At 50.6% G+C, this 57671-nt stretch carries 53 protein-coding genes and 1 riboswitch (2 of these 54 cut by a window edge); of the genes, 32 read left to right on the top strand and 21 right to left on the bottom strand.

What is annotated here, in order from left to right; translation table 11 throughout:
• The 6 genes from KXJ70_RS14955 to KXJ70_RS14930 form a co-directional block, all read right to left on the bottom strand.
• Positions 1-868 carry the 5' portion of an AAA family ATPase gene (locus KXJ70_RS14955; protein ID WP_219044335.1) on the bottom strand. The gene continues 89 nt to the left of window position 1, outside the view, so 868 of the gene's 957 nt are visible here — the first part of the coding sequence; the start codon lies at positions 866-868; the stop codon falls past the left edge of the window.
• 131 nt (positions 869-999) lie between these two features.
• Positions 1000-2445, bottom strand: a complete 1446-nt coding sequence (locus KXJ70_RS14950; protein WP_219044334.1) for a wax ester/triacylglycerol synthase family O-acyltransferase — start codon at positions 2443-2445, stop codon at positions 1000-1002.
• Between the two features lie 497 nt (positions 2446-2942).
• A complete protein-coding gene (locus KXJ70_RS14945) occupies positions 2943-5159 on the bottom strand; it encodes a TonB-dependent receptor (RefSeq protein WP_219044333.1) in 2217 nt (738 codons plus the stop codon).
• Positions 5160-5367: 208 nt separating this feature from the next.
• Positions 5368-6123: an SDR family NAD(P)-dependent oxidoreductase gene (locus tag KXJ70_RS14940; RefSeq protein WP_219044332.1), complete on the bottom strand. Its 756-nt coding sequence runs from the start codon at positions 6121-6123 to the stop codon at positions 5368-5370.
• A 45-nt stretch (positions 6124-6168) separates the two neighbouring features.
• Positions 6169-7638: a flavin-containing monooxygenase gene (locus tag KXJ70_RS14935; RefSeq protein ID WP_219044331.1), complete on the bottom strand. Its 1470-nt coding sequence runs from the start codon at positions 7636-7638 to the stop codon at positions 6169-6171.
• Positions 7639-7745: 107 nt separating this feature from the next.
• Entirely contained in the window at positions 7746-8906 is a 1161-nt protein-coding gene (locus KXJ70_RS14930; RefSeq protein WP_219044330.1) for a helix-turn-helix transcriptional regulator, read from the bottom strand.
• Between the two features lie 205 nt (positions 8907-9111).
• On the opposite strand from KXJ70_RS14930, the gene KXJ70_RS14925 reads away from it, so the two are divergent.
• Together KXJ70_RS14925 and KXJ70_RS14920 are read left to right on the top strand one after the other, a co-directional pair.
• A complete protein-coding gene (locus tag KXJ70_RS14925) occupies positions 9112-9939 on the top strand; it encodes an SDR family NAD(P)-dependent oxidoreductase (RefSeq protein WP_219044329.1) in 828 nt (275 codons plus the stop codon).
• Between the two features lie 52 nt (positions 9940-9991).
• Entirely contained in the window at positions 9992-10924 is a 933-nt protein-coding gene (locus KXJ70_RS14920) for an alpha/beta hydrolase (protein WP_219044328.1), read from the top strand.
• 5 nt (positions 10925-10929) lie between these two features.
• Here the strand turns inward: KXJ70_RS14920 and KXJ70_RS14915 are convergent, their stop codons facing one another.
• The 10 genes from KXJ70_RS14915 to KXJ70_RS14870 form a co-directional block, all read right to left on the bottom strand.
• The gene (locus KXJ70_RS14915) at positions 10930-11265 is read right to left on the bottom strand and encodes a type II toxin-antitoxin system HicB family antitoxin (RefSeq protein ID WP_219044327.1); all 336 of its coding nucleotides are present in this window, start codon (positions 11263-11265) and stop codon (positions 10930-10932) included.
• On the bottom strand, positions 11262-11516 hold the full coding sequence (locus KXJ70_RS19600) for a type II toxin-antitoxin system HicA family toxin (protein ID WP_219044326.1): 255 nt from the start codon (positions 11514-11516) through the stop codon (positions 11262-11264). The genes KXJ70_RS14915 and KXJ70_RS19600 overlap by 4 nt, the downstream gene beginning before the upstream one ends.
• A 123-nt stretch (positions 11517-11639) precedes the next feature.
• On the bottom strand, positions 11640-13079 hold the full coding sequence (locus tag KXJ70_RS14905; protein WP_219044325.1) for a cobyric acid synthase: 1440 nt from the start codon (positions 13077-13079) through the stop codon (positions 11640-11642).
• A 286-nt stretch (positions 13080-13365) separates the two neighbouring features.
• The gene (gene bluB / locus KXJ70_RS14900; protein ID WP_369409798.1) at positions 13366-14022 is read right to left on the bottom strand and encodes a 5,6-dimethylbenzimidazole synthase; all 657 of its coding nucleotides are present in this window, start codon (positions 14020-14022) and stop codon (positions 13366-13368) included.
• A 4-nt stretch (positions 14023-14026) separates the two neighbouring features.
• Positions 14027-14797, bottom strand: coding sequence for an ABC transporter ATP-binding protein (locus KXJ70_RS14895; protein WP_219044324.1), 771 nt, complete (start codon positions 14795-14797; stop codon positions 14027-14029).
• 2 nt (positions 14798-14799) lie between these two features.
• A complete protein-coding gene (locus tag KXJ70_RS14890; RefSeq protein WP_219044323.1) occupies positions 14800-15804 on the bottom strand; it encodes a FecCD family ABC transporter permease in 1005 nt (334 codons plus the stop codon).
• Entirely contained in the window at positions 15791-16681 is an 891-nt protein-coding gene (locus KXJ70_RS14885) for a cobalamin-binding protein (protein ID WP_219044322.1), read from the bottom strand. Before KXJ70_RS14885 ends, KXJ70_RS14890 begins: the two co-directional genes overlap by 14 nt.
• Positions 16681-17286: a cob(I)yrinic acid a,c-diamide adenosyltransferase gene (gene cobO / locus KXJ70_RS14880; RefSeq protein ID WP_219044321.1), complete on the bottom strand. Its 606-nt coding sequence runs from the start codon at positions 17284-17286 to the stop codon at positions 16681-16683. The genes KXJ70_RS14885 and cobO overlap by 1 nt, the downstream gene beginning before the upstream one ends.
• 72 nt (positions 17287-17358) lie before the next feature.
• On the bottom strand, positions 17359-19230 hold the full coding sequence (locus KXJ70_RS14875) for a TonB-dependent receptor domain-containing protein (protein ID WP_219044320.1): 1872 nt from the start codon (positions 19228-19230) through the stop codon (positions 17359-17361).
• A gap of 91 nt (positions 19231-19321) precedes the next feature.
• Positions 19322-19499, bottom strand: a riboswitch (cobalamin riboswitch).
• Between the two features lie 44 nt (positions 19500-19543).
• Positions 19544-20500 carry a ketopantoate reductase family protein gene (locus KXJ70_RS14870; protein ID WP_219044319.1) on the bottom strand — a complete coding sequence of 319 codons (957 nt, stop codon included), beginning with the start codon at positions 20498-20500 and terminating at the stop codon, positions 19544-19546.
• Between the two features lie 89 nt (positions 20501-20589).
• Here KXJ70_RS14870 and KXJ70_RS14865 point away from each other — a divergent pair, with 89 nt between their 5' ends.
• From KXJ70_RS14865 to rrtA, 3 genes are all read left to right on the top strand, one after another.
• The gene (locus KXJ70_RS14865; protein ID WP_219044318.1) at positions 20590-21072 is read left to right on the top strand and encodes a YajQ family cyclic di-GMP-binding protein; all 483 of its coding nucleotides are present in this window, start codon (positions 20590-20592) and stop codon (positions 21070-21072) included.
• Between the two features lie 60 nt (positions 21073-21132).
• Positions 21133-22641: an AmpG family muropeptide MFS transporter gene (locus KXJ70_RS14860; RefSeq protein ID WP_219044317.1), complete on the top strand. Its 1509-nt coding sequence runs from the start codon at positions 21133-21135 to the stop codon at positions 22639-22641.
• A gap of 115 nt (positions 22642-22756) precedes the next feature.
• On the top strand, positions 22757-23377 hold the full coding sequence (gene rrtA / locus KXJ70_RS14855) for a rhombosortase (RefSeq protein ID WP_219044316.1): 621 nt from the start codon (positions 22757-22759) through the stop codon (positions 23375-23377).
• Here rrtA and KXJ70_RS14850 read toward each other — a convergent pair.
• The 3 genes from KXJ70_RS14850 to KXJ70_RS14840 are packed head-to-tail and all read right to left on the bottom strand — an operon-like array spanning position 23345 to position 25385.
• Entirely contained in the window at positions 23345-23653 is a 309-nt protein-coding gene (locus KXJ70_RS14850; RefSeq protein ID WP_219044315.1) for an MGMT family protein, read from the bottom strand. The two genes, rrtA and KXJ70_RS14850, sit on opposite strands and share 33 nt — an antisense overlap.
• A gap of 33 nt (positions 23654-23686) precedes the next feature.
• Positions 23687-24337: a carbonic anhydrase gene (locus KXJ70_RS14845; RefSeq protein ID WP_219044314.1), complete on the bottom strand. Its 651-nt coding sequence runs from the start codon at positions 24335-24337 to the stop codon at positions 23687-23689.
• 28 nt (positions 24338-24365) lie between these two features.
• Positions 24366-25385, bottom strand: a complete 1020-nt coding sequence (locus KXJ70_RS14840) for a phospholipase A (RefSeq protein WP_219044313.1) — start codon at positions 25383-25385, stop codon at positions 24366-24368.
• A 179-nt stretch (positions 25386-25564) separates the two neighbouring features.
• Here KXJ70_RS14840 and KXJ70_RS14835 point away from each other — a divergent pair, with 179 nt between their 5' ends.
• The 9 genes from KXJ70_RS14835 to KXJ70_RS14795 all read left to right on the top strand — a co-directional run bounded on the left by KXJ70_RS14835 (position 25565) and on the right by KXJ70_RS14795 (position 35012).
• Positions 25565-26074: an FxsA family protein gene (locus KXJ70_RS14835; RefSeq protein ID WP_219044312.1), complete on the top strand. Its 510-nt coding sequence runs from the start codon at positions 25565-25567 to the stop codon at positions 26072-26074.
• Positions 26075-26306: 232 nt separating this feature from the next.
• Positions 26307-26597, top strand: a complete 291-nt coding sequence (locus tag KXJ70_RS14830; RefSeq protein ID WP_219044311.1) for a co-chaperone GroES — start codon at positions 26307-26309, stop codon at positions 26595-26597.
• A gap of 58 nt (positions 26598-26655) precedes the next feature.
• Complete coding sequence (gene groL, locus KXJ70_RS14825) at positions 26656-28314, top strand: chaperonin GroEL (protein ID WP_219044310.1); 1659 nt, start codon at positions 26656-26658, stop codon at positions 28312-28314.
• Positions 28315-28551: 237 nt separating this feature from the next.
• A complete protein-coding gene (locus tag KXJ70_RS14820; protein WP_255558500.1) occupies positions 28552-31332 on the top strand; it encodes a thrombospondin type 3 repeat-containing protein in 2781 nt (926 codons plus the stop codon).
• A gap of 250 nt (positions 31333-31582) precedes the next feature.
• Entirely contained in the window at positions 31583-32212 is a 630-nt protein-coding gene (locus tag KXJ70_RS14815; RefSeq protein ID WP_219044308.1) for a class I SAM-dependent methyltransferase, read from the top strand.
• Positions 32213-32251: 39 nt separating this feature from the next.
• Positions 32252-33187 (top strand): D-hexose-6-phosphate mutarotase, encoded by a 936-nt coding sequence (locus tag KXJ70_RS14810; protein WP_219044307.1) that lies wholly within the window; start codon positions 32252-32254, stop codon positions 33185-33187.
• A 289-nt stretch (positions 33188-33476) separates the two neighbouring features.
• Positions 33477-33893 carry a potassium channel family protein gene (locus KXJ70_RS14805; protein WP_219044306.1) on the top strand — a complete coding sequence of 139 codons (417 nt, stop codon included), beginning with the start codon at positions 33477-33479 and terminating at the stop codon, positions 33891-33893.
• A 143-nt stretch (positions 33894-34036) separates the two neighbouring features.
• Entirely contained in the window at positions 34037-34582 is a 546-nt protein-coding gene (locus tag KXJ70_RS14800; protein ID WP_219044305.1) for a CC0125/CC1285 family lipoprotein, read from the top strand.
• Between the two features lie 64 nt (positions 34583-34646).
• Positions 34647-35012: a CoA-binding protein gene (locus KXJ70_RS14795; RefSeq protein ID WP_219044304.1), complete on the top strand. Its 366-nt coding sequence runs from the start codon at positions 34647-34649 to the stop codon at positions 35010-35012.
• Between the two features lie 59 nt (positions 35013-35071).
• Here KXJ70_RS14795 and KXJ70_RS14790 read toward each other — a convergent pair whose 3' ends face one another.
• Positions 35072-35725, bottom strand: a complete 654-nt coding sequence (locus tag KXJ70_RS14790) for a urate hydroxylase PuuD (protein ID WP_219044303.1) — start codon at positions 35723-35725, stop codon at positions 35072-35074.
• A 240-nt stretch (positions 35726-35965) separates the two neighbouring features.
• On the opposite strand from KXJ70_RS14790, the gene KXJ70_RS14785 reads away from it, so the two are divergent.
• The 13 genes from KXJ70_RS14785 to ispH all read left to right on the top strand — a co-directional run bounded on the left by KXJ70_RS14785 (position 35966) and on the right by ispH (position 51312).
• Complete coding sequence (locus tag KXJ70_RS14785) at positions 35966-36757, top strand: hypothetical protein (RefSeq protein ID WP_219044302.1); 792 nt, start codon at positions 35966-35968, stop codon at positions 36755-36757.
• Between the two features lie 114 nt (positions 36758-36871).
• Positions 36872-38389, top strand: coding sequence for a fumarate hydratase (locus KXJ70_RS14780; RefSeq protein WP_219044301.1), 1518 nt, complete (start codon positions 36872-36874; stop codon positions 38387-38389).
• Positions 38390-38497: 108 nt separating this feature from the next.
• The gene (gene sbcB, locus KXJ70_RS14775) at positions 38498-39937 is read left to right on the top strand and encodes an exodeoxyribonuclease I (protein ID WP_219044300.1); all 1440 of its coding nucleotides are present in this window, start codon (positions 38498-38500) and stop codon (positions 39935-39937) included.
• Positions 39934-40197: a GIY-YIG nuclease family protein gene (locus tag KXJ70_RS14770; protein ID WP_295876380.1), complete on the top strand. Its 264-nt coding sequence runs from the start codon at positions 39934-39936 to the stop codon at positions 40195-40197. Before sbcB ends, KXJ70_RS14770 begins: the two co-directional genes overlap by 4 nt.
• An 85-nt stretch (positions 40198-40282) precedes the next feature.
• On the top strand, positions 40283-42088 hold the full coding sequence (locus KXJ70_RS14765; protein WP_219044299.1) for an ABC transporter transmembrane domain-containing protein: 1806 nt from the start codon (positions 40283-40285) through the stop codon (positions 42086-42088).
• A gap of 18 nt (positions 42089-42106) precedes the next feature.
• Positions 42107-43123 carry an aspartate carbamoyltransferase gene (locus tag KXJ70_RS14760; RefSeq protein WP_219044298.1) on the top strand — a complete coding sequence of 339 codons (1017 nt, stop codon included), beginning with the start codon at positions 42107-42109 and terminating at the stop codon, positions 43121-43123.
• Positions 43124-43159: 36 nt separating this feature from the next.
• The gene (locus KXJ70_RS14755; RefSeq protein ID WP_219044297.1) at positions 43160-43771 is read left to right on the top strand and encodes an NUDIX domain-containing protein; all 612 of its coding nucleotides are present in this window, start codon (positions 43160-43162) and stop codon (positions 43769-43771) included.
• Positions 43768-45360, top strand: a complete 1593-nt coding sequence (murJ, locus tag KXJ70_RS14750; RefSeq protein ID WP_219044296.1) for a murein biosynthesis integral membrane protein MurJ — start codon at positions 43768-43770, stop codon at positions 45358-45360. The genes KXJ70_RS14755 and murJ overlap by 4 nt, the downstream gene beginning before the upstream one ends.
• A 136-nt stretch (positions 45361-45496) precedes the next feature.
• Positions 45497-46426: a bifunctional riboflavin kinase/FAD synthetase gene (gene ribF / locus KXJ70_RS14745; protein WP_219044295.1), complete on the top strand. Its 930-nt coding sequence runs from the start codon at positions 45497-45499 to the stop codon at positions 46424-46426.
• A gap of 62 nt (positions 46427-46488) precedes the next feature.
• Complete coding sequence (ileS, locus tag KXJ70_RS14740) at positions 46489-49311, top strand: isoleucine--tRNA ligase (RefSeq protein ID WP_219044294.1); 2823 nt, start codon at positions 46489-46491, stop codon at positions 49309-49311.
• Positions 49304-49825, top strand: a complete 522-nt coding sequence (gene lspA, locus KXJ70_RS14735; RefSeq protein ID WP_219044293.1) for a signal peptidase II — start codon at positions 49304-49306, stop codon at positions 49823-49825. Before ileS ends, lspA begins: the two co-directional genes overlap by 8 nt.
• Positions 49826-49849: 24 nt before the next feature.
• Positions 49850-50302: an FKBP-type peptidyl-prolyl cis-trans isomerase gene (gene fkpB, locus KXJ70_RS14730; protein WP_219044292.1), complete on the top strand. Its 453-nt coding sequence runs from the start codon at positions 49850-49852 to the stop codon at positions 50300-50302.
• 62 nt (positions 50303-50364) lie between these two features.
• Positions 50365-51312, top strand: a complete 948-nt coding sequence (gene ispH / locus KXJ70_RS14725; RefSeq protein ID WP_219044522.1) for a 4-hydroxy-3-methylbut-2-enyl diphosphate reductase — start codon at positions 50365-50367, stop codon at positions 51310-51312.
• A gap of 5 nt (positions 51313-51317) precedes the next feature.
• Here ispH and KXJ70_RS14720 read toward each other — a convergent pair whose 3' ends face one another.
• Positions 51318-51821 (bottom strand): GspH/FimT family pseudopilin, encoded by a 504-nt coding sequence (locus KXJ70_RS14720; protein ID WP_219044291.1) that lies wholly within the window; start codon positions 51819-51821, stop codon positions 51318-51320.
• A gap of 150 nt (positions 51822-51971) precedes the next feature.
• Here KXJ70_RS14720 and KXJ70_RS14715 point away from each other — a divergent pair, with 150 nt between their 5' ends.
• The 5 genes in view from KXJ70_RS14715 to KXJ70_RS14695 are tightly spaced (at most 28 nt apart) and all read left to right on the top strand, a layout consistent with a single transcriptional unit that may run on beyond the window.
• Complete coding sequence (locus tag KXJ70_RS14715; RefSeq protein WP_219044521.1) at positions 51972-52481, top strand: GspH/FimT family pseudopilin; 510 nt, start codon at positions 51972-51974, stop codon at positions 52479-52481.
• The gene (pilV, locus tag KXJ70_RS14710; protein WP_219044290.1) at positions 52481-52918 is read left to right on the top strand and encodes a type IV pilus modification protein PilV; all 438 of its coding nucleotides are present in this window, start codon (positions 52481-52483) and stop codon (positions 52916-52918) included. Before KXJ70_RS14715 ends, pilV begins: the two co-directional genes overlap by 1 nt.
• Before the next feature lie 10 nt (positions 52919-52928).
• Positions 52929-53972 carry a PilW family protein gene (locus KXJ70_RS14705; RefSeq protein WP_219044520.1) on the top strand — a complete coding sequence of 348 codons (1044 nt, stop codon included), beginning with the start codon at positions 52929-52931 and terminating at the stop codon, positions 53970-53972.
• Positions 53969-54511, top strand: coding sequence for a pilus assembly PilX family protein (locus KXJ70_RS14700; protein WP_219044289.1), 543 nt, complete (start codon positions 53969-53971; stop codon positions 54509-54511). Before KXJ70_RS14705 ends, KXJ70_RS14700 begins: the two co-directional genes overlap by 4 nt.
• A gap of 28 nt (positions 54512-54539) precedes the next feature.
• Positions 54540-57671: the 5' portion of a pilus assembly protein gene (locus tag KXJ70_RS14695; RefSeq protein WP_219044288.1), read on the top strand. It continues 681 nt past the right edge of the window; only the first 3132 of its 3813 coding nucleotides appear in the window; the start codon lies at positions 54540-54542; its stop codon lies beyond the right edge, outside the window.

Below are 57671 nucleotides of genomic sequence, written 5' to 3'. Positions count from 1 at the left end.
GGTGACGGAGCACATCGTGTGCGATCGCTTGGACATCGTCAGGGCTGACGTAGTCGCGACCATTTAGCCAAGCATGGGCGCGGGAGCAGCGATCCAATGCAATCGTCGCGCGAGGGCTGGCGCCAACTTCTATCCAGTTACCGAGGTCGGCGTCTAGGGTTTTCGCGTCTCGGCTGGCTACTACCAGCTGAACCATATACTCCTCGACGGCGTCTGCCATATGCAGATCTAGGACCTGCTTGCGGGCAGCGAGCAGGGTTTCTTGGCTGAGCGGGTTGGGAGTGTCAATTTCGCCCTTGGCTTCTGCGCGCACCCTGCGGAGAATTTCCAATTCCGCTGCAGCATTGGGGTAGGCCACATTCACGTGCATTAAAAAGCGGTCAAGCTGGGCTTCCGGGAGTGGGTAAGTGCCCTCTTGCTCAAGGGGGTTTTGGGTGGCCATTACCAGGAATAGTGCCGGTAGGGGCAAGGTCTTACTGCCAACACTGACCTGTCGTTCGGCCATTGCTTCTAATAAAGCTGACTGCACCTTGGCGGGAGCTCTGTTGATTTCGTCGGCCAGCACCAAATTGTGAAAAATTGGCCCCGGTTGAAATTCAAATACACCGGTTTCGGGGCGGTATATATCACTACCGGTCACGTCGCCAGGCAGCAGGTCAGGGGTAAACTGAATGCGTTGGAAGCTTGCATCAATCCCGTCCGACAAGGTTTTAATCGCCTTGGTTTTTGCTAAGCCGGGCGCACCTTCAACCAGTAGATGGCCGTCTGCCAGCAGGGCAATTAGCAGGCGGTCGACCAGGCTTTGTTGGCCAATAATCTGAGAAGTCAGCCAGTTGCGTAATTGGCCGATGGATTGTTTTTCCGTCATTGGGGGTTTCCCTTGCCGAGCGAGTGTCATTATCTTTTCTTGTGACATTAAAAATGGGGTTTTGCTCGCGCATTTCAAGGGAAAATTTAGTTTTGCTTTAATTTAATGCCCAATCCCTTAAATTTGCTGGTTTAAGCCCGCTTAGCTAGCGGGCTGTGGCTGCTACTTGCCGCTCGACTAACCGCTTCATCTAGAGCTTCATAAGATTCCTGTAGGCAGCGCCGATATATCTCGGGCTCGGTCAATGAACTGGGGCTGCTCAGCACCGACAGGGTCATTACCCCGTTGTAGCTGGTGGCCACATGAAACAGGCCCAAGTGGTCGATAATGAGCCCCAGGCACATCATATCTACCATTTTGGCATCGTTAAAATACAGCGGAACGGGAGGCCCAGGCACGTTGCTGACAATCGTGCAGGCGGGTGCGGCAATGCCGCCGGGCCAGTAGGCGAGAGAAGACAGCGTGCGCAGTGTTGCGGCGCCGAGGCTATTGGGCATTTCCCGCACCAGCGACGTAATGGCTGTGCGGCCAATGGATTTAGAAAAATCTTTGGCGTTGTTGGCCGCGTCTCGAACCGCTTGCAGGCGTTGCAGCGGACATTCGATGTCGGTGCGTAAATTGGCGAGCAACATACTGATTGCATTGCCGGCGACATTGCTGTCGCGATTGCGCACATTTACTGGGACCATCGATGCCAACGGGTTTTCCGGCAGACTATTCAGCGCAATCAGATAGCGCCGCAAGGCGCCGCCAACAATGCTGAGCATGACGTGATTAACCGTGGTGTGGGGATAGTGACGCCGAATTTGGCGCAGCCGACAGAAATCAAAACGCAGCAGCAAGATATTTCGCTCTGCATCGATACGGGTATTGAAAGGCGATTTTTGCCAGCTTACCTTGGGCGTGTGATCGCTAATTTTGAGGCTGGCGGCCTTTTTAAACGAGGGAATCAGCGTGCGTGCCTGCCGTGTCAGATTGATAGGTTTGCGAAGATTATTGATACAGGCTTGGCGGCCTAGCGCCCACTGGCTTGGCATCGTATCAGGCTGCCAGTCATCCGTTTGCTCGCTCGGCGAAAAAGGCTGGGGGGCTAAATTGTGTAGGCCCGCTAAAATTTCCGTACCGGAAACCCCGTCCATTGCCGCGTGATGTACTTTTAAGTATAAGCCGAAGGTACCTTTGTCATAGCCTTTTAAGGTGCCGAGACCATGTATGACGTGTACCTCCCAAAGTGGCCGAGTCATGTTCATGGCTTGGGCGTGTAGGTTCGCTAACAGGGATTCCAAGTCGCCGTCGTGGTCTTTAATCGAATGGCTGAATATATGGTGCTTGAGGTCAAAATTCTGATCTTCAATCCAGTAGGGGTGATCCATACCATACGATACGTTAAACAAGCGGCGTCTAAAAATCGGGGAAGTCGATAGTCGCTCTTGGAAACTCTGGTGTATTTCCTGCTGTAAAAAGTTTTTATGTTTGGTTGTGCTGGGTTTATAAACTGAAAAAGCAGCAATATGCATGGGCGCGTGTTGACGTTCGTTCAAGGCAAAAAAGGCATCTAGGCCGTCTAATTGTTGCATAGTGCTGTGCTTCCTTATTCTGATTTAGCTACCGAAACTAGAGTAAGAACATTTTATGGCGGCGATGTGTCAGTCAGTGACTGATTTAAAATAGGTGTGAATTCGCTATCTGATTGTGACTAGTCATCGCGATAAAAATTCAGCAATAACTGCGCCATATTTGTGAAGGGTTTGAATGCAGAGCAAATTTAATGTCTTCGTAGAGTTTGAGGGGGCTCGTTACCGTCGCAAGGTGATTTCCGAGGAGGCCGATATTAATACGCGATGAGTTTCATCTGCGTCATTTAATAGCTTGGGGTTTTGCGTTGGTCGGGGGGAGGGTGGTAGAGCGGATATTTATAAAGTGAGATGTCGTCCGGTAAAGCGTCGATGTGGCTAAGGCCACGTTCATGAGGTTTAGGGGCTGTTCACACTGCCAATTGAGTGTGAGCAGACCCTAGTAGTCCTTCAATATCACGTTGAAGGACTACTAGAGTGCTTAAAGTAATAAGCGATACTTAGAATGACAAGGTGACATCTACCCCGTAGCTGCGTGGCTCACCAAATATGGTGGTCACAAAGCCACTCTCCGCCCAGTCGATTTCGTGCGCGGCGTAGGTTTTGTTTTCCAAGTTTCTTCCCCAAAGTTGCACGCTAAGTTCGCTGTCGCCGATCGCGATATTACTCACGCCGAGGGTGGCGCTTAACAGGCCAACGTCGTCTTTGCGGGCAATGCCTTGGGTGCTGAAATAGTACTCGTCTTCCCAGCTGTAATTGACCGTGGCGCTGAGCTCGCCAATGGACACTGGGCGGGTGTAGTCAAGGCTCACGTTGTAGCTGTGTTGTGGCGCTGAGGGGACGTTCTTAGATTGAGATACTTCCTGTCCGTACTGAATGAAGGACTGATAGCTGGCGTCGAGATAACCGTAACTCACATTTAGTTGCAGGTCCCGGGTTAGCACGGCAGTTAAGTCCATTTCTGCACCGGACATTTCCGCTTCACCGGCGTTAAATGTGTCGGTCGCAATAATGTTGACTGGATCGCTTTGGTCTACCTGCAGATCGGTGTATTCATACCAGAATGCGGCAAGGTTGAGACGGATACGGCGATTGAGCAGCTCCGCCTTGCTGCCAATTTCGTAGGCCAATAGTTCTTCTGGCTCGAAACCGCCGGCAAAACGTGCCTCTGTGCCGCGAGTATTAAAACCGCCAGCGCGATAGGCCGTGGCGATTTTGGCGTAGGCATTGATGTCATCGCTAATATCGTAGGCTGCGGTGAAGCTGGGGGTAAATTTACTGGAGGTCTGGTCACCGCCCACAGTGGCGCCGTTTTGGTTGTTGTATAAATTGTCGTACTTGGTCGCTTCGCGTTTGTCACTGGTATAGCGCAAACCAAGGGTGAGATGCAGGCGTTGCTCTAGGATGTCAGGGGTGTATTCAAGTTGAGAAAACGCCGCGAGAGATTCTGCGCTGGCATCAATTTCGTAATACTCTTCGGCAATTTGCGGAAAGCCGCCCAGTGCGAGGAGGTTGAGGGAGGCCAGTTGGTCTTCGCTACCCTCTTCTTTGAAGTAATAGAGTCCGCCAACGTAGTCAATTTTTCCGTCGGCCATCGTGCCAAGGAATTGAATCTCTTGCGAGATCTGGTCTTGCACTTTGTCAGTGCGGGTATCGAGAATTTCTGCGCCGCTCGCAACCAGCGATGGGAACATGCCACCACTGAAGTGGTGCGCGCTGGCTGAATAATCTTGATAGGCAAACTCATCGAGATCTCGGTAGGCGGTAATTGATTTTACGGTGAGGTCGTCATTCACAAACCAGGTGGTCACTAAGCTGTGGCCGCTGACGTCATCTGAGCTGCTTTCTAAATTATTTACCGACAGGCTTGATTGGCGAGATTCGCGAGCGAAGGGTGCAAATCCAGCGCCATTGGCATTGGTAGTGCGGCTTAATTGGTAGGCGAGTTGGCCGCCTTCAATTTCTGACTGGTCATAGGCGTAGTCGATGCTCACCGCATCATTCACTAGCCAGCGAATGGCAATGCGTGCCGCCAGTTTTTGCTGTTCGCCAAAATCTTTACCGGCTCCGGTGTTTTCTACCCAGCCGTCTTCTGCGCTGCGACTGAATGCAGCGCGCATCATTAGGGTATCGCTAAGGGGAATATTGGCTTGGGTAAGCGAGCGCCAGTAACCGCGATTACCTTTGCTGAGCTTTTGTTTCAAGCTAAATTCTTCGTCTGGCTGTGCGCTGCGAATTGATATCGCACCGCCAGTGGTGTTGCGGCCGTAGAGAGTGCCCTGTGGTCCACGTAGTACTTCGATGGCTTGTACGTCGGCAATATCAGCGGTCAGGCCCGCCGAGCGTCCTAAATAAACACCGTCAAGATAAACTCCCACAGCGGGGTCTTTGGTAATTTGTAAGTCTGCATTACCCACGCCGCGTATAAAGGCAGTCAAGGAGTTGCGATTTGACGGGTGTGGAGCGGTCGACAAATTAGGAACGGCGCCCTGGATATCGCCAACATCGCTCACGCCTAGCTTTTCTAACTTTTCACTATCGAAGGCAAGTAGCGAAATTGGCGCGTCTTGCAGTGATTCAGATTTTTTCTGAGCAGTTACCACCACCTCTTCTAGTGTAAGGCCGTTGTCAGATTGCTGGGCATAGCTGCTGTTGACGCTTGCTACGACTGCAATTAGAGCGCCGGCCGATATGGCATAGGGTCGAAATGAAAACATATTTTACTCCGGATGAACCGTTATTATTTAAAATCTCAACTGAGAAAATGCAGCTATGACCTGCTTGGGTCAGGCAGCATTTTTCATAGCACTATTTATGTCATGGCAAAGCGCATTGGACATCGTTGACTTGGACTATTTGATGGTCGGAATCGTCTGAGCGAATTAGCGAGAAAAAGAGGCTGCCGCGAACGGCAGCCAAGACCACTCACCTGGGATGCGGAGCGAATTTGCGACCGATACTGAAACCACCATCAACTGCGATGGTTTGGCCGTTTACGAATGAAGCGGCACTTGAGGCGAGAAAAGCAATCACACTGGCGACTTCCTCTGCGCGACCAGCTCGACCTTGCAAATGCCAACTCACAAATTTTTCATGCAGTTGCGGGTCGAGGGCGATGTCCTTGGTCATCGCCGTTTCGATGAGTCCCGGCGCCACACTATTGCATCTAATACCTTGGCTGGCATAGTCAGCGGTGATGCTGCGGGTTAACTGAATAACACCGCCTTTAGACACATTGTAGGCAACGTTGTTATCGCAAGCCTCCAGTCCAAAAATACTGGCAACATTGATAATGCTGCCGCTGCCCTGGGCCAGCATTACCGGTAGAACGTATTTGCACATCAGCATGGTGCCGCTCAGGTTTATATTGAGTACTTTTTGCCACTGGGCCATATCTACTTCGGCTAAGCCACCCCAGCCGCTAATCCCAGCGCAGTTAACAAGGGTATCAATTCCGGCGAATTCGTCGGCAAGTTGATTAACGGTACTGCGAATCGCGCTCTCTAGCTCAACATTTAAACTGATGAAATGAATATTGTTAGACCGCCATTTTTCTGCAGTAGCCTCTGATGGTGGGTTAATATCGCAGGCGATAGCAGTAGCGCCACTTGCAGCTAAAATATCTACGCTAGCTAGGCCAATGCCTGAGCAGGCTCCGGTGATAAGAGCGACGTTTCTCATTTTTTCTTCTCGCTTTTTATATTTTGTTGAATGAATTAATCAGCGTTACCCGAGGCAATAGGCTGCAAAATCAGGTTTTTGCATAGCTTCTTTAAACTGAGATCGCGTCCACGGCCAAGTGGCTGGAATCCCCTGAGCGTCTAAATACCAGCTTTGGCAACCGGAACCAAAAATCGATTTTTTAGCGGCGGCGATACGTGCTTCATCAAATTTGCTTAAGGCGGATTGCGACGCACTGACTTTGCGACATTCGCCATTTTCTACCAGAGCCATGAGTTGACTAATGTAGTGCCACTGATGCTCGGCTATTTCGATAAGCGAGAAATTGCCGACCGGGCCGCTGGGCCCATTCAACATAAAGAAGTTGGGGAAGTCAGGGATAGATACTGACATATAGGCGCTTGGCCGCTCCGACCAAGCCTGCTCCAGCGTGACACCATTCTCGCCGGTGATTGTCATTGGGCGCATAAAGCGGTCTGCTTCAAAACCGGTGGCTAGGACAATCACATCAAACTCTCTTAGCGTACCGTCGGCGCTGCGAATACCGTTTTCTTCTATTTTATTCACGCCCTCGAGCAAGATGTCGACATTGGACTTTTGCGCGGCAACGTAAAAGTTTTCTGAATAAATAAGTCGTTTACAGGCGGCGCGATACTGGGGGCGCAGCTTCTCTCGCAACTCTGGATCGCTAATTGATTGTTCCAAATTCTGGGTCACTATATTTTCAATTTCGTGCATGGCGGCGGAGTCTGGTTCTGTTATAGCCACCGAGAAGCGCTCTATATTAGCTTCCAGTTCAGGATCGTTTTGAATGCCTTTCAAGGCGACGGGATCGTTACGAAATAGCGCCTTTTCCTCTTCACTAAACACGCCATTCACGACCGGCATAATCCATTGGGGCGTGCGTTGGTAGTGACAGAGATTGGCGGCGCGATCTGCTAAGGCCGTCACTATCTGCACACCGGTTGAGCCGGTGCCGACAACGGCGATCCGTTTGTTGTCTAGTGCTACTGAATGATCCCAGCGAGCGCTGTGAAAAATATCGCCTTTAAACGTCTCCATTCCTTCAATACGGGGTATGCGTGGATGGTGCAACACGCCGGTGGCGGCAATAACAAAGTCTGCGCAGTCGCTATTCCCGCGAGATGTTTTTATACGCCATTGATCGTCAGAAAATTCGCACTGGGTTATTTCCTCGTTAAAGGAAATAATGTCTTCAAGATTATATTTGGCGACCACCGATTCAAAATAGGCCTGAACCTCCGCGCCTGGTGGTAGATGCCGGCTCCACTCGGGGTTGGGGGCAAAAGAATAGGTGTAAGAGTGCGATGGCACATCGCAGGTCAAACCTGGATAGGTGTTTTCGCGCCAAGTGCCACCGATACGGTCAGCTTTTTCGTAAACACGGATATTGTGTTTGCCTGCTTCACGAAGCTTTATTGCAGCGAGAATGCCCGCCATACCGGCGCCGATAATGACGTAGCGATGTTGTCTATTGGCGTTATTGTTAGTCATTTAAGTGCTACCCTTTATAAGCAAAACTAGTGAACTAGTTTCATCCTATTCCGCTTTGGGTGGCGAGAAATCGTCCAGATCAACTATTTAGCATGACAATGTTCGATTTATTTATTCGCCGTAAATGCCGCAACACTTTTTAATAAAAGACTCACTAGCATGGTTTGCTGGGTGACACCGGTTTTGGCAAATATGGCGCGCAGATGAGCGCGCGCGGTATTGCGACTGATATGCAGGGTATTGCTCGCGTCTTCTAAACTTTGACCATCTGCCAATGCCATCGCTAGCCTCGACTCTGCAGGTGTTAAGCCGTAAAGCTGTCCGAGCATTTCAGCCGAGGTTTGCGATTTGTATTCAGGGTCGCTAATAAAAATGGCGACAGCAGCCACGGTTTGTCCGTCCACCTGACTCACTTGAGGCATGGAGCGCACCACAATATTTAAGGGCAGCCGCCCAGCGGCGCGGCTAATGGCCATTGCTTGCACAATATGCGGCTTATTTTGTTTGTGCGCGTCGATGGCGTTATTTAGCAATTGCCGAAAATGGCTTGCCTCGCTGCCGTGAGTAACAAGTACTTGTCGGTCTTTGCTGCAAATCCCGTCTTTTTCAGTAAGGATACGATCCGCGACCGCGTTGCAGTGGAGCACATGGCGGTTGTCATCAAGGATGACGGTGCCAAGGGAAAGCTGTGACACAGTGCGGTCTAGCAGCGAGCGCTCTGATTCCATCTGCTGGAGTCTGGCGTAGAGCGGAATTGCCTGGTGTAAATGCGGAATCAGTAGCGCTATTTTGTCTTTATCCTGCGCAGTAAAGCGGGGTGAATTGACACCGCGGGTTATTCGCAGGCTCACTCGGAGGCCCTCGGCCAGCTGAATGTCGACGCCAAGAATGTGCAGCAAATCAAAGGGCTTCATACAGCGCAAATAGAACTCGCTGCGCAAAAGCTGCTCGGTAGGCACAAATTCTTCAAGCGTGGTGACTTGCCCCGTAGGCAGGTTTGAAAAAGGATCTGTAGCATATAGCCCATCACTGTAGACATTATTTGGGCTGCCAGATAAGTGTGGTGGTAGGCCGTCATTCAGTAATAAACCCAGGTCGCCGGGGTTGGGGTTCCGTAGGATGAGAAAGCAGATATTGGCATTCATTTCTTCGCGCAATTTGCATAGAAAGGTCTGCCAAAGTGGACTCTCGTCTAATCCTTTGTAAATACTCTCTAAAAGACTACTGAAGGTGTTTAAGTCGTACGCAGCGCTATCGTTTGTGGCCATGTCGATGGGCTCGCTTATTATGTTCACCATTGTTTACGGGGATATTGTTTATTGGTATTGCTTGCTGGGATTGTAGTGTAAAAACGTAGCATAGCCCTAAAGTGGAGGTTTGTAATAGTCCATCTCGACGATGAATGTTTTGCTTGAGAACGGCACATTGCTACTTTGCACAATAATGTTTAATAGACAGGTAGGACGGAGATCTATGCTTATAGATGGACAACAGGTCGCGGTGATTACCGGCGCGGCGAGTGGAATTGGATTGGGTTTAGTCAATATTTGCGCGGCCAGAAATATACGTATTGTCGCTGCCGATATTAGTCAGGCGAGGCTTGAGTCATTGAGTCAAGATTTGCAGGAGCGCAAGATTGATCATCAAATTATGGTGTGCGACGTCTCTGATTCCAGTCAAATTAAGGCCCTAGCGGACCTCGCCTACTCTCATTATGGCCAAGTTAATTTACTCTTCAATAACGCCGGTATCATGATCAATGGCTTGAGTTGGGAGTGCGGCATCGCGGAGTGGCAGAAGACAATAAATATCAATCTCATGGGTGCTGTTTATGGCATCCACGAATTTGTACCCCGAATGCTGATGCAGGCGTCGCCCGCCCATATTGTGAATACCTCATCCTTGGCTGGCTTGCTAAGTTCGCCGATGATGGCGCCCTATAGTGCGAGTAAGCACGCTTTGGTGTCGCTGTCAGAGAGTTTGCTATATGACCTGCAAAGCCAGGGTTCGGAAATCGGCGTGTCGGTGCTTTGCCCCGCGCAGGTTGACAGCAACATTATGGATTCGATCGATATTGGTGGGGCGCAGCACGGCACTGCTAAACAATTAAATGATTTTTTGCGCAGCGGTATTCGAGCGGGAATGTCGGCAGATGAGGTAGCAGAACAGGTGTTTGACGCGATCGAGCGCGGGGCATTTTGGATATTCACACATCCAGATTTTAAGCCAGCATACCTTGCCAAGGCAGATGCCTTGGCGAATGAGCAAAACCCCATTTTTGAGCAAGTGATCTGCGATTAAATATCGTGCTTAATTTAGAAATAGATGTAAATAGAATAATAGAGGAGTGCAAATGTTAGCCCCGGAAGTAAAAGCATTATTGGAATATATGCGCACTCAGCCTAGCGTGGCGCTAGCTGATCTCACTCCCGAGATGATGCGCGCACAGACCCTGCCATTGTCAGAAAATAGTGAGGCAGTGTTGAAGGTAGTGAATACCCTGATTCCTCTACCTGCGAAAGACAATGAAGCGGGTAGTAAAGATCCCATCGCTGTTCGCCTATATTATCCAGCCAGTTCGGCCGATGTTATCGGCGCGCTGCCAGCGCTATTATTTTTTCACGGCGGCGGTTTTGTCGGCTGCGATCTGGATACCCACGACGGCATGTGCAGAACGCTCTGCAACGCCAGCGGCGCGGTGGTGGTGTCGGTCGACTACCGCTTGGCACCAGAAGCGCGTTTCCCTGCTGCACCGGAAGATGCTTACCGCGCGCTGTTATGGCTGTCACAAGAGGCCGAGACATTGGGTGTTGATGCCTCGGCGATATCGGTATGCGGCGATAGCGCGGGCGGCAATTTAGCGGCGCTATTGTGTTTGCTTAGCCGCGACCGCCAAGGCCCTGCGATACAAAAACAAATTCTGCTGTATCCGGTAACATCGCCTCATTGTGATACTGACTCACACCATAAATTTGCTGAAGGCTATTTTTTAACTCGAGAACAAATGCAGTGGTTCTGGCAGCATTACCTTGGCGGCACCGCAAATGTCCTAAGTCCCTATGTTGATTTGTTGGCGGCTGATCTTGAGAACTTGCCGCCGGCGGTTATTGTGACTGCTGAGTACGATCCCCTCTGCGATGAAGGCAAGTTGTACGCGGATAGATTGGCTGCGGCAGGTAATCATGTCGATTATCAAAGCGTGGCTGGACAGATACACGGCTTCTGCAGTTTTGCAGATTTTATTCCCAAGGGAAGAGAGGTGCTTGTGGGGTTGTTTGGGGCTTAGCCATTCTACAGGCTAGCCTCTCTATTGAGCGCCTCTGATGCCCATTGATTTATGCTTTGCCCGCTCAATTCAGCCGCGGTAGCAATTGCCGCGTGAATTTCAGGGCGAAGCCGAAGCATTAATTTTCCTGAATAGGGCTTTTGAGGCTCCTTACCCACTCTATTACAGGTCTCCAAATAGTCATTAACGGCTTCTTCAAATGCAGCTTTGAGCTCAGAAACACTTTCGCCATGAAAGCCGACAACGTCTTTTATGCCGGCAATATGACCAATAAAACATTCATCTTCTGAACTAAATTCAATACGAGCAGCATAACCTTCATAGACCAAGGATTTGCTCATGGCTCTACTCCTAGTTGTTTAAGAAAAGTTCGTGCGTCTTTGACTTGATATGGTTTTGCTTCCTTTTTGGGGTGTGGTCTGTGAAAGGAGGCAATGTGCCCGTCTTTATGAAACCTGACACGTGAACCGCTTCCCTCAATGACATCTACAGAAAGAGAGATAAAAAGGGATTCGATATCCTTCCATGCCAAAGTGGATGATACCGGATCACTAAATATCGCAGTCAAAGTACGCTTTTGCTTTGAGTTCATGGGATGCATGATATCATTAAATGATATCGCGTCAATATTTGAAGGCGGGTATTCTCATTCGGCTTTATATCTTGAGTGACAGCTTTGCTGCGTAGTGTGTTTTGTTCTAAATGAGACGGATACTTAATATGCTAGCAGCGCATCGATATCCAAATGCGCTTCTAGGCAATCCGCAAGGCGCTCAATATTGCTTTCAATAATGCCGGCGTAATCGAGGTCTTCGATCTCTTTTGCACCAGCCCAGCTCAGTAACTCATTGCGGGTTTCGCTTTCATCAAAGAGGCCGTGCAAATAACTGCCGATGATGTGACCGTCGGCGCTGCGGCAGCCGTCTTGATGGCTAATTAAATCTGCGAAGGCATTGTTTAGGGCCGGACCGGAGCTGATACCGGCGTGAATTTCGTAGCCACTGATTTTTGCGCCACTGCCGATCAGTTGACCGCTTACTCTGCGCAGGGTTTTCTCGCTGCCGAGGGTGGTTTCCATGTCGAGAAAGCCTAGTCCCTCACTGGAACCGGCATCGCCTTCTATACCGTCGGGGTCGTGGAGGGCTTTACCTAACATTTGAAATCCGCCGCAAATGCCGAGTACTTTGCCGCCATAACGCAGGTGTTTATTGATATCGACGTCCCAGTTATTGCTGCGCAAATAGTCGAGGTCGCGGCGGGTGCTTTTACTGCCTGGAAGTATGATTAGATCGCAGGGCGGAATGGCTTCGCCTTTGCCGACAAAGCATAGGTCGACTTGAGGGTGTAGCCGCAGCACGTCGAAGTCGGTGTGGTTGCTGATGCGGGTGAGTACTGGCACAACCACTTTAATGGCATTGTTAGACACTTGCTGGCGCTTGTCGATGGCGTCTTCAGCTTCTAAGTGCAGGTCGTGAATATAAGGGACCACGCCAATGACTTTTTTGCCAGTGCGTTCTTCTAGCCAGTCGAGCCCCGATTGGAGAAGGGCAATATCGCCGCGAAAGCGATTTATGATAAAGCCTTTTACCCGTGCCTGTTCTGTTTCGGAAAGTAAATCCAGCGTGCCGACAAGGTGAGCGAATACCCCACCGCGATCAATGTCGGCAACGATAACAACGGGGCAGCCCACCGCTTCGGCAAAGCCCATATTGGCAATGTCGTTGGCGCGTAAGTTAATTTCGGCAGGGCTACCTGCGCCCTCAACGACAATCACGTCGTACTGTTTACTCAGGCGTTGGTGTGACTCTAATACCGCGCTCATGGCGCGCTTTTTATAGTCGTGATAGTCCTGCGCTTCCATATTGCTCAGCGCTTTGCCGTGGATGATGACTTGGGCGCCGGTGTCGCTATTGGGTTTCAGTAAGACCGGATTCATATCGGTGTGGGGGAGTAGGCCGCAAGCTTGGGCTTGCACGGCTTGGGCGCGACCAATTTCGCCACCTTCTGGCGTGACCGCACTGTTTAAAGCCATGTTTTGTGGCTTGAAAGGTGCCACACTCAAACCACGCCGTTTAAATACCCGGCACAGTCCCGCGACGGTGACACTTTTGCCGGCGTCTGAGGTAGTGCCTTGAATCATTAATGTTAAGGTCATGGTTGTATCACTTTGTTTAATTCGTCGGATGTCTGGTGTCGGAAGTCGGACGAGCGAACTAGCGTTCTTCGCCTAGCGTCTCCCGTGTTCTGAGAATGCTTTACGCTAGATGGGAGACGGTAAACGCTAAGAAGGTAGGTCGGAGGTCGGGTGTCTGACGTAAGTGGATAGGCCGCGATATATTGCCACTCCTCAACCTAGCTTCGAACAGTATTTTAAGCGTTTACCGTCTCCCGTCCAGCGTTCTGCAGCCACCACTTCCGACATCAGACCTCCGGCGCCCAACCTAATCCCGCCAGCCGTCTTGCATAATCAGTTCATCAATATTTTTGCGCGCCGCCCATTGTTCTGTTTCTAACATGGGGCGCGGATAAAATTCATCCACTGGGCCGAGGCATAGCACGGCAATGGCGCGACTGCCTTCGGGCATATTGAGCAAACTTTGTAATGAATCTGGATCGAATAGCGATACCCAGCCCATACCAAGACCTTCAGCGCGGGCAGCCAGCCACAGATTTTGAATGGCGCAAGACGCGGAGGCTAAGTCCATTTCGGGTAAGGTGCGGCGGCCAAAGATATGTTTTTCGCGGCCATCCATTAAGCAGACCACTAGCAGTTCGGCGCAGTCTCGCACGCCCTCGACTTTTAAGCGCATGAACTCGTCTTCACGTTCATCAAGGGCCTGCGCGGTTTTAATTCTTTCGTCTTGAACTAGTTGATAAATACTTTCGCGCAATTCAGCTTTGCTAATTCGAATAAATCGCCAGGGCTGCATAAAGCCAACACTGGGGGCGAGGTGAGCGGCCGCGAGTAATTTCTTTAAGGTAGCTGAGTCTACCTGCCCGCCGCTGAAGTGGCGCATGTCGCGGCGTTCGGCCATGACGCGATACACGGTGTCGCGATCCTGGTCGTTATAGCGCAATGTGTTTTCTGGCTCCGTCACTGTGCTATGTCCTACTGCTAATGGGCATGAAATACGTTTGGCCTTCACTGCTGATCATGCTGAGTTTTTGGTCGTAGAGGCGCTCTAGTGCGGGAACTGTCAGCATGGCATTGGCGTCGCCCCAACAGGCTTCGCCGTTGGGATAAAGCAGCAGTATTTTGTCGCACCAATGCGCGGCGAGATTCAAATCGTGCAGGCAGAGAATAACACCGCATCCCGTATCTGCTTGCTCGGCAAGTAGCCCCATAATCTGCACTTGGTGTTTTAAATCAAGGTGGTTGCTGGGTTCATCGGCTAACCACAGTTTGGGACTTTGGCTAAGTGCTGTGGCGATGGCGAGACGCTGGCGTTCGCCGCCGGACAAGGTGCTGACGAGGCGTGATTCTAAATTGCTCAGTTCTAATTTCTGCAAGGCTTGGCGCGCGATGGCAAGGTCGTCTGCGGTTTCAATATCCCACGGCGCAATAAAGGGGTGGCGCCCAATCATGGCGGTTTCTAATACGGTGGCCGGAAAGCCTTCGCCGTTATTTTGAAACACCACCGCTAATTGCTGGGCGACCTGCTTGCGGCGCAAATCTTGAATATTGTGATTGTTCAAATTAACGCTGCCCGCCCGCGGCTTTTTCAGCCCCGCTAGGGTGTGCAGCAAGGTGGTTTTGCCAGCGCCGTTGGGGCCGAGTATGCCCCAAATTTCACCGGCTTTAACGTCAAATGAAAGCGGTGTTCCACTCTTGCGTTCCGGAATATCAATGACAAGATCAGTCGCGGCCAACATGTTCAGCGACTCCGGTGCAGTAAATACAAGAAACTGGGTACGCCAATCAGCGCGGTAATGACACCAGCGGGTAACTGCTCTGGTGCAATCAGGGTCCGCGCCAAGGTGTCTGCCAGTGTGAGCAGGGCGCCGCCAGCCAACGCTGCTGCGGGCAATATTAAGCGTTGGTCATTTCCTAACACCAGTCGCAACATATGGGGAACGATCAAGCCGACAAAGCCAATGCTACCTGCCGTCGTCACGGCAAACGCGGTAAGCAAACTGGCGGAAATATAAATCGTCCATTCCAGCGGCCGAACCGAGACGCCCAAGGCGGATGCCTGCATTTGGCCCCGAGCTAACACATTTAAGCTTCGGCCCAAGGGCAACATAACGACAGAAATAATCGCTAATACGGTTAATGCCATCCACGGGGAGCGCGCATAGGCGAGGTCGCCCATCAACCAGTAAAGCATGCCCGGCAGTTGATCGCTGGGGCTGACCGCCAACATAAAGGTAATAGCTGCGCCCCAACCAGAGGCGATAACCACGCCGGTGAGTAATAAGCGGGTGGGTGTCCAGCTGCCGGTGCCGTGGGCGAGACCAAAGACGGTAACGGCCGAGATCATGGCGCCGATAAAGGCCGAGCCTGACACGGCGGCAGCGCTTAACCCACTGAGCATGGCGACTAAGGCGCCGACGGCGGCACCACCAGACAGGCCGAGCACGTAGGGGTCGGCTAGTGGATTGCGCAATAAAACCTGCATTAAGGCGCCGGCAACGGCGAGCAAGCCGCCAGCGGCAAAGGCAGATAGTGCGCGAGGCAGACGCAGTTCGAAAACGAGAGTGCGATGCAGCGGTTCTCCTCCGCCATGTAAAACTTGCCACAGCTCTTGATTAGAAATGTGTACGCTGCCGGTGGTGATGGCCAGCGTTAAAGCACCGAGTGTGAAAACAAACAGGACCAATAGCGGCGTAAAAAAACGCGGCAGTGATGCAGTGTTATTGTTACTTTTAGCGCCGGCCACGTGCGGTGTCCAAGTGTTCGCAGAGCAGAGTGGTGCCTTGCAATAGACGCGGCGTAGGTCGTTGCAGCGTGGAGGGGGGAATAAAAAATAAATTATCTTTTCTCACCGCAGTTAAGCCGCTAAAGCGCCGCCAGTCTTTCAGCCAGTCGTGATTTTCTTCCCCCATGCCGCCGGCGATAATTGCCTCTGGGTTGGCGGCAAGCACCGCTTCATTGTCGATGCGTGCGGTCAAATTTGGCAGATCGCCAAACACATTTACGCCGCCGCAAATGCGGGTCGCCTCGCTGATGATGTGTTCATTGTTGACGGTCATCAGGGGGTTTATCCAAATTTGCTGGAACACACTTACTTCTGATGCCTTGGCGTAGCGCTCGCGCAATTTTTTGATGCCGTAGCGAAAATCGGCGGCAGCAGTATTTGCTGTTTTTGTGGTGCCAGCTAATATTCCAAAGCGTTCAAGCGAGTTGGCAACGTCTTCAAAGGAGCGCAGTTCACTGTAGTAAATTGGCATTCCCAAGGTCTGTAGTTGTGATAGTTGCTCGCGGGGATTACCGCTGAGCCAGCCAATTAATAAATCGGGTTTAAGGGCGAGAATGGCTTCTTGGTCAAAGCGGTTGTAGCTGCCGACACGGGGTAATTTCTTTGCCGCGTCGGGGTAGTCGCTAAAGCTAACCGCAGCGACTAATTTGTCGCCAGCGCCAGCGGCGTAAACTAATTCGGTAGCACCGGGCGAAAGCGCGATTATTCGCTGCGCTGTTTTGGGCAGGCAAAGTTGGGCGCCGCTGTCGTCTGTGACACAGATTTCCGCATGAGCCTGCGCCGAGAGCAGCACGATGCCAAGCAGCAGTGTGCAGACTAGTGTTAAGGAGCGACCCATTACCACTCCACGCCTTTGCGGGCCTTAATGCCGCCGCGGAAGGCGTGCTTTTTGTCGTCGATCATCGACACTGTGTCGGCCAATTCTTTGAGGGGTACTGGGGCGCCGCGACCGGTGATGATCACACTTTGCTCGCGGGGGCGATTGCGCAGTGCCTCGTATACTTCGTCGGCATCGATATAGCCGTATTTTAAAATATAGGTAAGTTCATCTAGCAGAACGAGATGGATGGATTCATCTTGTAATAAAACTTTGGTTTGCTGCCAGGCTTGCTGGGCTGCTTCGCGGTCCTGTTCTTTGTTTTGGGTTTCCCAAGTAAAGCCAGAACCCATAACGATAAAAGGGACTTCGGGGCAGCGCTGCTGAATAAAGTTGCGCTCGCCGCAGTCCCACGTACCTTTGATAAATTGCACAATTGCGGTTTTATAGCCGTGACCGATGGCGCGAATAATCGTGCCAAAACCGGAGCTGGATTTACCTTTGCCTGGGCCGCTTAATACGATTAACACGCCGCGTTCTTCAGTGGCCTTGGCGACTTTTTCGTCGATCATGGCTTTTTTAATCTGCATTCGCTTTTGGTGCTTTTCTTCGTCATTAAGCGTCATGATGGCTCCTGATTGCTGAGTCAAATCTGCGCCGTGTTACAGCGCAGATTGTGTGAGCGGTGAATGATACCTTTATTTTGGTGTGTAAGTGATGCTTAACATCGCTTCACGGCCGATTGAAAGGTAGTCGCCAAAGCTAAAACTGCGTGCGCTGACGTATTCTTTGTCGAAGATGTTTTTCAGTGCCAGTTGCAGTTTTACTTCTTCGTTTACACGGTAAGACACCGAGCTGTCGACTAAGCCGTAGCCACCGAGCTCGTCGGTGTTGGCGGTGTCTTCAAAGCGGCTGCTCACCAGTCGTAAACTGCCATTGATACTCCAATTCTGCCACTCACGGCCAACGTCAAGGTTGGCTTGCTTGTCGGCGCGGCGGCGCAGATCCAAACCGGAATTTGCATCGATGGCGTCGAGTAAGCTGATATTGGCTTTGACGCTCCAGTCCAAGATTTCGCTCGCAACACTGAATTCCCAGCCTTTTATTTCAGCACCTTCGATTTGGTCCGGGCCAAAGGTGGCAGGGTTGTATTGAATCAGGTTGTCGACTTTGTTTTCAAAGCGAGCGACACCCCAGTCACCCCACTGATGATTGCCGCGTAATTCCAGCTCGATATTCTTTGATGTCTCTGGGTTTAAGGTATCGACACCGTAGAAGGGGTAATACAAGTCGTTAAACGTTGGCGCATTGTAACCTTCGCCGTAAGAGCCAATAAGTTTGATCTCGTCGACTAAGTCGTATCCCACTGACACATTTTTGGTTTCGTTCTTGCCGAACTGGTCATTGTCGTCTTTGCGGAAACCGATCAGCGCGTCAAGGGCGCCAAAATCACCTTGCCACTGTGCGTAAACGCCTTTATTGCCGCGGTCCACTTCGCCGTAGCTAAGGTTGCTTTCGACGTGATCCAGCGAGCGCTCGGCACCGACGGTAAGGACATGATGTTCGCCAATCATGACATCGTTCTGCAGGCTGTAAATGCGGCGTGTGGTGTCAAACGTGTCGCCACTGACGCCAATGGCAGCGGGGTCAACGTAGCGATAGTTGATAGTCGATTGATCTTTGGATTCGCCGGCTGACAAGGTCAGGAGCCAGCTATCTAGCGGGCGGAATTTGCCGCGAATATTGGCGATGCTGACTTCAGCTTCGGTGTACGGCGAGCACGCATAGGTCACGCCGCCAGCCCGACAGTTATTGTCATAGTCGCTTTCGGTTTTACTGTTTTGATAGAGCGCAAATAATTCTGCGGCATCGTTGATTTTATGACTGAAGGTGGCGTTGATAGCGGTTTGCTCAAAGGCGTCTTTGTCGCCACTGACGCCGGCTTTGCTGGCAGTATTGTCAACACCGTCGGTTTCTTCACGCAGGACGCTGATATTTGCTTGGGTTTGCTCATTGCCGCCGCTCACGGCGACGAGTGCCTTGCGGCTGCCTTGGGTGCCCACCCCGAGTTGAATCATTGGTTTGAGCCCGTCGGTGTCGTGGTATTTGCGGGTAATGATATTGATTACGCCACCAATGGCTTCTGAACCGTATAGGCTGGAGCGAGAGCCGCGCACAATCTCTACGCGCTCTATCAATTCCGGCGGAATATTGGTGAGGGCGGGTGCACCGTTGGTGGCCGAGCCGATGCGTACACCGTCGATCATTAAGAGAGTATGGTTGCTTTGATTACCGCGCAAAAACAGGCTGGTGCTAGCGCCGCGCCCGCCGTTGCGAACAAAGCTGACGCCAACAGCGCGGGACAGCAACTCTTGCAGGTCGTTGGGCTGAATGCGTTCGATATCAGCGCGCTCAAAGACCGTGACCGGCGCCAGAATATCCGCCACCGATTGCTCGGTGCGCGTTGCCGTGACGATGGTAGTTTCTATATGGGATTCATCAGCCGCAAAAAGCGGTGATGTGGCAAGGGTAAAAATACTGCTAACAGCAGCAAGGGTGGTTTTGTTCATTGTGTAAACCTCAAAGCTATAAAAGGAAGCAATGAGGGAGGGGTAGGGGCTATATACAAGTATACGACCGCTGATGGAGCCCTCCGCTTCATCGGGTGAATCAGTAAAGGCCGGTTCCGGGCTCGCACTTCAGAAAACTGAAAATGCTTACCGTTGCGGGGGCAGCGTCGGCATTGCGGAGACTCGTGAGAGTTCGCGCACCTGACTTCCCGTTTAACTCATTGACCCTGTAGAAGGGGCGCAGAGCACCTGTTACTTGGCGCGCACTCTAAGACTGCGCTGAGGGTTTGTCAAATTAGCGTGGCTGATGTTTTCAGCACCGAGTGACTTTAGGGAGGCGTTTAATGTCGTCTAGTAGTTGTTTATTCATGGGCGCTGGCGTGTTGTGCTGCTCAGCGAGCTGGCAGACGTAGCCGGTGATGGCGTCAATTTCGGTATCGCGGCCAGCTTCCACATCCTGCAGCATCGACGAGCGATTGGCGGCGGTGGTGGTGGCAACCTCGGTGACGAGTTCATACAGGTTTGCCACCCACTCGCTGCGACCCAGGACTGAACTGAGCGCCAGTATTTCATTGACGATTTGCTGAATCTGAGCGCGACGCTCCGAGCTATTTAACAGTTCACCATTGCGGCAACGGTGAATGACGGTTAGCGGGTTGATGACACAGTTGATGGCAAGCTTGCGCCATAGCACCGCGTCAATATTGTCGCTGACACTAAGCTGTAAAGGCGGAAAAGAAAGGGATTCGGCGAGTTCTAAAAGCACCGTGCGCTGGTCATTTTCGGTACTGCCAATAAAAGTATGGCCGCGACCGGCATGCACATATTCAAAGCGATTTTGCTGATAGCAAGCTTCGGTGGTTGAGCCTTGCAGTACGGTGGCACGTGGAAACTCTCGTCGAATTTGCTCGACAATCCCCAGGCCGTTTTGAAGTAAAACCATGACGGCTTGCGTTGCGATATGGGATTTTATGCAGCGCAGTGCGTCCAGCGTTTGCTGAGCCTTGGTAGTGATTAATAGATGTTGAATTGGCGTCGATATACTTTCGGGGCAATCCGCTGGTATAGGGCAAAGCCACGTTTGATTTGCGCTGATTAGGCGAATGCCGCCGTGTTGGCGGTAGTGACCAAGCGTATTTTGATCGCGAAGAATAAGGCGAATATCCGCACCCGCCTGGTAGCCATATGCTGCCCACAGACTGCCGATCGCTCCCGCCCCTAAAATATAAAGAGTGCGTTCTGATGCTGGCGATAGACTGGCTTTTACCATAAGACGGCCTTTATGACGCAGTGAGACGTTTTGTCGCTTATCTGGGGATGCTAAACTGCCGACCGCAACATAACAAAGGAAACTAGGCTATGCCAGCGTTTGATATTGTCTCAGAAGTGGATCTCCACGTTTTTACCAATGCCGTTGATCAGGCAGGACGGGTCATAGAGACGCGTTTTGATTTTAAAGGTGTGGATGCGCGCTTTGAGCGCGATGCACTGACCGTGACTATGTTCGCCGAGGCGGAGTTTCAGTTGCAGCAAATGGAAGATCTATTGCGCGCGGCCCTAGTTAAGGTGAAGATCGACCCGCTGGCGATGGAGCTGGGTGATGTAAAAGGTGCGGGCAAGCAGGTAAAGCAGCTGGTTACTATGCAAAGCGGTCTGACCTCGGACGTTGCACGTAAAATTGTAAAATTGATTAAAGAAAGCAAAATTAAAGTACAGAGCCAAATTCAAGATGAGCAAGTGCGAGTGACCGGCAAAAAGCGCGACGACCTTCAGCAAGTGATGGCCTTGTTGCGTGCTGAGGAGTTAGATCAGCCTTTGCAGTACACAAACTTTAGAGATTGATAGCCCGTTGCTGGAGAGCTTAATGCGCCTTACGGTGAGTATTGCAGTGGTAGTAAGCTCGTGAGTCATCAGGAAGAGCTAGTCGATCTGGTCTGGTGGCGACAAAAACCCGTCTGGATTATGGTGTTTCTCGGCTTCTCAGCGGGGGTTCCCCTGCTGCTGATTTTTTCCAGCTTGTCGCTATGGTTGCGGGAAGCCGGGGTTAGTCGGGCTGAAGTTACCTACTTTAGCTGGGCAGCGCTGGGGTTTTCATTCAAGTTTGTCTGGGCACCGCTGGTCGATAAATTGCCGCTGCCATTGCTGAGTGCGGCGATGGGCCGACGGCGCAGCTGGCTGTTATTGGCCCAGCTGGGGGTAATTGCGGCTATTTGCCTGATGGCCTTAACCGATCCTCAGCAGCAATTGCAGATGATGGCAGTTGCCGCCGTGCTGCTGGGCTTTTCCGCGGCGACACAGGATGTGGTGATCGATGCTTTTCGAATTGAATCTGCCGATGTGCGCTTACAGGCGCTGCTTTCTTCGACGTATATCGCCGGCTACCGGATTGGCATGATTGCCGCCGGCGCGGGTGCACTATATATGGCCCAGTTTTTTGGCAGTACCAGCGATGTGTATCACTACGACGCGTGGCGCAACACGTATTTGTGTATGGCGGCGGTGATGGGCGTGGGGGTGCTTACCACCTTATTAATTGCCGAGCCGGAGTCGGGTCGGAGCCCATACCATTATCCTACTGGCGATTACCTGCGGTTTTTTATTGGTTTTGCCCTCTCTGTGGCGGCCTTTGTTGCGGTGTTGTTTATCGTGCCGCCGTCGCCCCAGTGGCTTGAGGGTCCTAGCCAGTATTTGCTGAGTTTTGTCTACGGGGCATTGAGTTTGATCTTGGCGGCAGCTGCTGCCCTGGTGGTGTTTCGCGTGATGACAGGCTTCGGCTTTGTGAATCGCAGCTTGGTGTCTGAAAGTTATACCCAGCCGATAAATGATTTCATTAAGCGCTATGGCAGTCTGGCGGTATGGGTATTGCTGCTGATCGGCTTCTATCGTGTTTCCGATATTGTGTTAGGCGTTATCGCCAATGTGTTTTATCAGGACATGGGTTATAGCAAAGATGAAATTGCCAGTGTCACCAAAATATTCGGTGTGCTGATGACGATTGTAGGTAGCTTTTTTGGCGGTTTTCTCACCCTTAAGTATGGCGTGATGCGGGTGCTAATGCTGGGAGCGATTTTGGTCTCGCTAACCAATTTAATGTTTATGTGGCTGGCGGGCATTGAGGCCAATATTATCGCATTAACACTGGTCATCGCCGCCGATAATTTAAGTGGTGGTGTCGCTGTTGCAGCGTTCGTCGCGTGGTTATCTAGCCTAACTAATATCTCGTTTACCGCTACTCAATACGCGATGTTTAGTTCGATTATGACCCTGTTTCCCAAGTTGTTGGGTGGTTACTCAGGGACGGTGGTTGAGTCGGTGGGGTACTCGTCGTTCTTCTTGATTGCGGGTGCGATGGGGCTGCCAGTTATTGTGCTGATTTGGTATTTGAATCGGCGGATTGAGACGTCGGCTTAGGCTTGTCAACTTCCTACGAGGCTGCCGTATAGCTCTGGGCTTTTATTGAAGTAGCGGCGAGAACATAATTCTACTTATTGCGTTCTGTCATTATTCTTTATGGGGTGCCAATTTGTTGAAGGGAAAAATAATAAATAGTCATTCCCGTTTTGGCGGCTTTCGTTTTTGGCCGACGGCGCTGGTGATAGTTGTTTTTGTAGCGCTGTATATTTGCCATTCGTATGTTGATTTATCTTACCGGCGTGATTTAGTCGCTTCCGGTCAATGGTGGCGTCTATTCAGCGGACAGTTTGTTCACAATAATAATTCGCATCTATTTTCGAATATGGCGGCGCTGCTGCTGTGTAGAGTCTTATTGTCGATTGTCTATGGCGAGCGTGATTTCACCCTCAGCTTGTTGAGCTGTGCGTTTATCACTGGCGTGTTAATTCATTTTTTGTTGCCGTCATATGAGTATTATTTAGGCGTGTCGGCGGCGCTATATGGGGTGTTGATTGCAGGTGCTTTGGCTATGTGGCGCGGACGCCCCTATGCGGGCGCGTCCTTATTTGTGCTCATTATCGCTAAATTATCATTAGATTATCTTGTACCTGATTCCGTTGATGGTGTGTCGGAGCGCATTGGTGTTCCGGTGGCGGTCGAGGCGCATTTTATTGGTGTGTTTGCCGGTGTGCTGGTTGGCGTTGGTGAGGCTGCGCTGGGTTTAATCAGGCCAGCGGCATTGCCGCCAGAATAGCTTGCCGGATTCGTCGGCACTGGATTCTTCAATTAAGTATGTCAGCTGACGTCGATAGCTCTCGCTATTTGGTGGCAGGCTAATTTTGCCTTGGCTATTCACAATCCTAAACCAGGGGAGGCGCGTGTCTTTGGGAAGATGGCTTAGCAGGCGGCCAACGTAGCGAGCGTGACCGGGTAAGCCGGCAAGTTCAGCAACTTTGCCGTAGCTGCACAGGCGCCCCGCTGGGACGCCGTGAATCACCGCGTAGATTTGTTGAATGGCTTCGTCGTTCACTGCTGCCCTCTATGCAATCGCGCGAGGGGCGAATTATTCCGCTTCGAGGTTGCGCGTGCGCTCCCAATAATCTTCGTAAAAGAAATCCACTTCGCCAGTTTCCAGGGAGTATTCAGCGCCGACTACCATCAGCTTGCCTTCGCTAATTAATTTTTCCAGTGTGGGGGAGCCGCTGCTCAGGTGTTCTACTGAGCTTCTCACATTGGCGCGCACAGACTGCTCAATTAAAGCTTTGTGATCGTGACGCAACTCAGTGCAAAGCAGAGTTTCAACCGCAGGGCGAATACGTTTAACAATCGAGTGCAGGTTTTGCGACGGAATTTTGCTATTACCGGTGAGCACGTCAACGGTGGCTGAGATGGCGCCGCAGCTCGAGTGACCCAAGACGACAACCAGCGGTGTACCAAAGCTAAGCGCTGCAAACTCGACGCTGCCAATGCCTGATGGCGCTACGACATTGCCAGCAACGCGGATAACAAATAGGTCGCCAAGGCCCTGGTCAAAAACTAATTCGGCGGGCACACGGGCATCTGAACAGCCTAGTACGATGGCCATAGGTGCTTGAATTTCGACAAGTTCTGGGCGTTTGTTGTGAATGATCGTGGCGAAGTCGCTGTTTACATTTTTGACAAAGCGGGCATTGCCTTCTTTTAGGCGCGCGAGTGCTTCTTGAGCTGTAATCATGAGTAGATTCCCGTTGTGTGAGGTTTGCTTATAGCCAGTCGCTGATCAGTACGCCAATACCGAAGCTTTCGATGGCGTTATTGTATTCAATCAGGCTCTCTCCGTAGCCATTAAAGTACTTAACATAGGCCTTGACCCTCGAGCTAATCGGAAAGCTCCAGCCTAATTCGATTGCGCCTTTGTTCTCGCTGCGCAAATTATTGCGCAGCATGAGGCTAAGGGTTCTATTGTGCCATTGATATATGCCCATCCACTCGAAATGGCCAAGGTATTTTTCGATGTCGGGGTTGTCATCGTCTTTAGATGATTCCGGTAGTCGATACCAGGGCTTGAACGTCATGGCAAAGCGATCCCGCTCAAAGACCATGTTAAGCATAATACGATTCCAGCTCCGCGATAAAGGTTCACCGCGACCATTGGATTGATGATTAAAAATTAATTGGTTGGCAACGTTGCGAATCCCCATCCACTCCCAGGAGTTCGTTAGGGTGAACATCAATTCGGGCTCGTGATTTGTTTCGCGAAACGGGGCTGACGCGGCGCTGTTATAAGCCTGCCAGAATGAGCGATTGGTATAGCCGACGCTCAGATAGCCATTGTCTTCAAATATTTCTTGCCAAACAGTGAGTTTAATACTGAGCTGAAATTCAAGCTCGACGCGGTCAGCGTCGGCGCTGTTATTGGGAAGAAGGCTGCTGTTGTCAGAAATGTCATCGCGGTATGACGCCGCTAAAATGTAATTACTGCGATGCGGTGTGAGCACGAAGGGATTGTCGACCGTGAATTGCTCTAGGGCAAATCGCTCTTCTACGACGCCACTGTGTCGAATTCCGGTTTGCTCATTTTCTTGGCTTGGTTCGGTATCTGATTCTAGGGCAGAGGTATTACAAAAATGACGAAGCTCGCCTACCGTAGTGGACTCAGCTGCGGATTGCGCGGCCAGCTGTAGGCATTCGGCTTCTTCGCGGGTGCTTTGTGCCTGAACCTGATGTACGCCCAACAGGCTCACGGTGAAGAGTATCGGCGCGAAGTACTTGCCAAGTCGCATGGTGTGCGTAGTCCCCTTGTTACATTTACTAAGTCGGGGCCGATTGTAAACCAAAGTGGCTTTTCGTGACCGGATTTTTACACGCTATGACACACCGCCTTCCTGACTTTGGCGCGGGTGCTTGAATTTACTGCTAACACCCCAACATCTTTAGAAAGCCTGAGCTGAGTGATCCTCTGATGCGATTGTTATTCCTATTGTTTATTGGCCTACCGATTATTGAAATGTGGCTGTTAATAGAAGTTGGCGCTGTGATTGGTGCGCTGCCAACGATTGCCATGGTGGTGACGACAGCATTTATTGGCGCAGCGCTGCTTAAGCAACAGGGCTTAGAGACCTTAACTCGAGCTCAGCAGCGGTTAAATTCGGGACAGGTACCCGCTACCGAAATACTAGAGGGCTTGATGCTGGCGGTAGGCGGCGCCCTATTGCTAACCCCTGGTTTTGTGACCGATGCAATTGGTTTTGTGTGTCTCATTGCACCATTGCGCCGGATGCTGATTGCGGGGCTGATCAAGCGCGGTGTCATGCAGGTACAGATGAATCAGTTTCACACCGGTGCCAGCCCCTTTAGTGCCGACCCTCAGGGTTTCAGTGGCGGTCCCAATGCTGGCGTTCATCGCGAGCCTAGTGACGGGCAATCTCAGGATTCGGTAATTATCGAGGGTGAATACAAAAAAGAAGAATAATTTTTGTCCGTGCTCTTGAAATGCTTTCCGTGAACCCCATTTACAGCACAGCCCACGGTGACTTGGTGATTGCACTTGGTTTTCCCAGTCGGAACAAATAAGTCTGTTCTGATCCGTATGAAAGGGGTTTAAGTCAAAATGCTTACGGGCGAAGAGTCTTAGGTGTTTGGGCTGATGCCGGTTTAGCCGGTTTATAAATTCTAAATCATTGATTTAATGGAGATTGATAAAAATGAAAATTCGTCCGTTATACGATCGCGTTGTAGTCCGTCGTAAGGAAGAAGAAAAAACCAGCGCTGGCGGTATTGTGTTGCCAGGTTCTGCAAAAGAAAAGCCGAACCAAGGTGAAGTATTGGCGGTTGGTGAAGGTAAATTGCTTGAGAGTGGTGAATTGCGTCCGGTTGGCGTTAAAACAGGCGATTTGGTTATTTTTGGTCAGTATTCCGGTAGCACGGTAAAAATCGACGGCGAAGAGCTGATCGTTCTGAATGAATCAGAAATCTTTGGTGTGGTAGAAGCTTAAGTCCGACACAAGATTTCTTTTGAATCAACGAATTAGTTAATAAAAGGGTTATAAGATCATGGCAGCAAAAGACGTAGTATTTGGCAATGAAGCGCGTCAGCGTATGGTGGCTGGTGTCAATATTCTGGCTAACGCAGTAAAAGTTACTTTGGGGCCAAAGGGCCGCAACGTGGTACTTGAGAAGTCTTACGGTGCACCAACCATCACAAAAGATGGTGTGTCTGTGGCGAAAGAAATCGAGCTAGAAGACAAGCTTGAAAATATGGGCGCACAGATGGTTAAAGAAGTTGCTTCACGCGCTTCTGACGACGCTGGTGACGGCACTACCACTGCGACCGTATTGGCGCAGGCGATTGTGAACGAAGGTTTGAAATCTGTTGCTGCTGGCATGAATCCAATGGATATCAAGCGCGGTATCGACAAGGCGATTGCAGCTGCTGTTGCTGAAGTTAAAAAACTGTCTAGCCCATGTGCTGATACTAAGGCGATTGCTCAGGTAGGTACTATCTCCGCAAACAGCGATTCAAATATTGGCGATATCATTGCTGAAGCAATGGAAAAAGTCGGCAAAGAAGGCGTTATCACAGTTGAAGAAGGTCAGGGTCTGGACAACGAATTAGACGTTGTTGAAGGTATGCAGTTTGACCGCGGCTACTTGTCTCCTTATTTCGTAAACAACACTGAGAACATGAGTGTTGAGCACGACAGCCCATACATCCTGTTGGCTGACAAGAAAATCTCTAATATCCGCGAAATGCTGCCGTTACTGGAGCAAGTTGCTAAGTCTAGCCGTCCGCTGATCATTGTTGCAGAAGACGTTGAAGGCGAAGCCCTGGCAACGCTAGTGGTTAACACCATGCGCGGTATCGTTAAAGTCGCTGCTTGTAAGGCACCTGGTTTCGGCGATCGTCGTAAAGCCATGCTGCAAGATCTGGCTATTCTGACTGGCGGTACTGTTATCTCTGAAGAAGTAGGCTTGGATCTTGAGCAAGCAACGCTTGAGCACCTTGGTACGGCTAAGCGCGTCACCATGGATAAAGAAAACACTGTGATCGTTGACGGTGCTGGTGAAGCTGCTGCAATTCAGGCTCGCGTTGGCGAGATTCGCACTCAGATCGAAAACACCAGCTCTGACTACGACCGTGAAAAACTGCAAGAGCGCGTAGCTAAATTGGCTGGCGGCGTTGCGGTTATCAAGGTTGGCGCGGCGACTGAAATGGAAATGAAAGAAAAGAAAGCCCGCGTTGAAGATGCGCTACATGCAACTCGCGCTGCGGTTGAAGAAGGCGTGGTTCCTGGCGGTGGCGTTGCTCTGGTTCGCGCTATTGCGAACATCGGCAAAATCGAAGGTGACAACCTAGATCAAACAGCGGGTATAAATGCTGCATTGCGCGCACTTGAAGCTCCTCTGCGTCAAATCGTGACCAACGCAGGTGATGAAGCCTCTGTTGTGCTAGACAAAGTTCGCAACGGTACTGGTAACTTCGGTTACAACGCAGGTACTGGCGAATACGGCGATATGATGGAAATGGGTATTCTTGACCCTGCCAAAGTAACGCGTACTGCTCTGCAAGCAGCGGGTTCAGTTGCCGGTCTGATCATCACCACCGAGTGCATGATTGCTGATGCGCCAAAGCATGAAGCCGGCGGCGGCATGCCTGATATGGGCGGCATGGGTGGTATGGGCGGTATGGGTGGCATGGGCGGCATGATGTAAGCTTCCCACCTCGCGCTATCTAAAACCCCGCTTCGGCGGGGTTTTTTTTGCCTAAATTTTGACCTCGTTGCCAAGCCCGTCTTTAATCTAACAATATATCTTAGTTTTGCCTTGTGTGGTCGCTGCTAACATGTGTAGTATTGACATATATTTGAAATAATGTGCAGTAGCGAGGGCTTGATTGGCTTGTCTCGCTGCCCGACTCAAATCATAAAAATAATTGTGCAGGTGTTTGTCATGAGTCTCAGTCGTTACCTTTGTATTCTGTTCACTGCCGCCGCTTTGTCAGCCTGTGGCGGCAGTTCTGGGTCGGACTCTCGTTCTGCGGCGCCGCCTAACAATGGCGGAGGCGGTGGTAACCAGCTTCAAGATGCCGATTCCGATGGCATTGCCGACGACGTCGACAATTGCCCCATGAATAGTAATGCAGGTCAGGCCGACGCTGATCTTGATGGATTAGGTGATACATGTGATATCGACGCCGACAACGACGGTGTCGCCAATGCCAGTGACAACTGCCCCTCGGTGGCAAACGCCAATCAACTTGATAGCGATGGCGATCTCATTGGCGACGCCTGTGACCCGGAAGATAACAGTGACGACGGCGGGAATAATGGTGGCGGCGAGCCAACGGATACCGACGAGGACGGTATTGCTGACGCCGACGATAATTGTCCAGCGGTCTCGAATGCAGGGCAAGCTGACGCCGATAGTGACGGTCTGGGTGATGCCTGTGACAACGACGCAGATAACGATGGTATCAACAACGGTCTAGACAATTGCCCAGCGGACGCCAATGCTAATCAGCAGGATGTTGATGGCGATGGCATAGGTGATGTATGTGATCCACAGGATGATCGCGATACCGATGGCGACGGTGTAATAGACTCAGTTGATAATTGCCCGATGACGGCCAACGCAGATCAGCAAGACCTTGATGCTGACACGGTCGGTGATGCTTGTGATCCTGAGGACAATCGCGATAGCGACAGCGATGGCCTGAGTAATGAGCTAGACCTCTGCGCAGATACGCCTGCCGGTGCGAATATTGATGGTAGCGGATGTGCTGCCACGCAGACCAATGCGTCCTGTGGAGATAGCTTCGCCTCCGTTAGCGCCAATCGTCACTATCAGGTGATATTGCCATCAGCGAGTGGCGAAAACATTAGTTTTGAAGTGTTTGAGCCCGCAGAAATTAATTGCGGGCAGCTTGCACTGGGTGCGCACCCCTTGGTATTACATAGCCATGGTTTTGGCGGCGCAAGGGTGAGCGATACCGGTGGTGAATATACTGGCAACGCGATTGACCGTTTGGTGGCAGGTGGTTATCCCGTGATTAGTATTGATTTACGTGGCTTTGGAGATAGCGGCGGCACGGTGCGGGTATTAGATCCAGATTTTGAAGGCTTGGATCTGTTGCAGATTTTAGATTGGGCAGAAGCTAATTTAGATTATTTGGCTTGGCGCGACGAAAGCACCGGTGAGTTTGCCGTCCGCCCAGAGACCGCGGTGAGCGTCGCTGGAGGCGTTAACTTGCTGACTGGCTCGGTAGGGTCTAGCTACGGCGGTGGTTACCAAATGTTGATTCACGGCGTTGATGAAAAACAGCGCTTGGATGCCATGGTGCCAGATATTACTTGGCATAATTTACCCTACAGTCTTAATCAGGGCGACGTCGTTAAGTCGGCTTGGTCCTTGTTGTTGGTAGCGGGTGGATCGGCAGGTAGTTATCAGCCTGGCCTGGAAAATCAGGAGTCCCCTTTAGCAAGAGGTCTTGATCCCTTTGTGCTTGAAACCTTGGTGCGGGGTTTGGCGACGAATGAGTTTCCTCGCGATGCGTTAGATTGGTTTAGCTATCATAGTCCGCGCTATTGGTGTGGCCTGAATGGTCAGGCGACTATGCCGTATAGCGTAGCGGCGAGCGACCTAAATAATAATATTACTAGTGAGTTTAACGAGGCGCCGGGTAGCAATACTTACAGTGGCCAACCTGGTGTTGATATATTGCTAACTCAAGGTATTCGCGACACCTTGTTTAATTTCAATGAGGCATGGTGGAACTTTCAGTGCTTGAGTGAGCGCGCAGAAAATACCGGCCACGAAGTGCGCATGATGACCCATGAGAGCGGGCATATTATTTCCAGCTTTATTGGTGAAACCCCAGAGCCGCTTTATTTACAAGCGCCCGGTGGCAAGTTCGCCTGCGGTGAGATCGATCAGCGTGATGCGACTATTGCGTGGTTTGATGAAAAGTTGCGCAGATTGCCTGCGGCTGAGTATTTGAGTGGTGAAAACGCCATTTGCACCTCATTGGCTGATGATGATGCGGTGATGATTCCGGTGGCAGAGTTTAAAGCTCGACGCTCTGCTAATGATGACACCGCCATTACCTTTAGTGAGTTTAACGACCTGACGGCCAGCAATGTGTTAAATGGTGTGGCTGCGCAAGCGGCGCATTTACTCGCTCAGGATGTGGTGGTTGTGCCAGTGCTTAGCGTTGCTGACAGCAATGGTTTAATCATTGCGGGTATTCCTCAGCTCGATATTACCGTGACCACACCTCAGCTAATTAACGATGCGGTGTGTGCCATGGGTAGCGTGCCGACCCTGCGCACGGGTTGCGATAGTATCTTGTTCGCGGGTGTGGCAATTCGCAGCGCCGGTGGCGAGTGGCGATTATTAGATGATCAGATTGCGCCAGTGCGGGGCTTGGGCGAGCGCTCGGAAGTTGATTTGGTGGGTATCGCCGAGCGCCTTGAGCAGGGCGATGAGCTAGGTTTGTGGTTGAGCGGTTACCACCCGCAGTATTTGGAAGCCTTTTCTCGCGACGTGACTATTGTTGCAGTAAATGTTGCTGCCAATCTCCGTCTGCCTCTGTTTGCCGTTAAAGCAGATGGCCAGCCAGATTTTGAACGCAGTGTCGCTGAGTCGCTCGCGGCACCTACAGCAGATAGCGGATCAGGGTTGGGTGGGCTTCCAGATCTGACTGACTTGGGTGGTGGGCTACCAGCCCCCTAAGTTAAGGTGAGGGTGATGGGAAGGCGGCTTTAGGGTCGCCTTTTTGCATTTTGGCCGTAAATTTTCCGGGTAAACTGTAAACAGTTTGTGCTGCGACCACTGCGATCTCTATACTTGCTTTGCGGTGGGGCGAATTTAGTTCGCTATGGTTTTCTGACCACCTGGCCGCTAAGCTGACTTTAATAGCGAGGATGTTTTGGAGCTGTCATCCATTGTTCCATGGGGGCGATCATACGGCGAATACTGCCGTATGTTTTCACTGTCAGAGCGAGATCTAGAAGGGCATATACTGGGTTGCGGCGACGGCCCAGCTAGCTTTAATGCTGAGCTGACGCAGCGCGGCGGTCGCATCTTGTCGTTTGATCCCGTCTATCAATTTTCAGCTGATGAAATTCACGGTCGCATTCAACGGGTTTATCCTGGAATGATCGCTGAGCTGGCGCGCAATGCCGCGCAATATTACTGGACTAGTTTTAAAGATCCTGGCCATTTAGGTTCTGTTCGAATGTCGGCAATGAACCGTTTTCTCGATGATTTTGAAAAGGGCTTAGATGAGGGGCGATATATCGAGGCTAGCCTACCCGAGCTACCTTTCTTTGATGGCGAGTTTGATCTGGCGCTGTGCTCCCATCTGCTATTTTTGTATAGCGAACAAATTGATGCTGCTCAGCATATCGAAGCGCTGACAGAAATGTGTCGAGTCGCCAATGAGGTGCGAGTATATCCTTTGCTAAGTTTAGATGGCCGCCTTTCGCAACATGTGCCAGGGGTGTTGCGCTACTTTAATGAGCGCGACTATGTAGCGGAGTTAAAGCCGGTTGCCTATCAGTTTCAAAAAGGCGCCAATGACATGCTGTTCTTGCGAAGACCAGGTGTATAGCCAGTTGATTGAACAGTTAAACAACAAGGAAAAATTAAATTGGACGCTGATACTGCTGCGATCATAGATGTACTCGAATTACAAAATGCCCAAATATATTTGCGTCCTGCGAGTGCGGTATTTACTCGGCAAGACGGCTTTTCAGAATCAAATTCAGATTTGCCGATGCTGGAGTGTGTCAGTGCAAAGTGCCGTGCCATTATTTCTTTGCAAGGCGCTCAGGTTTTGTCTTTTTGCCCTGCGGGTAAAAGTGATCTTCTATGGCTGAGTTCGCGGTCAAACTTTCAGTCGGGTCAGGCTATACGTGGTGGAATTCCTGTGTGCTTGCCGTGGTTTGGTGTTAATCGTCGCCAAGCTGATCTGCCAAAACACGGTTTAGCTAGAACCCAATTATGGGCCTTGGACGATGTTCATCAGGGTGAGGATGAGGTCATTAAATTATGTTTTACTTTTCGTCCAGCAAGTGATGATTTTGCGTTATTTCCCTATTCATTTCTTGCCGAGCTGACAGTAGAGCTTGGTGATAAGTTGCGTCTTGGCTTACGTGTTACCAACGAGGGGCAGGAGACGATGCCGCTGAGCTTTGCCTTGCACAGCTATTTTTCCGTTGGTGAAGTGCAATCGGTAAGTATTGATGGCATTGATGGTCGGGAGTATCTGGATAATTGCAAAGGCTTAGCTCGGTTTGTGCAGCATGATAGTATGTTTTTTGATCGGGAAATCGATCGAGTCTATGAATCAGCCGCTGGCAAGCAGACAATTATTGACGGGGATCGCAAAATTACAGTTGAGGGTCAAGGCTGCGATACGGTGGTGATCTGGAATCCGGGAGCTGAGCTTGCTGAAACGATGAGCGATGTCGGTTCGCAATATTATCGCTATGTTTGTGTTGAGCGCGGTATGGCCTTTGCTGATGAGTTAGAGTTGGCCGCGGGTGAAATGGTAGCTGCCGAGATGCAGCTTTCCTCCGGTTAATCTATAGGCACCTCTGATTAATTCGGTGAAATCTCAAGCTTAGCCAAAAGCGGCTCAACAAGGCGCCGACATGAAGGAATGCTGGTTGCCTTTCAAGTGGTGGCAACGCAGTGGAGCCGCTTTTGGCTAAGCCCCGAGGGGCGGGTCGCTGGCGCACACTGGACTGCGTTGCCATGCCGAAACGTCGGACCGTCATCAAGGACAACCAGCCTTAATCTTCGCATCGCGCCTTGCCAGTGCGCGCCAGAGACTCCGTTGAAACATTACCGAATTAATCAGAGGTGCCTATATGTTTATTATTCTCTGTCTAATTAACATCTTTGTGATTTCGCTAGTGGTATTGATTCACCACGAAGTGCTGTTTAACTTGTCTAAATTTTTACCTCGCTTAGCGACGCCTCGCCATCAGGTTTTGGTCGGCTTAATTGGTGTGTTGGTCGCTCATGCGGTTGAGATTTGGTTGTTTGCGTTGGCTTTTTATCAGCTCAATGCGGATGGTCGCTTTGGAAGCTTAAGCGGCAATTTCAGCGCTACAATGCTCGATTGTGCGTATTTTTCCTTTACGGTCTATACGTCGCTGGGGTTTGGCGATATCGTCCCGATTGGCGATTTACGTTTTTTGTGTGGCTTAGAGTCTCTTATTGGCTTAGTGATGATCGCGTGGTCGGCGTCGTTTATGTACATGGAAATGCGGAAAAATTGGTGATATTTTCGACCGTGATTAGCGGCGACGTATTTGGTTAAGTTTCAGTTCAGCTCCAGTGGCGTAGTATGACCCTACATTAAAAGTTAGACGGCAAGTGTAGATAAGCACTGCCGCGATTAACAAAAATATCTAAGGGGAATTTTATGCGTTTACAGTTGATTTTTGCCGTTATGTTGTCAGGACTTGTTGTGGGCTGTAGCAGCACAGGGACAACGTACCAACCGGCTGACGAGCGCGGTGCTTACGGTTATACAGAAACAGAATTAGGTAGTGATCGTTACCGAGTGACATTTACCGGCAATAGTCGCACAGATAAAGAAACAGTAAATGACTACGCGATGCTGCGCGCGGCTGAGCTGACTTTGCAGAATGGATATAACTGGTTTCACTTGGTAAACCGCGATACCGAAAGCAAGAGTCGTAGCAGTACCAGTATCTCTGGTGTAAATGACTTTGGTGGGCACACCGCTGTTTATCAGCGCTGTGGTCTAGTGAGCTGCAACACGGTAGTGACCCAGACCCCGTCGCGCTTAAGTGGAGGTGTTTCGTCGACTACAACGCGCACGAATTACCAAGCGTCATTAGAAATTAAAATGGGTAAAAACCCGATGCCAGATGACGCCGAGGCCTATAATGCGCAAGAGCTTGCCTCCACCCTGCGTCGCTGGATGGGCAAAAGCGAGAAGTAGTTTGCTCTTTTTTTGATTTGCACCGGGCGCTTGTCGCCCGGTTTTGGTATGTGTGGAGTATTTAATGACTGAAACGGTGGTGGTGTTAGGTGCAAGCCCGAAATCGGAGCGGTATTCCTTTAAAGCGGTGCAGCTACTGAGTGAATATGGCCATCGAGTCTTACCGGTAAATCCGTATCACGCAGAGGTAAGTGGGGTGTCGTGCATTGCGTCGATGGCTGAGGTGTGTGAAAAGGTCGATACCGTTACCGTCTATGTTCGCGCAGAATTACTAAAAAATGATCTTGCACAGATTATTGAGTTGGCGCCCCGACGAGTCATTTTTAATCCGGGCACCGAGTCCGCCGAGATGGCAGAGAGCTTGGAACGTGCGGGAATTGCAGCGGAGGAAGCCTGTACTTTGGTACTGCTGCGAACCGGCCAGTATTAAGTTTGGAGCTAAATAAAAAAGGGAGCCAAATTGGCTCCCTTTTTGTGTTTAAAACTTTCTTAAACGAATTGTAGCAAGGCGACCATGGCCACTGTTAAGGCAATGCTGCAGTGCACAACGCCTTTCACTGTTGTCATTGGGCCGGTTTTACCGAAGATAGCATTCAGTTCAAGTACTACAATTAAACCGATACAAATCCACAAGCCTAAGCTGATGGAAGTGCCTGCTTTGCTGACAGCGGCGGCACCTGCAGCGCCAGCGCCGTGGAAGGAACCAAGCATACCGATTAGCATGGGTGCAGAGAACAGGGTGTTAGTGCGCGAGGCTAAGCCTGCCTTCGGGGCGGCTTTCGCAGCGTCACCAGGGACGATTCCGCAGACGATTTTCTGGTTTGGCCAAATAATCAGCCACACGTTCAAGAACATTAAGGTGCCCATCAGTGCACCGATAATGATGTAGCCGTTTAAGCCGCGCGCCATAGTAAAGTGCAGCAGTCCGAGGCCCGTTAGGAAGGTAAACATCGCGCCCCAGCGAAACCACCAGAGTGCTCTAGGAGCTAGTTTTTTGACAGCATCTGCTTTTGCAGCCGCTTCAGCTTCTTTGAAGTATTCCGTTTGCACGAAGTTGAAATAGTAAAGTAGCCCAATCCAGGTGATGCCGAATAGGACGTGAAGCCAGCGGAGTAGCAGGTCTGGTGAAATAAATGCATCCATTAAATTACCCTCATTTTGCGTGTTGGTGTCGTGAATTTTTATTGTTGTTCCTTTACTCAATATCGCACAAGGTGCGGCTTGAGCATAATGCGCAACACTAAAACCGCTAAAGTATAGCAAAGCCTATGAACTTGGGTAGCGAATAACACTCAAATCAGCCGGTAGGTGCTTTAACCCCTGACATGCCGGTGTCATAATGCCTCCACTTCTACCTCTTTCAAATACAGTGAGTTTATAACCGTGAGTACGGACAGACAGGAACCAAAAATTTCACTCTCAATTGATGATGAGGATATTATTCCGCCCGCGGCACCTAAGAAGCCCTCCCAGGCATCGATGCCACAAGGTGAACCCGCTAAGGCTGGCGGTGGCGGTTTTGTTATGTTCATGCTGACAGTATTGGTTTTGCTGCTGTCAGGGGTTGCTTACTATTTGTACGACCAATTAAGCGCAACCCAAACGCAGCTTTTGGCGAGTCAAGATCGACTCGACGCCTTGGAAATGCGTTTGTCCTCTGCGGATGAGAGCATTAGCGAAAGCACCGTGACCACCTCTGTTAAGCTTAATGAGCTGGATCAAGAGGTGCGTAAGCTTTGGGATAATGTGTGGAAAAAGCAGAAGGATGAGCTAGCTCAGCACGAAGCGACCTTAGCTAAGCAGCAGTCCGAAATGGATAAATCGCTTAAACGCATTGTGGCTTTAGAGGCCAAGCTGAAAACCAGCGATGAGCAGCTAAATAAAATTGCGAAGTCATATAATAGCGATCGCGAATCTTTTACTTCAATGTCGGGTAAATTGGACAGAGTTATTGCTCAGGCTGAAGTAAATAAAAAAGAGTTGCTGAATATGGGTAAGCAGGTTGCGTCGGGTGGCGGCTTGGATGCGCGAGTTAAAGATGTTGAGCGTCGCATTACACAAAATGAAGAGTGGTTGGATTCGGTGAATGCCTTCCGCAAGCAAGTTAATCGCGATATTGAATCGATGCGTCAGACCATGACACAGTACCATTCAGGTAGTCCCGCGCCGCGTTAATTTGTGTCGGTATGCGGTGGTGTGGCCCTTTGCGCTACACTACCGCCCTCCTGCTGGTGTATACTCTGCCGCCTTTCTGGGCGCTGTCGCCAACCATTTAGCCGGAGTCTTCCAATGACCGTAATTCGTCAAGATGACCTTATTCAAAGTGTGGCCGACGCGCTGCAATACATCTCTTACTACCATCCCGTCGACTTCATCCGTGCCATGGATGAAGCCTATCAGCGCGAGCAGAATCCCGCTGCCAAAGATGCGATGGCGCAAATTTTAATTAACTCCCGTATGTGCGCTGAAGGTAAGCGTCCCATTTGCCAAGATACCGGCATCGTTACTGTGTTCTTAACTGTCGGTATGGATGTGCAGTGGCAGGGCGATATGGGTGTTAGCGACATGGTGAATGAAGGCGTTCGCCGCGCTTACAACCTGCCTGATAACGTGCTGCGTGCCTCCATTTTGGCCGACCCAGACGGTGCTCGCGCCAACACCAAAGACAATACGCCAGCTGTTATCCACTATGAGATTGTTCCTGGCAATACGGTTGATGTTCACGTCGCTGCTAAGGGTGGCGGTTCTGAGGCAAAATCCAAGTTCGCCATGTTGAACCCCTCTGACTCGGTGGTGGATTGGGTCTTAAAAATGGTGCCCACCATGGGTGCCGGTTGGTGTCCGCCGGGTATGCTTGGTATTGGTATCGGCGGCACGGCAGAAAAGGCTATGATTATTGCTAAAGAAGCTTTGCTCGATCCTATCGATATCCATGATTTGCAAAAGCGGGGTGCGAGTAATCGCGCTGAAGAGCTGCGCCTTGAGCTGTTTGAAAAAGTAAACAAGCTCGGTATTGGCGCTCAGGGTTTGGGTGGTTTAACCACGGTCCTAGATGTAAAAGTAAAAGACTTCCCGACCCATGCTGCGAACAAAGCGGTTGCGATGATTCCGAATTGTGCAGCGACTCGTCACGCCCACTTTACTCTTGATGGCAGCGGCCCAGCGGCGCTGACACCGCCGTCGTTAGATGAGTGGCCAGAAGTGACACGTGAAGCCGGTGGCGATGTAAAACGTGTCAACCTAGACACCGTTACTCAAGAAGAAATGGCAACGTGGAAGCCCGGCGACACGGTATTGTTGAGCGGTAAAATGCTGACCGGTCGCGATGCCGCCCACAAGAAAATGGTCGATATGTTGGCCAAAGGCGAAAAATTACCCGTCGATTTGAAAGGCCGCTTTATTTATTACGTTGGCCCAGTAGACCCGGTACGCGACGAAGTGGTTGGCCCGGCTGGCCCAACTACCGCAACCCGAATGGATAAATTTACCCGCACAATGTTGGCTGAAACTGGCTTAATGGGCATGATTGGTAAATCTGAGCGCGGTGATGTTGCTATCGAGGCGATTAAAGAGTTTGGTGCAACCTACCTAATGGCAGTTGGCGGTGCGGCTTATTTAGTGGCGCAGGCTATTAAAAAGTCTGAAGTGGTTGGTTTTCCAGAGTTAGGCATGGAAGCTATCTATGAGTTCACTATTGAAGATATGCCGGTCACAGTGGCAGTAGATGTTCGCGGCGAATCGGTACATAAAATTGGGCCTCAGATTTGGAAGGCTAAAATCGAAGAGCAGGCGATAGAAGTCGTCTGACGTCGAGCGTCTGGCGTCTGACGAAGAACGGGAGATGTCTGGTTGCGCGTCCGACGCCAGACATCCGACGTCAGACGAGTAAGCGTTTTTCGCGTATAGGGGTAAACTTTGGCCAATCAAACCTTCTACTGGCACGATTACGAAACCTGGGGGGCTAATCCCGCCCGCGACCGGCCGGTGCAGTTTGCCGGTGTGCGAACCGACGCTGATTTAAATATTATCGGCGAGCCATTGATGGTTTACAGTCGTCCCAGTCCCGATTACCTCCCTCATCCAGAAGCCTGTTTGATTACCGGAATTACGCCCCAGCATGCCTTGCAAGAGGGTGTGCCCGAGTCAGAATTTATTGCTACCGTGCACGCGGAGTTATCGCAGCCGGGCACCTGCGGCGTCGGTTACAACAGTATTCGATTCGACGATGAAGTGACTCGTTATACCTTGTACCGCAATTTTTATGACCCCTATGCGCGGGAGTGGCAGAACGGCAATTCGCGCTGGGACCTTATTGATGTCGCTCGCCTGTGCCGCGCTCTACGGCCAGAAGGCATAGAGTGGCCGCTGCGTGAAGACGGTACTCCCAGTTTTAAACTCGAAGAATTGAGCGCGGCTAATGGTCTCAGTCACGAGTCTGCTCATGACGCCTTGTCCGATGTCTACGCGACTATCGATCTGGCAAAATTGCTGAAGCAGCGTCAGCCAAAACTGTTTGATTATGCTTTAAGCTTGCGCGACAAGCGCACAGTCGCCGCGATGTTAGATGTGGTGACGCAAGTGCCGGTGTTGCATGTCTCAGGCCGTCTGCCGGCGGCCAAGTTTTGCTCAGCACTGATGATGCCGCTCGCATTGCATCCCGACAATAAAAACAGCATTATTGTCTATGATCTCAGCGTCGATCCCACGCCTTTAATTGACTTGTCGGCCGAGGAAATTGCAGCGCGGGTATTCAGCGCAGCTGCAGATTTACCAGAGGGCACCGAGCGAATTCCCTTAAAAGAAATTCATATAAATCGTGCGCCTATCATCGCCACCGCAAAACTCGTTGACGAGACGGTGAGCCAGCGCCTGCAGATTGATATGGCTCAATGTCGACGTCATTGGGCGCAGCTCCACAAGGCCAGCGGTGTAGCTGAGAAATTGCAGGCTATATTCGGCGCGCGAGAGTTTGCGCAGAGCAATGATCCGGACGTCATGCTTTATGGCGGCGGATTTTTTAGCGGCGACGATAAAAAAATGATGGATGAAGTTCGCCGCGCCACGCCGGATATTCTCGCTATGCAAAACTATCACTTTAGCGATGCGCGTTTGCCGGAATTGCTGTGGCGCTATCGTGCGCGTAATTTTCCCATGAGCTTGTCGGATTCAGAGCGCGAGCATTGGCGCAGTTTCTGCCGTCGCTGTTTGCGTGAGCCAGAGCAGGGGCAGCTGGGTTTGGCTGCTTTTCGTCAGCGTTTAGCAGAGCTTGCACAAGAGCGGACATCTAGTACTGACGCAATGATATTGAGTGAATTAAATGACTACGCCGATGCCTTGGAGCAAGAAGGTTTGTGAGTTCGGCTTGGTGGGTATATATGGTGCGCAGCCGCAGCGGCAAGCTGTATACCGGAATCACCACAGACCCTGAGCGTCGATTTAGAGAGCACTGCGGCGAAGGTGGTCGCGGTGCGCGGTTTTTCCGAACAGATCCCGCCGATGCCATCGTCTATCGCGAGCCCGCTGAAAATCGCTCCACCGCGTCGCAGCGCGAAGCTGCAATCAAAAAGATGCGCAGAAGTGAAAAAGAATCTCTCATCATTGAATCCAAGGGGTAATTTACCTGAATAGCAAAAGCCCGCAAACGCCGCTTTCCCGCGTTGGATATAAAAGCGATAATGCGCGGCTAAGCAGGGGAGAGTTATGACGGATACCGGTTCAGAGCGCGAAAAAAGCACGAACGTCGGCGTACTCAAAGCGATGATGGCATTTTTACAGCCCTATCGCTGGCAGATGGTCGGCGCCAGTATTGCCTTGATTTGCACGGCGGGCATTACCTTGTCCATCGGTCAAGGCTTGCGTATGTTGGTTGATCAGGGTTTCTCCAGCAACGCCTCGGAAGCAGCGTTGAATCAGGCCTTGCTCCTGTTCATGGTAATGATTTTGCTGCTGGCTACCGGCACCTTTGTGCGTTTTTATCTGGTGTCGTGGATTGGCGAGCGGGTGAGCGCAGATTTGCGTAAAGCGGTTTTTGCCCACGTTATTCATCTCCATCCCGGCTATTTTGAAACCAATCTCAGCGGCGAAATTCAGTCTCGGATCACCACCGACACCACTTTGCTGCAAACCGTAATTGGGTCATCGGTATCGATTGCGCTGCGTAATTTCTTAATGTTCGTCGGCGGTCTTATTTTATTGTTTATCACCAACCCCAAATTAACGGGTCTAGTGATGCTGAGCGTGCCACTGGTGGTGGTGCCGATTATTGTTTTTGGGCGTCGCGTTCGCACGCTGTCGCGCACCAGTCAAGATCGTATTGCCGGCGTCGGTAGTTTTGTTGGCGAAGCCGTTAAAAATATAAAAATGGTTCAAGCCTTTAACCATCAGAAGCTGGATAAGCAAGCATTTGACGGCCATGTGGAATCTGCCTTCACTGTGGCAATTGGGCGAATAAATCAGCGTGCATGGCTTTCGACCACCGTGATTACCTTGGTTTTGGGTGCGGTAACTGCGATGTTGTGGGTCGGCGGTTTAGATGTGCTAGCGGGCAAAATCAGTGGTGGTGAGTTAGCGGCGTTTATTTTTTACGCGGTAATGGTCGCGGCATCGGTCGGCGCTATTTCAGAAGTCTATGGCGATTTGCAGCGCGCGGCGGGTGCCACTGAGCGCCTACTTGAATTGCTGGCAGCTGAAAATTTGGTGCCGACACCGGATCAACCACTGCCATTGCCGGTGGCTCCTCAGGGGCATTTGCAGTTTGAAAATGTGGGTTTTAGTTATCCGTCCCGACCTGAACAGCGCGCCATAGATAATTTAAATTTGAATATTTCCCCTGGCAGTAGCGTGGCTTTAGTTGGCAGTTCAGGCGCTGGTAAATCGACCTTAGTGGATTTGATTCTACGCTTTTATGATGTTCAGCAAGGTGCTATTCGCTTTGACGGTATCGATATTCGTGAATTGAGCCTTGACGATCTTCGCAGCCAAATTGCCATGGTTCCCCAGCAACCGGTGTTATTTACCGGCACCGTGGCTGACAATATTCGCTACGGCAAACCGGACGCCAGTGCGGAAGAAATTGAGGCGGCGGCGCGCTCGGCCTACGCACACGAGTTTATTGAGCGTCTATCCGAGGGCTACGACAGTTTTGTGGGCGAGGGTGGTATTCGCCTGTCCGGTGGTCAGCGTCAACGTATCGCCATTGCGCGAGCGATATTGGCCGACCCGACTTTACTATTGCTGGATGAGGCGACCAGTGCGCTGGACGCCGAAAGCGAATACCAAGTTCAACGGGCGCTAGAGCTATTGATGAAGGGGCGCACTACCATCGTGATTGCCCACCGTTTAGCCACGGTGGTGAATGTTGATATTATTGCGGTGCTGGATCATGGCAAGTTGGTTGCGACCGGTAGTCATACCGAACTTTTACAGAGCTCGCCGCTCTATGCACGTTGGGCGAGTTTGCAATTTGATGAAGGTGTTAATGCACCCGACGTGGTAGCGACGGTTTAATTTTTTGGAGAGGTAGAAGTGAAATTTTCTGGCAGTCATATTCTCTCTATCAGTCAGTTTGATCGCAATGATATTGAACGGGTGTTCGAGGTAGCAGATCGCATGGTGCCCTACGCTCATCGCGAACGCGTTACCAAGGTGCTCGACGGTGCCATTTTAGGCAATATGTTTTTTGAGCCCTCTACCCGAACTCGTGTGAGTTTTGGTTGTGCATTTAATCTCTTGGGTGGCGAGGTGCGTGAGACCACCGGTTTTGAAACCTCGGCCATCGCCAAAGGTGAGTCGCTCTATGATACAGCGCGGGTATTAAGCGGTTATAGCGATGTGATTGTGATGCGACATCCCGTGTCGGGCTCAGTTGCTGAGTTTGCGGCGGCGAGTCGAGTGCCGGTGATGAATGGTGGGGATGGTGCGAATGAGCATCCGAGCCAAGCCTTATTAGATTTATATACTATTCGTAAAGAACTGCAGCATCAGGGGCGCAGCGATCTCGACGGCCTGCGTATCGCCATGATTGGCGATTTAAAATACGGCCGCACGGTGCACTCCCTTTGTAAATTACTGTGCTTATATAAAAATATAACTGTGGTACTTATTTCTCCGGATGAATTGAAAATGCCGGAAGCGATTGTTGAGCAGTTGCGGGAAGCTGGTCACACGGTGCAAGAATCTGACGTGATGGAGGGCAGTATTTCAAAGGTGGATATCGCCTATTCGACACGGATACAGGAAGAGCGCTTTGCCAGTCCCGCTGAGGCGGATTTATACCGCGGCCGCTACCGATTAAATCAATCGATATACACCCGCTACTGTGAGCCCAATACCGTCATCATGCATCCTTTGCCGCGGGATTCTCGCACCGAGGCCAATGAGCTGGATAATGACCTGAACGACAACCCGAATTTGGCAATATTTAGGCAGGCTGACAATGGTGTCTTGGTGCGCATGGCCTTGTTTGCGCTTACCCTCGACGTTGCCGATCAGGTCGACAAAGCCGCTAGGGACGTGAATTGGTATACCGAAAGACGTTTTTAATATTCGTTTTTGACTCGGCGACAGCGGATTTTTTGAATGGCAGATTTTGAGCGTAAGGATGTAGAAATTGATGAAGACCGCGCTGCATGGCGCGGTTTTTTTCAGGTGCGGGCATTGCGTTTACGTCATCGTTTGTTTGGTGGCGGCTGGGGAAACTGGCTGAGCCGAGAGCTGTTTATGCGCGGCCCGGCAGTGGGGCTGCTACCTTACGATCCGGTCAATGACTGTATTTTAAAGGTGGAGCAATTTCGGGTTGGGGCATTACACCGCGCCAAAAGTCCGTGGTTGCTGGAGCTGGTCGCCGGGATTGTTGATACCGATGAGAGCCCTGCCGAAGTAGCGCGCCGCGAAGCCAAGGAAGAAGCGGGTATAGACATTGGCGAAATGGAGGCGATAGCTGAGTACTACTCGTCGCCGGGTGGCAGTGACGAATACTTTTATTTGTTTTGCGGTCGTGCAGACCTAAGTGCGGCGGGTGGCTATTTCGGACTTGCCTATGAGGGCGAGGATATTCACGCCCAAGTTATTCCCTTTGCGGATGCGATGACCATGCTCGATACCGGCAAAATAAATAATGCCCACAGTATCATCGCCATGCAGTGGCTGCGTCAGCATCGAGATACATTGCGTCAGCGGTGGGGAGCATGAGTGAGCCGGCGACAGTAAAACCAGCCAAGCAACGCGGCTTGCTGCGGTCTAGCTTACTGGTCAGCGTGATGACCCTGATGTCGCGAGTCTTGGGGCTTGTTCGCGATGTCGTCATCGCAATTTTCCTGGGCGCCAGCAGTAATGCGGATTGCTTTTTTGTCGCCTTTAAAATTCCCAATTTCCTGCGGCGTTTGTTTGCCGAAGGCGCGTTCTCGCAAGCTTTTGTGCCCGTGCTTTCTGAATATCATGAAAAAGGCAGCAAAGAGTCGGTTAAGCTGCTTATCGACCGCACCGCTGGTGCGCTGGGCGGTGTGCTGCTATTGGTAACCTGTGTCGCGGTTATAGCCTCGCCCTTGGTCGCGACAATATTTGCTCCCGGCTTTCGCGATGACCCAGCCAAGTTTGCACTGACCTCTGACATGATTCGGATTACGTTTCCGTATTTGTTTTTGATCTCGATGACCGGTTTTGCTGGCGGCATATTAAACACCTTTGGCCGCTACGCCGTGCCGGCCTTTACCCCAGTGCTATTAAATGTGTGTTTGATTGTCTCCGCGCTTTATATGTCCTCGTACTTTGCCGAGCCGGCGATGGCCTTGGCGTGGGGGGTGTTGATGGCCGGTGCGGTGCAGTTGGTATTTCAGCTGCCCTTTTTACAGCAGATTCAAATGCTGCCGCGGCCGCGCTGGGACTGGCACAACGAAGGCGTGCAAAAGATCGTCACTCTAATGATCCCAGCTTTGTTTGGGGTGTCGGTCAGCCAGATTAATTTGCTGCTAGACACAATTTTGGCGTCATTTTTACCCACGGGCAGTATCTCTTGGCTTTATTACTCTGATCGCTTGGTAGAGTTGCCACTGGGCGTCTTCGCCATCGCCATTGCCACCGTGGTATTGCCAAACCTGTCCCGCCAGCGTGCTGGCGGCAATGACGTCGCGTATTCCGCGACCTTAGATTGGGGCTTGCGCAGTGTATTGCTCATGGCCGTTCCTGCAGCGGTGGCGTTGATGCTATTAGCGGAGCCAATTTTAATTACCCTGTTTCAGTACGGCGAGCTGCAAATGCGCGACGTGGAAATGTCGAGCTTGAGTTTGCGTGCCTACACCCTCGGCCTCATTCCCTTTATGTTAATCAAGATACTGGCGCCGGGGTTTTATGCGCGTCAGGACACCAGGACGCCGGTGCGCATAGGTATTATCGCGATGGTGTCAAATATGGTGATGAATATCGCTTTTGTTGTTCCGCTGCATCACTACTGGCAGATCGGTCACGCGGGCTTGGCGCTGGCGACGGCGGGCTCGGCTTGGCTTAATGCGGGGCTGTTGTATCGGGGTTTGCGTCGCAATGCGGGCTTTGCGCCGCTGGCTGGCTGGGGGCGTTACTATCTGCAGTTGCTCTGCGGCGTGGCGGCGATGAGCGCATGCTTGTACTTTGGCTTGCAGTGGTTTAATGACTGGGAGGTTTGGAGTGTGTGGCAGCGCTCTTTACATTTGTTGGCGCTTTGTCTAGCCGGCGGTGGTGCCTACATTCTTGTTATGTTGTTAGGTGGTTTACGGCTGCGAGACATCAAGGGAACTGCTGCACACTAGTGATCGCTAGCCTGTTTTTACTGTCATGATCTGTTTCCGGCCGGCGGGAGTGGCAAGACTAGCGAACACTAGCGTTTTAGTCAGGCCTACTCCTAGGCTATAATCCCTCGCTTTGTTGGATAACAAGACGGCTGCCATGGAGTTAATCCGCGGATTTCAACATTTTCGACCTCGTCATCGTGGCTGCGTAGCCACGATTGGGGCATTTGACGGTGTGCATTTAGGACACCAGGCCGTGTTGCGCCAGTTAATTGCCAAGGGTCGTGAAATGGGCCTGCCGACTACGGTGGTCTTGTTTGAACCGCTGCCACGGGAGTTTTTTTCCCCCGACGAAGCGCCTGCGCGCTTAATGAGCTTTAAAGAGAAATTTATTGCGCTGCGCGACCTGGGCATAGATCGCGTTGTGCGAATTAGCTTCACGCCAGATTTTCGCGACATGACCGCCAATGTGTTTATCCATAAGTTGTTCGTTGTCGGACTGGGTGTGAAGTACATCGTGGTTGGTGACGATTTGCGTTTTGGCCGCAATCGCAGTGGCGATTTTGATCTGCTGCGTAAGGCCGGCAGGATCGACGGCTTTGAGGTTGTCGATACCTCAACGCTTGAAGTGACCGGCGAGCGCGTTAGTAGCACGCGAATCCGCGAGGTATTGGGTAACGCTGATTTTGATTTGGCGGAGCGCTTGCTGGGCCGCCCCTACAGTATTTCTGGGCGGGTTATTGTCGGCCAGCAGTTGGGGCGAACTATTGGTACACCCACGGCAAATATGGAGTTGCATCGCTTGCGTTCGCCCTTGTCGGGTGTATTTGCGGTGGAAGTGCATGGCGCAGACAGTTTCGTGCGGCCCGGAGTTGCCAATGTCGGGGTGCGACCAACAGTGGGTGATTTGTCCAAGGCTATTTTAGAAGTGCATATTCTCGACTTTAAACAGAGTATTTACGGTCGCAATATCACGGTTGTGTTTCGCAAAAAACTGCGGGAAGAGCACAAATTCAATGGGCTTGATGCGCTTAAGGCGCAAATAGCACGAGATGTAGAGCAAGCGAAAAATTATTTCGATATTTAGTTTAGCTAAGCTGCGGCTATAATTAACAGTACTGATTACTTTGGAATATACAGAACACCAATATGAGTGAATATAAGCACACCCTGAATTTACCCGAGACGAGCTTCGCGATGAAGGCGAATTTGTCGCAACGCGAACCCGGCATGCTAAAGCGCTGGCAGGACGAGGGTGTGTATCAGCAAATTCGCGATGCGCGCGAGGGCCGCGAGAAATTTATTCTCCACGATGGTCCTCCGTATGCGAATGGCGATATTCACATCGGTCATGCGGTAAACAAAATCCTCAAGGACATGATTGTTAAATCAAAAACACTCAGTGGTTTTGATGCGCCCTATGTGCCGGGGTGGGACTGTCACGGTCTGCCAATAGAGTTAAACGTTGAAAAGAAAGTCGGCAAGGCCGGCCACAAAGTCGATGCCGCGACCTTCCGCGAGAAGTGTCGTGAATACGCCTATAAGCAAGTTGATGGTCAGCGCGAAGACTTCAAGCGCTTGGGGGTGTTTGGCGATTGGGATAAACCCTATCTGACCATGGACTTCCATTTCGAGGCGAATATCATCCGCGCCTTGGGTAAAATTGTTGAAAATGGCCATATGCATAAGGGGTTTAAGCCCGTGCATTGGTGTATGGATTGCGGCTCAGCGTTGGCCGAAGCGGAAGTTGAATACAAAGACAAGACCTCGCCCGCTATCGACGTGGCGTTTGCGGTAGTGGATCGCGACGCTGCGATCGCAAAAACCGGTTTGCCGGCTGATATTGACGGCGAGCTGAATCTGGCGATTTGGACCACCACACCGTGGACGCTGCCAGCTAATATGGCGGTGTGCTTGCACCCAGAGCTTGATTACGTTTGGGTGAGTTTCACCGGTGAGAGCGGCGCCAAGATGGTGTTGCTACTAGCAGAAGCGCTACACGAATCTACTCTGGCGCGCTACGCAGTAGAGTCATTTGAGCTTGTCGGTCGCTGCAAAGGTGCGGCGCTAGAAAACCTGCTGTTACAACATCCGTTTTACAGCCGTCAGGTTCCCGTTATTTTAGGCGATCATGTGACTACCGATGCCGGTACCGGCGCTGTTCACACGGCGCCAGCGCACGGTCAAGACGACTTTGTGGTGGGCAAGCAATACGGTTTAGAAGTTTATAATCCGGTCGCGGCCAACGGTACGTTTTTAGAAGGCACTGAATTATTTGAGGGTCAGCACGTTTTCAAGGCCAACGACAACGTCATTACCACCCTGACTGAGCGCGGCCGCTTGTTGCACTGCAAGCATTTTGAACACAGCTATCCGCACTGCTGGCGTCATAAAAGCCCAATTATTTTCCGCGCCACACCGCAGTGGTTTGTGAGCATGAAGCAAAATGGCCTGCTTGATATGGCGATGGCGGCCGTCGATACGGTGAATTGGACGCCGGGCTGGGGACGTGCACGCATCGAATCTATGATGCAAGAGCGGCCAGACTGGTGTATTTCTCGTCAGCGTACCTGGGGTGCGCCGATTGCCTTATTTGCCCACAACGAAACCGCAGAATTACATCCCCGCACGGCTGAGTTGATTGAGCAAGTTGCCAAGCTTGTTGACGCGGGCGGTATTCAAGCTTGGTTTGATTTGGATGCGGCGGAACTATTAGGTGACGATGCTGAGCAATACAGCAAGGTAACGGATACCTTGGATGTGTGGTTCGACTCTGGTGTGACTCACTTTGCGGTATTGTCGCAGCTAGAGAGCTTACAGTTTCCTGCCGATCTGTATTTAGAGGGCTCTGATCAGCATCGCGGCTGGTTCCAGTCGTCATTGCTGACTTCAATCGCGACCCGTGGTGTGGCGCCGTACAAGGGTGTGTTGACCCACGGTTTCACCGTCGATGCGCAGGGTCGCAAAATGTCCAAGTCGGTAGGCAATGTGGTTGCGCCGCAGAAAATCATGAATACCTTGGGCGCTGATATCCTGCGTCTTTGGGTGGCGGCCACCGATTACCGCAATGAAATGACGGTATCAGATGAGATCTTCAAGCGCACCGCCGATTCCTATCGTCGCATTCGTAATACCGCGCGTTTCCTACTGGCGAATATGGCGGGCTTTGAGCCGGCCGAACATGCGGTTGAGCCTTCGGAGATGCTGGCTTTAGATCGTTGGATTATGCATCGTGCCGCGGTGTTACAAGACGAAATTGTGGCGGCCTACGACGCCTATCAATTCCATTTGGTGTATCAAAAGTTGCATAACTTCTGTGTCTTGGAGTTGGGTGGTTTTTATCTGGATATTATCAAGGATCGTCAATACACCACCAAGGCGAATAGTTTACCGCGCCGCTCTGCGCAGACCGCGCTCTACCATATTGCAGAAGCACTCACGCGTTGGATTTCGCCCATCTTGAGCTTTACGGCAGACGAATTGTGGGAGCATTTACCAGGCCAGCGGTCAGGTACCGTGTTTGCCGCAGAATGGTATTTGGGACTGGATAAAATGCCTGCCGATAGCAATATGGGCGATGGCTTCTGGGACACCGTTCAAGATGTTAAGTCGGCGGTGAACAAGGTGCTTGAAGGCGCTAAAAAAGACGGTTTTGTCGGCGGCAGTTTAGCAGCCGAGGTGACCTTGTTCTGTGATGAATCATTAATGAACACCTTAAATGCCCTGGGTGACGAGCTGCGCTTTGTATTGATTACTTCGGCGGCACGCCTAGCGCCTCTGTCTGCTGTTAATGAAGCAATTGAAACAGATGTAGAGGGTTTGCAGGTGCGCGTCGCGGCTAGTGATGGCACCAAATGCACACGCTGCTGGCATCACCGCGAGGATGTCGGGCAGTCCCTTACGCACCCTGAGTTGTGTTTCCGTTGCATCGACAACGTTGATGGCGACGGGGAAGTGCGTCTGTATGCATGATGCTGGTATAGATAGCGAAACTGCAGCACAGCGCCGCAGTCGCGTGTTTTGGTTGCTGATAGCCGTCGCGGTAATTGTGCTGGATCAAATTAGTAAATATTTTGCTGACAGCAATTTGGACTATGCCAGTCCAATAGAAATTCTGCCGGTGTTGGACATTACACTGCACTATAACCGCGGTGCTGCGTTTAGTTTTTTGAGTGATGCGGGTGGTTGGCAGCGCTGGTTTTTTTCGGTGATCGCCTTGGCGGTCAGTGCGTATATTTGTGTGTGGTTGATGCGCTTGCAACGTCAGCAATGGTTGCTGTCGCTGGCCTTGGCGTTGGTGTTAGGGGGCGCGGTAGGTAACTTGTGGGACCGTATGTATTACGGCCATGTTATTGATTTTATTTCAGTACACTGGGGCACAAGCTATTTTCCAACCTTTAATATTGCCGACGCGGGTATCAGTGTGGGCGCCTGTCTTCTATTACTCGATATGGTTCTGAACCCCGAGCCGAAAAAATCAGCCTAAAGGCTGACTGGAACTGAATACATCATGACGAATATTGGCATAGCACCAGGCACTGAAATTTGCCTGCATTTCTCTTTAAGTATAATTGACGGCGATGAAGTGGATTCTAACTTCGGCGGCAAGCCGGCAAGCTTTGTATTTGGCGATGGTAATTTGTTGCCGAGCGTCGAAGCTAAACTGCTGGGATTAAAGGCGGGTGCAAAGGAGACCTTTACTCTGGCGCCTGAAGACGGCTTTGGCCAGCGCAACCCCGCCAATATACAGCGCTTCCCGCGCAGCCAGTTTGGCGCCGACATGGTATTGGAAGAAGGCTTGGTGATTTCCTTCGCCGATGCAGCCCGTGCCGAATTGCCAGGTGTCGTAAGCGAAGTAGATGATGACTTTGTCATGGTGGATTTTAACCATCCGCTGGCGGGGCGAATGCTAAATTTTCGAGTTGAAATTTTAAGCGTCAGCGCGCAGGCTGATACAAAGTAATAGCGGTTTTTGCGAAGCAGCAATCTGGGTGTGATGAAGTAATGAGCGACGCTGGCGACAAAATGCAAATTAAAATGGCGAACCCCCGTGGTTTTTGCGCTGGTGTTGATCGCGCGATTGAAATCGTTAATCGCGCCCTAGATGTGTTTGGCGCCCCTATCTACGTTCGTCATGAAGTCGTGCACAATAAATTTGTGGTTGAAAATTTGCGGCAGCGCGGCGCGAGATTTGTCGACGAGTTAGACGAAGTGCCAGACGACAAAATCGTTATATTTAGTGCCCACGGAGTATCGCAAGCGGTGCGCGCGGAGGCTGATCGTCGTGGCCTAAAAGTATTTGATGCCACCTGCCCGCTGGTGACCAAAGTCCATATGGAAGTGGTCAATTTTAGTGGTGCTGGGCGCGAGTGTGTTTTGATTGGGCATAAGGGCCATCCCGAAGTAGAAGGCACAATGGGCCAGTACGACGCCTCCCAAGGTGGCGAAATATATCTAGTTGAAGATGTCGAGCAGGCACTGGCCCTTGAGGTTAAAGATCCCAGCCACCTCTCGTATGTGACTCAAACCACCTTATCGATGGACGATACCGCTGCGGTGATTAAAGCGCTGCGCAGCAAATTTCCAAATATAGAAGGTCCGCGCAAAGATGATATCTGCTATGCCACCCAAAACCGGCAAGACGCAGTTAAGACCTTGGCGCAGCAGGTAGATCTTGTGTTGGTGGTAGGTTCACCGAATAGCTCAAATTCAAATCGCTTGCGTGAATTAGCAGAACGCATTGGCTGCCGGGCCTATTTAATCGACAGCGAAGAAGATATTCGCCCCGAATGGCTTGAAGGTAAGCCCAAAATTGGGATTACCGCAGGCGCTTCTGCCCCTGAAGTACTGGTTAGTTCTGTGATAGATCGGCTATGCGAACTGGGGGCTTCCTTGCCCGTGGAGCTAGACGGCCGCCCAGAAAATATCACCTTCTCGCTACCTAAAGAGCTGCGCTTAGTCGACGTTTCTTAGGCCAGTCAGCATTCTTCGATCTCGGTATTGATCATTCGTACTCGACCACCGATGCTAATAATTAACTGATATGCCTCGTTATATCCGGCCTGGCAGACGGTAATTGTGCCGACCTGAAAGGCACCGCTAGTGGTTTGAGCGCTGCCGTCGGGCGCAAACATGACATAATCCGCAACCCAGCGGTTTCCTTGTATTTGCACATTTCCTTGATTTCCCAAGCGTAGCAAAACGGCTTCGCCGTTGTCCTGTGCTCCATTGCCATTGTCGTCCTCGAACAGTGTCGCGCCCGTAGACCAATCGCCATCGCTATTTTCTGCGGTGATTTGTTTGCTACGCATTACTGCGGTCGCTCTCGCGCTGGTGAGAAAATGGAACAATTGCTGACCTGCGGAGCGCAGACGATATTGTTGCAGAAGGTTGTAAAAGGCTGGAACGGCGCTGAAGCTGAGTATGGCTGTTATGGCGAGAGCCGCGATGAGTTCAAATAAAGTAAAGCCTCGGTTTTCCATTATGGACTCCTTTCCATATTGGGTTACACTCAGGAGTGGTTCTCATTTCGATTTTTCAGCTTCCATGCTGATTTTAGGTTTAATCGAATACACCCCTCGTTTAATCTAGGGCTATGGAAAGAAAAGTCAAGCTTAAAACGGATACGCAAAATGCGGCTTAAGAGCGGAAACAATGGATTTACATTAATCGAGCTGATAGTGACGGTCTCGATTGCCGCTATTTTGGCAGCCATAGCGGCGCCAAGCTTTACAAAGTTTATGGATGAATCCCGTGATCGCGCTGTAGTTCAGCAGCTTGTGAGGTCGCTTATGGCCGCGCGCTCAGAGGCGGTGGTGCGCGGGACGACCGTGACGGTAAGCGCAATCAACGGGAGTTGGGCAAATGGCTGGCGGAGCTGGGTTGATGCCGACAGCAGTGGCAGTTATGACGATGGCGAAGCCATCCAGACAAATACCGCAGGCAGTGGGGGCGCGGTAATCACCGGCGATCGCGGTGGCACGGCAATTACCAATGTCGCTTTTACCCGCGATGGCTTCCTTAATGATACTGCTGCGATCGCGATTTCATATCGCACATCCCCCGAGTATTGTTCTCGTGATCGCAATATTACTATTGGTCTCACCGGCCAAGTGAGTCTCAGCGAAAGGAGCTGCCCGTAATGAGAAGTCGACAGCGAGGCGCAACCTTAATTGAAGTGCTTGTCGCCGTATTAATAACTGCGACAGGTGTGCTCGGCGCGGCCGCAATGCAGCTAAATGCGGTTAAGTTTAATCAGGCTTCCACCTCCCGCTCTACTGCTGTTTTCTTGGCGAATGATATGTCTGACCGAATGCGTGCCAATCGATCCGACGCTCTTGCGGGGCGTTATGATTTGGCGATCGATGACGATGCGCCTGCCGGTGCCGCTATATATCAAATTGATATTCAAGAATGGCTGCAGGAAATCGCGCTGCGACTGCCTTCCGGCGACGCATCTGTGGCTCGCGATGACAATAATTTCACTATCACTATTCAGTGGGACGAAAGCCGGCTGTCGAAGACGAGAGAAGCGAATGCCGGTGACAACCAGACCTTCGTTTTTCAAACCAGGCTGTGAGGGAGGGTTTATGAAGGGATCACAGCGTGGGTTTGGTTTAGTTGAGTTAATGATTGCGATCACCTTGGGCTTGTTTTTAAGTGCAGCGGTGATTCAGGTATTCCTAGCAACTAATGCGAGCTCAAAGGTTCAGGATTCACTGGCCCAAATTCAGGAAAACGCGCGGTTTGCGATGCGTTTTCTTGGTAAAGAGATCCGTATGGCCGGCTATATGGGCTGCAGTTCTATTGGCAATATCAGTGTGAACGTGATTGCCGTTCCTGCCAATGTGGTTAATTTTAGTTTAGCCACCGCACTAGTTGGTGAAGACAATGTAGTGGCCGGTAACGCTTTATCGGCGGTGGTGGGCAGCGATGTATTGCACATAAAAAAAGCGTCGGAAAGCGATGTTAATGTCACGGGTAATATGGCGAGTAATAATGCCAATTTACAGATAGAAAATAACAGCCTTGGTTTCGCAGCAGGTGACTATGTCATGGTTAGCGATTGTTTAAATGCAGATGTATTTCGTATTGTTAATAACCCTGGCAATAACGGAAACGGCAATGCCGCAACAACCTTAGCGCATTCTGTCGGGCAGGGACTTAATTCTAGCAATAATCTGAGCAAACTTTATCAAACGGATGCTGAGGTATTTGGGTTTGAAAGTGTTGATTATTTTATACGTGATACCGGTCGAGATACGGCTAGCGGTCGGCCTATAAATGCACTTTATATGCAGAGATTGGTTGCGGGTTCAGGTGGTGTGATGGCAGCTGCGGTTGAGTTGGTTGAAGGTGTCGAGGATATGCAAATCTCTTACGGCGTCGATACCAATGATGATCGCGCTGTAGATGAGTATCGCAGTGGTGCAGCAGTTACGGATTGGGAAGATGTTTTGAGTGTGCGTATATCACTGCTAATGGTGGCATCGGAAGAGAATATCGTTGGTAAGAGCGGATCGGAAAATGCCCAATCCATTATTGATACCAATGGAAATGTTGTTGCAAATACCGATGGGCGTTTTAGACAAATATTTACCAATGTATTTGCGATTAGGAATAAATTGCCATGATATATGTTCTGCGGGGCAGCAATATTAGCCGACAGCGCGGTGCCGTTTTGATTGTTAGCCTGGTATTCATGTTAATACTGACCATTATTGCCGCGGCGTCTATGCAGTCTTCAACAATGCAAGAACGTATGGCGGGTAATGCAAAGGATACCAACTTGGCCTTTCAGTCTGCAGAGGCGGGTTTGCGTGAAGCCGAGGCTGTCTTGTCGCAAATTAATGTGGGCCCTTTTGACGGTACTAACGGCCTATATTTGCAGTGCGCAGACCCTGCGAATACAGCAACTGCCTGTGTTGAGCCGAACTGGTCCAATCATACGTCAGTCGGTTGGCAAGTGATGGCTGCCGATGTTATTCCGTATTCGGCAAAGCCACCAGAGTACATTATTGAGGAGTTGGTGAGCATCGGAAGCGAAAATGCTGTTTTAGATGCTGACAACCCTATTGCGCCATTAATATTTTATCGTGTAACAGCTAGAGGTTACGGTGCGAGTAGTCGCAGCATGGTGGTGCTGAGCACAACATTTAAGCGCAGCAATTAAGTCTATGAATATTCTACTGAGAAAAATTATGAATAAAAGTAAGGTTTTTAATTTGCGTAAAAGCTTATTTCTAATGCTATCTGCTTCGATTTTTTTCAGTGTTGGGTTCGCGCCTACTGTTTATGCCGCAGATAGTTGCATCGTCGAGCGAAGTACGAATAAATCTATAGGTAAGAAAAAGTCAAATGAGAGCGTCACCTTTTCGGATTTAAGTAAGATTACGGAAATAGTCGATATTGACGTTGATAAAAATAAGCAGTGCCCGAGTAGAAAATATGGCTTTAATGACAATAAATTGACTGTTTATAACAGTAAGTTTGATAACACAAAGTGTAAGGCTAAATTTACAGTTAAAGGGGAAAAGAAAGATTGCGACTCTGATGAGCCCGTAAACGATGATATAGCCCAAAAGCCGCTATTCTTGACTCAGGCTGCAGAGCCGAATGTCATGTATATATTGGACGACTCAGGTTCAATGCAGTTTGAGTTAATGCCAGACAGTATTATTTACAGCGACGCAAGATATATATTTCCACGTGCTGACGGTGTTTACAAAGGCAGTGATTATAATAATTATGTGCCTACTGTTGAGAAAGATGTTGGGTTTAATGCCCGCTCCCGCTCTCCCCAAGTCAATGCCGTTTACTACAATCCAGGCACAACTTACTATCCTTGGATTAAGGCTGATGGAAGTTACTATCCTAATTCAAACCCATCGTGTGCATTGCATAATCCAGATCGAACTACAAACAGCTATGATGCGAAATTTTGTCGAAAATTAAATGTCGAAGCCAATGATAATTACAATAGCGTCAGGTGGTATAAGTGCAGTAGCGACGGTTCATGTAGTTATGAAACATCGGCAAAAAAATATTGGCCTGCGAAGTATTTTTGGTACAAAGGTACTGGCAGTAATTGGGTATGGAGTAATTTTAAAGAAGTTGAGATTCGCTCGGGTCAAACATACACCGGGGATGGCCGCGAGAATCGAGACGATTGTAATGATGAAGACCCAGTAAGCTGCACATATGAGCAGGAAATGCAGAATTTCGCTAACTGGTATACCTATTATCGCTCACGAATTCTGACAGCCCGCGGCGGCAGTGGCTATGCATTTGCTGAGCAGGGTGCTGGGATAAGGGTTGGTTTTGGTAGCATTAACCAGGGCGAAACGACAATTGATGGCGAGAAAACCAAGGTTATTGTGAACGGTGTGCGTGCCTTTGACGGGGCGGCAAGGACGGAATTTTATAAGTCTTTATATGAGCGTGAAATTCCCAATGCAGGAACACCATTGCGTTTGGCAATTGATTACGCCGGTAAATACTTTTCGCGTAAGGACAATAAGGGCCCCTGGGGAGCTGATCCCGGAACCGATGATGACTCTGACCAGTTGCAGTGCAGAAGAAACTATACGGTATTAATGACGGATGGCTACTGGTCGGGAAACGCAACAAGCGGTGGTCCAAACAATAATAATGACGGTACCGAAGGGCCAACCCTAACCGGCCCAACTGGGGCAAGTTATACCTATAAAAAGGTCTCGCCTTTCACCGATGGTGAGTCCAGTACCTTGGCTGATGTTGCCATGTATTATTGGAAAAATGATTTGCGTACTGATATGGCGAATGTCGTGTCTGTGTCGAAAACTTCGCCGGCATTTTGGCAACATATGACCACGTTTGGTGTGGGTTTGGGTGTCTTCGGTACTATCGATCCTGACACCGCTTTTAATGCAATTTCGTCTGGTGCTTCTATTACCTGGCCTAAGCCAACTTCTAGTGAAGTTAATAAAATAGATGACTTGTTGCATGCGGCGGTAAACTCAAGAGGCGGATTTTTTAGTGCGTCGGAACCGGAGGTTTTTGCCAATAAGCTTGGCAATATATTGCAAACAATTGCCAATGAAAGTAAATCGTCAGCTTCATCAGTTGCTGCTAATTCAACGCGATTAGATTCTGGAACTTTAATTTATCAGGCAAGCTTTAATAGTTTGGAGTGGTCGGGCCGGATTATAGCTTACTCACTAAATGGCGATGGCAGTCTCAATAATGTTGTTTGGGACACCAATAAGGGCGGTATTCCAGCACCGGGCTCGCGGAATATTATTACGGGGGTGGGAGAGCAAGGCTCCAAGGTGACTAAGGCGGTAGCGTTTACCCTTGCCAACTGGAATGAATTGGCAACTAGTCAGCAAAATAGTCTTCGCGCAGGGCAAGCGGCTGACGAAGGGAAGGATCGCTTATCATGGCTGCGTGGTGATAAGTCTAATGAAGGAAGCAAGTTCCGAGAGCGAACAGCCATTCTTGGCGATATTATTAATTCAGATCCTTTCTTTGTCGGCACTAACGAAAATTTTGGTTATAACAAACTGCCCGGTCTTGAAGGTTCAAGCTATGCGGCCTTTTTGAGCAGCAAGGCGTCACGAACAGCAATGATTTATGTTGGGGCTAATGACGGTATGTTGCATGGTTTTGATGCGGCGACCGGCGTTGAGAAGTTCGCCTATATTCCGGTGTCAGCGTATCCGAAATTAGCTGAATTGACCGAGAGTGAATATGAGCATTCGTATATTGTAGATGGTTCGCCGCGTGTACTCGATGCGTATATTGACAATACTTGGAAATCCATATTAGTAAGTTCAACAGCAGCGGGCGGTAAATCTGTATTTGCGATTGATGTAACTAATCCAACAGGCATGGGGGCAGCAAACTTCCTGTGGGAGTTTTCAACAGCGAGTAATGCGACAGATAAGTTGGGTGTAGCAATGAGTCAGCCTGCCATAGCTAGGGTTGCGGCGGGGGCAAATAAGTGGGTTGCAGTCTTTGGGAATGGCTACAATTCTGGCGATACGGTAAAGCTCTTTGTGGTGGACTTAAAGACGGGCACTTTAATCAAAGCGATCAATACCGGTGTTAGTGGTGTTGATAATGGTTTGGCAACGCCAGTACCAGTGGATGTAAATAATGATCGCATCACTGATTTTGTTTACGCTGGCGATCTAAAAGGCAATCTTTGGAAGTTTGATTTAACAGGTGCCAATACAAACCAGTGGGATGTAGCCTATAAAAATGGCAGTGTACCAACGCCGCTATATAAAGTTGTAGATATAGATGGAAATCCGCAGCCGATTACCTCCAGGCCGACTGTTGGTGTTCAC

The sequence above is a fragment of the Zhongshania aquimaris genome (assembly GCF_019312595.1).
GTDB classification, from domain to species: Bacteria; Pseudomonadota; Gammaproteobacteria; order Pseudomonadales; family Spongiibacteraceae; genus Spongiibacter; species Spongiibacter aquimaris.
Note: the sequence above shows the minus strand (reverse complement) of the source record. Positions and strands in the feature narration are given on the sequence as shown.

Coding starts and splice junctions, on each gene's coding strand:
- KXJ70_RS14870 (WP_219044319.1), bottom strand. CDS start 20,500: ATGGTAAAAGCCAGTCTATCGCCAGCATCAGAACGCACTCTTTATATT.
- KXJ70_RS14895 (WP_219044324.1), bottom strand. CDS start 14,797: ATGTTGGCCGCGACTGATCTTGTCATTGATATTCCGGAACGCAAGAGT.
- cobO (WP_219044321.1), bottom strand. CDS start 17,286: ATGACGCTTAATGACGAAGAAAAGCACCAAAAGCGAATGCAGATTAAA.
- KXJ70_RS14705 (WP_219044520.1), top strand. CDS start 52,929: ATGAAGGGATCACAGCGTGGGTTTGGTTTAGTTGAGTTAATGATTGCG.
- KXJ70_RS14795 (WP_219044304.1), top strand. CDS start 34,647: ATGACTGAAACGGTGGTGGTGTTAGGTGCAAGCCCGAAATCGGAGCGG.
- KXJ70_RS14805 (WP_219044306.1), top strand. CDS start 33,477: ATGTTTATTATTCTCTGTCTAATTAACATCTTTGTGATTTCGCTAGTG.
- groL (WP_219044310.1), top strand. CDS start 26,656: ATGGCAGCAAAAGACGTAGTATTTGGCAATGAAGCGCGTCAGCGTATG.
- KXJ70_RS14835 (WP_219044312.1), top strand. CDS start 25,565: ATGCGATTGTTATTCCTATTGTTTATTGGCCTACCGATTATTGAAATG.
- KXJ70_RS14905 (WP_219044325.1), bottom strand. CDS start 13,079: ATGACCTTAACATTAATGATTCAAGGCACTACCTCAGACGCCGGCAAA.
- KXJ70_RS14915 (WP_219044327.1), bottom strand. CDS start 11,265: ATGAGCAAATCCTTGGTCTATGAAGGTTATGCTGCTCGTATTGAATTT.
- fkpB (WP_219044292.1), top strand. CDS start 49,850: ATGACGAATATTGGCATAGCACCAGGCACTGAAATTTGCCTGCATTTC.
- KXJ70_RS14765 (WP_219044299.1), top strand. CDS start 40,283: ATGACGGATACCGGTTCAGAGCGCGAAAAAAGCACGAACGTCGGCGTA.
- ispH (WP_219044522.1), top strand. CDS start 50,365: ATGCAAATTAAAATGGCGAACCCCCGTGGTTTTTGCGCTGGTGTTGAT.
- KXJ70_RS14830 (WP_219044311.1), top strand. CDS start 26,307: ATGAAAATTCGTCCGTTATACGATCGCGTTGTAGTCCGTCGTAAGGAA.
- KXJ70_RS14920 (WP_219044328.1), top strand. CDS start 9,992: ATGTTAGCCCCGGAAGTAAAAGCATTATTGGAATATATGCGCACTCAG.
- murJ (WP_219044296.1), top strand. CDS start 43,768: ATGAGTGAGCCGGCGACAGTAAAACCAGCCAAGCAACGCGGCTTGCTG.
- lspA (WP_219044293.1), top strand. CDS start 49,304: ATGCATGATGCTGGTATAGATAGCGAAACTGCAGCACAGCGCCGCAGT.
- KXJ70_RS14885 (WP_219044322.1), bottom strand. CDS start 16,681: ATGGGTCGCTCCTTAACACTAGTCTGCACACTGCTGCTTGGCATCGTG.
- KXJ70_RS19600 (WP_219044326.1), bottom strand. CDS start 11,516: ATGAACTCAAAGCAAAAGCGTACTTTGACTGCGATATTTAGTGATCCG.
- ribF (WP_219044295.1), top strand. CDS start 45,497: ATGGAGTTAATCCGCGGATTTCAACATTTTCGACCTCGTCATCGTGGC.
- KXJ70_RS14800 (WP_219044305.1), top strand. CDS start 34,037: ATGCGTTTACAGTTGATTTTTGCCGTTATGTTGTCAGGACTTGTTGTG.
- KXJ70_RS14925 (WP_219044329.1), top strand. CDS start 9,112: ATGCTTATAGATGGACAACAGGTCGCGGTGATTACCGGCGCGGCGAGT.
- KXJ70_RS14935 (WP_219044331.1), bottom strand. CDS start 7,638: ATGACTAACAATAACGCCAATAGACAACATCGCTACGTCATTATCGGC.
- pilV (WP_219044290.1), top strand. CDS start 52,481: ATGAGAAGTCGACAGCGAGGCGCAACCTTAATTGAAGTGCTTGTCGCC.
- KXJ70_RS14930 (WP_219044330.1), bottom strand. CDS start 8,906: ATGGCCACAAACGATAGCGCTGCGTACGACTTAAACACCTTCAGTAGT.
- KXJ70_RS14865 (WP_219044318.1), top strand. CDS start 20,590: ATGCCAGCGTTTGATATTGTCTCAGAAGTGGATCTCCACGTTTTTACC.
- KXJ70_RS14780 (WP_219044301.1), top strand. CDS start 36,872: ATGACCGTAATTCGTCAAGATGACCTTATTCAAAGTGTGGCCGACGCG.
- KXJ70_RS14715 (WP_219044521.1), top strand. CDS start 51,972: ATGCGGCTTAAGAGCGGAAACAATGGATTTACATTAATCGAGCTGATA.
- KXJ70_RS14940 (WP_219044332.1), bottom strand. CDS start 6,123: ATGAGAAACGTCGCTCTTATCACCGGAGCCTGCTCAGGCATTGGCCTA.
- KXJ70_RS14840 (WP_219044313.1), bottom strand. CDS start 25,385: ATGCGACTTGGCAAGTACTTCGCGCCGATACTCTTCACCGTGAGCCTG.
- KXJ70_RS14845 (WP_219044314.1), bottom strand. CDS start 24,337: ATGATTACAGCTCAAGAAGCACTCGCGCGCCTAAAAGAAGGCAATGCC.
- ileS (WP_219044294.1), top strand. CDS start 46,489: ATGAGTGAATATAAGCACACCCTGAATTTACCCGAGACGAGCTTCGCG.
- KXJ70_RS14720 (WP_219044291.1), bottom strand. CDS start 51,821: ATGGAAAACCGAGGCTTTACTTTATTTGAACTCATCGCGGCTCTCGCC.
- KXJ70_RS14815 (WP_219044308.1), top strand. CDS start 31,583: ATGTTTTCACTGTCAGAGCGAGATCTAGAAGGGCATATACTGGGTTGC.
- KXJ70_RS14945 (WP_219044333.1), bottom strand. CDS start 5,159: ATGTTTTCATTTCGACCCTATGCCATATCGGCCGGCGCTCTAATTGCA.
- KXJ70_RS14875 (WP_219044320.1), bottom strand. CDS start 19,230: ATGAACAAAACCACCCTTGCTGCTGTTAGCAGTATTTTTACCCTTGCC.
- KXJ70_RS14790 (WP_219044303.1), bottom strand. CDS start 35,725: ATGGATGCATTTATTTCACCAGACCTGCTACTCCGCTGGCTTCACGTC.
- KXJ70_RS14700 (WP_219044289.1), top strand. CDS start 53,969: ATGATATATGTTCTGCGGGGCAGCAATATTAGCCGACAGCGCGGTGCC.
- KXJ70_RS14755 (WP_219044297.1), top strand. CDS start 43,160: ATGGCAGATTTTGAGCGTAAGGATGTAGAAATTGATGAAGACCGCGCT.
- KXJ70_RS14820 (WP_255558500.1), top strand. CDS start 28,552: ATGAGTCTCAGTCGTTACCTTTGTATTCTGTTCACTGCCGCCGCTTTG.
- KXJ70_RS14950 (WP_219044334.1), bottom strand. CDS start 2,445: ATGCAACAATTAGACGGCCTAGATGCCTTTTTTGCCTTGAACGAACGT.